Here is a 41,876-nt window from a genome sequence, read left to right on the forward strand (position 1 = left end):
TTGGGCGGCGGGGCCGCCCCAATTACCCCGCCCCCTTGGGCGGCGGGGCCGCCCCCCGGGGGCGGGACGGGCGGGCAAGGGGGCGGCCCCCGGCGGAGCCGCACCCCTGGGCCCGGCCCCGCCCAGCCAAAGCCCCGCCCCACCCCGGCCCGGCCCGCCCGGACCGGCCCGGCCCGGCCCCGCCCGGGGGCAGCCGACCCAGCCCGACACCGGCCCCGGCCCCCGCCGGCCCCGGCTCGGCCCAACCCCCTACACCCCACCCCCCTCATCCATCCCCGCCAACACCAACCCCAGCCGCGAAACCCCCGCCCCCGTCACCCTCACCGGCACCCCCCAATCCTGCTGATGCACATGGCACGCCGGATACTCGTTCGCCGGATCGTCGTCGCACGAAGCCGCCATCGCCGACACGTGCAGCACCCCCTCCGTGACCCCCTCACCCAGCACCAGATCGCGTCCGAGCTCGGTCCCCGTCCCCTCGCCCCCGGCCAGCAGCTCCGGCGGCGTCGCCGAGACCAGCAGCCGCGTCGAGGGCCCGTACCGCGTGTCCAGCTTCTGGCCGGCCGGCGCCTGGAAGACCACGTCCAGCCGCAGCTCGCCCGGCGCGACCTCGGTGGCCGCCCGTTGCGTACGGTGCGCGACGGCCTCCACCCGTACCGCCTCCTCGGGCAGCCGCAGCCGGGTCAGCCGGTGCCGGGCGGACTCGACGACGACGACGTCCTCCCCCACCAGCACGGCGCCGCTCGGCTCGCGCAAGTCCGTTGCCAGGGTGGTGACCTGACCGGTCGCCGGCTCGTACCTGCGCAGCGCGTGGTTGTAGGTGTCACTGATCGCGACCGAGCCGTCCGGCAGCGCGGTGACCCCCAGCGGATGCTGGAGCAGGGCCTGACCGGCGTCGCCGTCCCGGTGGCCGAAGTCGAAGAGGCCGGTGCCGACGGCGGTGTGCACCACGTCGTCGGTGTCCACCCAGCGCACGGCGGACGATTCCGAGTCGGCCACCCACAGCCGGTCCCCGGCTGCCGCGAGCCCGGACGGCTGGGCAAACCAGGCCTGATCTGCGGGGCCGTCCACCAGGCCCTCGTTGGTGGTGCCCGCGGCGACCCGGACGGTGCCGGCCTCCGGGTCGTACGCCCACAGCTGGTGCACCCCGGCCATCGCGATCCACACCTCGCCGCGCCACCACGCCACGTCCCACGGCGAGGAGAGCGACACCTCCAGGGCCGGTCCCGAGGTGGGTTCGCCCTGCCACCACTGCCTGCCCGTACCGGCCAGGACGGCGACCTCGCCGGTGGCCGGGTCGTACGACTTGAGCTGGTGGTTGACGGTGTCGGCGACGACGACCCGGCCGTCGGGGAGGAGGACGAGGCCCTGGGGCTCGTTGAAGGAGCCTTCGACGCGGCGCAGCACCGTCTCGCCGTCGGCGGCGAGTTCCACGAGCTGGTCACGGGTGGTGTCGGAGACCAGGAGGCTGCCGGGGCCGCCGTCCTCGCCGGGCAGGACGATCGCCTTGCCCGGGAAGCGGAGGTCGGTGGCGACCGGCTCGGGCTCGACGTACGGGCCTTCGCCGCGGTGCAGCGTCCCCTTGGCCTCGTGCTCGGCCTCCAGCTCGGTCACCAGCCGCTCGATGGCATGGGCGTGCCCCTCACCGGCGTGCTGGGCGACGACGTACCCCTCGGGGTCGATGACGACCAGCGTCGGCCAGGCACGCACCGCGTACTGCTTCCAGGTGGCCAGCTCCGGGTCGTCGAGCACCGGGTGGTGCACCTGGTAGCGCTCGACGGCGTCGACGACGGCCTGGTGCTCGGCCTCGTGCACGAACTTCGGCGAGTGCACGCCGACGATCACCGTGGTGTCACTGTGCCGCTGCTCCAGCTCCCGCAGCTCGTCGAGGACGTGCAGGCAGTTGATGCAGCAGAAGGTCCAGAAATCCAGGATCAGGATGCGGCCCCGGAAGTCGGCGAGGGTCAGCTCCTTGCCACCGGTGTTCAGCCAGCCGCCCTTGCCGACCAGCTCGGGCGCGCGCACCCGGGCTCGGCGGGGTGCGGACGTCGGCGCGGGAGCGGGGTCGGAAGCGGGGGCCGGATCGGGGTTCGCGGCATCAGCGGCAGTCATGGCACCAAGGGTGCCACCGCTTTCGGGGCATTGCGTCACCAGCTCATGAAACCTGGCGCCAGGGGAAAAACCGCAGGCCAGAGGCGTTTGGGCGAGACCAGGGAAGCACCCTGGCGCCACGTGACACCACATTGAGCCACCCATCCGCTTGTCATGGCACCACAGTGATGCCATGATGGCGTCATGGACCTCACGCCGTACGTTGACACTCTCCGCCGCGAACTGGCGGTGGCCGCCGAAGCAGGCGGGGACGAAGCCCGGGCGCTGGCCGAGCGGCTCACCGCTCCGCTGGAGTCGGCGACCCGCCTCACCCTGCTGAACGCACTCTCCGCCGCCATGGACGAGATCACCAGGGAGCTGGCTCCTGGCTCCGTGGACGTACGGCTGCGGGGGCTCGACCCGGACTTCGTGGTGACGCTGCCCTCCGGTCACGGCACTTTCGACCAGCCGGGCGCGGGCGCCGCTCCGGCGGCAGCCGCCCCGGCCGCTGCCGCCGCGGCACCCGTCGACGAGGGGGACGGCGGCGCCACCGCACGCATCAATCTGCGCCTGCCCGCCCATCTCAAGGCACGGGCCGAGGAAGCGGCGGGGCACGAGGGCCTGTCGGTCAACACCTGGCTCGTACGCGCCGTGACGGCGGCCGTCGACGCGGGAGCGGGCGCACCCGCCCGGGTCGGCGAACGCGCCATGACCAGCGGCCAGAGCTTCACCGGCTGGGCGCGCTGAGGGCCTGACCTGCCGGCGCCTTCGGGCGCACGGCCGGCCCACCACGGCGCGTACGCACCACACGCCACACGCCACGCGCCGCGTACGCACCACACGTCACACGCCACACGCCACGCGCCGCGTACGCACCACACGTCAGACACCACGTACGCACCACACGCCACGCACCACACAACGGGGAGACACCCCGACGACCCAAGAGGACGGGACAGCCATGCCTTCTTTCGACACTCCCGAACCGATCTCGGCCACCTTCCGCGTCGAGGCCGGGTCCATCAGGCTCATCGCGGCGGGCCGCACCGACACGGTCGTCGAGGTGACTCCCCGCAACGCGAAGAAGGACGCCGACGTACGGGCCGCCGAGCAGACCCGGGTCACGTACTCGGGCGGCACCCTCACCGTCACGTCCCCCAAGTCGAACCTCCTGGGGCTCGGGCGCACCGGAATCGTCGACGTCGTCGTCGAGCTTCCCGCGGGTTCACGGGCCGAGATGAACGGGGCCTGGACCGAGGTGCGCGGCGAAGGCCGGCTCGGCGAGGTGCGGGTGAAGACCTCGTCGGGCGATGTGCACCTGGACGTGACGGGGCCGCTGCACCTGACCGCCTCCCACGGCAACGTCACCGTGGACCACGTCCAGGGCGCCGCCACGGTCACCACCAGCTCGGGCAGCCTGCGCGTCGGATCCGTCGACGGGACCGCGGTGCTGAAGAACTCGCACGGTTCCACGACGGTCGGCACCGTCACCGGGGAACTGCGGGTGAACGGCGCGAACGGCGACATCCTCGTGGAGCGCGCCGAGGGTTCCGTCACCGCCGCGACCGCGCACGGGACGCTGCGGGTCGTCGAGGTGGCCCGCGGCAAGGTCCAGCTGGAGACGTCGTACGGCGGGATCGAGGTCGGTGTCCGCGCGGGGACCGCCGCGTGGCTGGACGTCAGCTCCGAACGGGGGCTGGTGCACAACGCGATGACCGCGTCGGAGGGGCCGGAGCCGGAGTCGGCCGGCGACACGGTCGAGGTCCGGGCACGTACGCGCTGGGGAAACATCGAAGTCCGCCGCACCCGCTCGTAGGCCCCCTGCCCCTCACGATCCCTGGGGAGGGGCCCCCTCCCCAGGGATGTCATGACCATGACTATTTCACGCCCGCCCCTGCCGCTCCACGGGCACGGCGGCATCCCCTCCGTACCCCTCAAGTCCTCCTGTCCCTCGGCAACTCCGTACCGGAAAGGTCACCCTCGTGAGTACCTCGACCCCCACGCACACCCCCCTGGCCATCAGCGCCACCGCGCTCCGGAAGTCGTACGGCGACAAGGTCGTGCTCGACGGCGTGGACCTCCGCATCCCCGGGGGCACGATCTTCGCCCTGCTCGGCCCGAACGGCGCCGGCAAGACCACCACCGTCCAGATCCTCTCCACCCTGATCGCCGCGGGCGCCGGCTCCGGCGAGACCCGGGTCGCCGGCCACGTCCTCGGCCGTGACGACGAGGCGATCCGCTCCTCGATCGGGGTCACCGGACAGTTCTCCGCCGTCGACAACCTCCTCACCGGTGAGGAGAACCTCCTCATGATGGCGAAGCTGCACCACCTCAGCCGGCGCGAGGGCAGGCGCCGCACCGCCGACCTCCTGGCGAAGTTCGACCTGGTGGAGGCCTCGCGGAAGAGCGCCGCCACCTACTCCGGCGGCATGCGGCGACGGCTCGACCTGGCGATGACCCTGGTCGGCGACCCGCGCGTGATCTTCCTCGACGAGCCCACCACCGGCCTCGACCCGCGCAGCCGCCGCACCGTCTGGGAGCTCATACGGGAACTGGTCGCCGACGGCATCACGATCTTCCTCACCACCCAGTACCTGGAGGAGGCGGACCAGCTCGCCGACCGCATCGCCGTCCTCGACGGCGGCCGGATCGTCGCCGAGGGCACCGCCGAGGAACTCAAGCGGCAGATCCCCGGCGGGCACATCCGCCTCCGCTTCCACGAGGCACACCAACTCGCCTTCGCGGCACAGCAGCTGAGCCCGGCCACCACCGACACCGAGGCACTCACGCTCGACATCCCGAGCGACGGCAGCATCCCCGCCCTGCGCATGGTCCTGGACCGGCTCGACGGCGCCGCGATCGAAGCGGCGGCCCTCACCGTCCACACCCCCGACCTCGACGACGTCTTCCTCACCCTGACCGGCAACGGAAACGGCGCCGCCACCGCCACCGCTGGCACAGGCACCGGCACAGGCACCGACGCCGCCACCACGAGCAGTAGCAACAACAGCCGCACCCACACCCCCGCCCCCGCCTCCGCCCCCCGTAAGGAGACCGTGCGATGAGCGCCGCCCTCACCACCGCCCCCGCCACGTCCACCAAGTCGTACGCCCTGCGCGACTCGCTCACGATGCTGGGCCGCAACCTCAAACGCGCCAAGCGCTACCCCTCGATGACCGTCACGGTCGTGGCGATGCCGATCCTGATGCTGCTGCTCTTCGTGTTCGTCTTCGGCGGCGCGCTGGGCACCGGTATCGGCGGCGGCGAGTACATCGACTACGTCGCCCCCGGCATCCTGCTGATGGCCATCGCCTCCGGCTCGCTCTCCACGGCCATCTCCGTGTCGATGGACATGACCGAGGGCATCATCAACCGCTTCCGCACGATGGCGATCTCGCGGGCCTCCGTCCTCACGGGCCATGTCGTCGGCGGTGTCATCCAGACGATGGCGAGCCTGGTCCTGGTACTCGGAGTGGCCCTGCTGTGCGGCTTCCGGCCGAACGCCAACGTCCTGGAATGGGCCGCCGCCCTCGGCATCCTCGCGCTGCTCGCCTTCGCCCTCACCTGGATCGCGGCGGCCATGGGACTGTCCAGCAAGAGCGTGGAGACCGCCAGCAACGCGCCGATGCCGATCACCTTCCTGCCCTTCCTCGGCAGTGCGATCGTCACCACGGACTCGATGCCGGCCGGCGTGCGCTGGTTCGCCGAGTACCAGCCCTTCACCCCGCTGACGGAGACCCTGCGCGGCCTCCTGATGGGTACCCTCATCGGCAACAACGGCTGGATCGCGCTCGCCTGGGGCGTCGGCCTCTCGCTGGTCGGCTACCTGTGGGCCCGCGCCGTCTTCAACCGCCCCGTGAAGTAACCCCGTCGAGCGGCAACCGGCCGGCCCCCGCCCTTGGCGCGGGAGCCGGCCCGCTGCTGTTCGTACGGAGGTCGGCCCGTAGCCGTTGGTACGGGAGCCGACCTGCGGCTGTTCATACGGGGCCGGCCCGTAGCCGTCAGTGCGGGCCGACCGGTCGCCGTCCTCACGCCGGCCCCGTTAATTCCCTTGTCGCCGCACGCCCGCTCTGCAAGGGTTCCGCTCGGCCCCGCCGCGCCGTCAGGCGTAGGCGCACCGGCCGCCCCGCCCCCTCCACCAGGAGTTCTACGTGCCCGAAGCCCCCCAGGACCTGACCACGGACCGCCTCCTGCTGCACACCTGGACACCCGCCGAGATCGAGGCGGTACGGGAGGGCCGGCGGCTCGCGCACTGGGCTGAGGACTTCCCCGGCGAGGGCGACAAGGTACTGGCCGGACTCTTCGCCGCGAACCCCGACTGGTTCGGCCCGTACGGCCACCGGCAGATGATCGAGCGCGAGAGCGGCGAAGTGGTCGGTGCCATCGGACTGTTCTGGCCGCCCCAGGAGGGTGCCGTCGAGTTCGGGTACGGAGTCGCCCCGTCGCGCTGGAAGCGCGGGTACGCCACGGAGGCCGCGCGGGCCCTGGTCGCCCACGCGCTGGCCGCACCCGGTGTGCACACCGTCTGCGCCAAGGCCTCGCTCGACAACCCCGCGTCCATCCGCGTGCTGGAGAAGACCGGACTCGTGCCCTGGCCCGGCGAGGACCTCGACCCCGGCCTGACCCGTTTCCGCACCCCGACCGACTGACCCGCCAGCCGTGCCGGAACCGCAGCCACCGCGCGCCGAGCCCGAGGTCACCCCACCGCGCGCCGGACCGGAGCTCCAGCCGCCGCACGCCGAGCCCGCACTCCAGCCGCTGCGCGCCGGTCACGCGCCCGCCCTCCTCGCCTTCGAGCGGGAGAACCGGGCCTACTTCGCCGCTTCCGTACCCGACCGGGGCGACGCGTACTTCGCTGAGTTCGGCGACCGGCACGCCGCGCTGCTCGCGGAGCAGGCGGCCGGTGCGATCGCCTTCCACGTCCTGGTCGCCGAGGACGGTGAGGTGCTGGGCCGGTTCAACCTCGTCGACCTCGCCGACGGGGCCGCCGAGCTCGGCTACCGGCTCGCCGAGAAGGCCACCGGGCGCGGCCTCGCCACCCGCACCGTGCGAGAACTGACCGCACTGGCCGCCGAGCGCTACGGCATCCGCACCCTCCGCGCCGCCACCACCCTCGACAACGCCGCCTCCCGGGCGGTGCTCGCCCGCACCGGCTTCGTACCGACCGGCACGGCGGACTTCGACGGGCGGCCGGGGCTCACCTACGTACGCCACGCCCCCGAAGAGGGTGCACGCCCGCATTGCCACGACAGCCAGGACGGGCCCGGAGCGTGACATCGCGGCGCGTACGGGTATCCGTCATGGCATGAAATTTCTCGTACGCGACAAGCTGTTCGCGATCGGCGACGACTACTGGATCGAGGACGAGCAGGGGCGGCACGCCTTCCTCGTCGACGGCAAGGCGCTGCGGCTGCGGGACACCCTGGAGATCAAGGACCCCGGCGGGCGGGTGCTGATCACGCTCAAGGAGAAGATGCTCAGCCTGCGCGACTCCATGACCATCGAGCGCGACGGCCAGACCCTCGCGAGCGTGCGCAAGAAGCGGCTGTCGCTGATTCGCAACCACTACCGCGTCACCCTCAACGAGGGCACCGAACTCGACGTCAGCGGCCGGGTGCTGGACCGGGAGTTCGCCGTGGAGTACGACGGCGAACTCCTGGCGCACATCTCGCGCAAGTGGTTCCGGATGAGGGACACGTACGCCGTCGACGTCGTACGCGAGGACACCGACGCGGCCCTGCTCATCGCGGTGGCGGTGTGCGTGATCCGGATGGCGGAGAAGGAGAGGGACGAGGACTGACGGCCGTCGGACGGGCGGCCAGACGGGCTGACGGGCCGTCGGACGAGCGGCCAGACGGGCTGACGGGCGGTCGGACGGATTGGTCTACGGACCACTGACCGACTGCCGGGCCGACGCGCCGCCGGGGCCCCCGCTACGGCCGGTGCGGCTCTGCCAGTCCCAGCAGGCGGTCCTTCAGTACCGGGAACTGCTCCCGGGTGGCCCCGGGCCTCGCCGGATCCAGCTCCACGGTCAGGACCTCCTCGTCCGCACCCGCCTCGCCGAGCACCTCGCCCCACGGGTCGACCACCACGCTGTATCCGGCCTGCTCGACCCCCGCGTGCGTACCCGCCGTGCCGCAGGCCAGCACGTACGCCTGGTTCTCCACCGCCCGCGCACGCGCCAGCAGGGACCAGTGCGCGCGGCGCCGCGCCGGCCAGCCCGCCGGAACCACGAAGGCAGTCGCCCCCGCGTCGAGAAGACCCCGGAACAACTCGGGGAAGCGCAGGTCGTAGCAGGTGGCCAGACCGAGCCGCAGACCGTCGGCGGGCACCGTGACCAGCTCCTGCCCGGCGCCCATCAGCACGGCCTCGCCCTTGTCGAAGCCGAAGCGGTGGATCTTCCGGTACGCGGCGGCCAGTTCGCCGTCCGGCGAGAAGACGAGCGAAGTGTTGAACAGCGGGCCCTCGGGGTCCCGCTCCACGAAGGAACCGGCGTGCAGCCAGACTTCGGCGTCCCGGGCGGCCTTCGACATCACCTCGTACGTCGGGCCCTCCAGCGGTTCCGCCTCGCCGGCGAAGCCGTCGTACCCCCAGGCACCGGTCGGCCAGAGCTCGGGCAGCACCACCAGGTCGCTGTCCCGCTGCGCCCTCACGAGCGACGCCACCCGCTCCCGGCGGGCAGGGGCCGTTTCCGCGTCATTTACATCGATCTGGAGGAGAGAGGCGCGCACACTACCACCGTCCTGGCATTCAAGCCGTCAACACGGGCCTACGATCGTCACACGAAAGCACTGCCGGGGTGCCTTCGAGCAGCGTAACTTAGCGTGCGAGACCGCTACCCGGCATGCACCGCCCGCACACCGCAGACCGCCCGCATCCGCACCGCACCACCGCCCGTACCCGCCGGCCGTACCACCGCACGCACCGCAACTCCCGCGCCGCCGCCACTGAACCGCCCGAGGGGTCCCGTGACCGTCCATCCCGCCCTGCAGACCTACGCCGACGCCTGGACCCACTCGATCGAGGCGATATCCGAGCTGGTGAAGCCGCTCGTCGAAGGCGAGTGGAACCGCCGTACGCCGTGCCCCGGCTGGTCGGTGCGCGACCTCGTCTCCCATGTCATAGGCATGGAGTGCGAGATGCTGGGCGACCCCCGCCCGATCCACACGCTGCCGAGCGACCTCTTCCACATCAGGTCCGACCTGGCCCGTTACATAGAGGTCCAGGTCGACGTAAGGCGTCACCACACGGCACCGGAGATGACCTCGGAGCTGGAGTACACGGTCATCCGCCGCTCCCGGCAGCTGCGGAACGAGAACCGCTCCCCCGACGCCCTGATCCGCTCCCCCCTCGGCGGGCAGCAGCAGACCCTCGAACTCGCCATGCGGCTCCGGGCCTTCGACGTCTGGGTGCACGAGCAGGACCTGCGCAACACCTTCCACCAGCCGGGCAACCTGGACTCCCCGGGCGCCTACGTCGCACGCGACCTGCTGCTGAGCTCCCTGCCCAAGGTCGTCGCCAGGGAAGCGGGCGCGCCCCCGAACTCCGCGGTCGTCTTCGACGTGCACGGCCCCGTGGAGTTCCTGCGCACCGTCCGCGTCGACGAGCAGGGCCGGGGCAGCATCGACGGCACTCCCTCGCTCGGCCCGCTCGTCACCATCGCGCTCGACTGGGAGACCTTCTACCGGCTGGCCTGCGGCCGGGTCCGGCACGGTGCGGTCGCCGACCGGATCAAGGTCGAGGGCGACCAGGAGCTGGCCGAGGCGATCCTGCGGAACTTCGCGGTGACGCCGTAGCCCGGGGGGAGTTCCCACAGGAGCGCCGACCTGTTCCGGCTCCGTAGCCCGAGGGGCTCGCGGGCCCGCTCAGGCCCGTCGGTCCGAGAGGCCTGCAGGGCTCGTTCCCACCCGGGCCGCCCGTCCCTGCCCGGGTCGTCCGTACCTGCCTAGACCGGTACGTGCACGGCCTCCACGCGGCTTGCCACCAGGTGCTCCCGCTCCCTGCGTGCCGTCCGCGTCCGCAGCCGCAGGATCTGGGCCAGACCCACCGCCTCCAGCACGAACACCGAGGCGAACGCGATCCGGTAGTTGTCGCCGGTGGCGTCCAGCAGCACGCCCACCGCGAGCAGGGTGGTCATGGAGGCGACGAAGCCGCCCATGTTCACGATCCCGGACGCCGTGCCCTGCCGCTCCGGCGGATTGGCCGGCCTGGCGAAGTCGAAGCCGATCATCGACGCGGGCCCGCACGCCCCGAGCACCACGCACAGCGTGACCAGCAGCCACCCGGGCACCTGCGCCCCCGGATAGCCGATCACCGCCCCCCACAGCACCGCGGTCGCCGCGACCGTGCCCAGCGCCAGGGGCACCCGTGCCTCGTGGTGCCGCGCGATGACCTGCCCGTACACCAGCCCGATGACCATGTTGGACAGCACGACCAGAGTCAGCAGCTCACCGGCCGCCGCCCGCGACATCCCCTGTGCCTCGACGAGGAACGGCATGCCCCACAGCAGCAGGAACACCATCGCCGGGAACTGCGTCGTGAAGTGCACCCACATCCCCAGCCGGGTCCCCGGTTCCCGCCAGGCCGCCGCGATCTGCTTCCGCACGAAGGCGGGCCCCGCACGCGGCGCGGGCGGCGGTTCGTGCCCCTCGGGGTGGTCCTTCAACAGCACCAGCGTCAGTACGAGGACCAGCACGCCGGCCGCCGCACTGCCCAGGAACGTGGCCGTCCATCCCACCCCGTGCAGCGCCCGCGCGATCACCAGGGTCGAGACGAGGTTGCCGGCCATCCCGAACAGGGCCGCGACCTGCGCGATCATCGGCCCCCGCCGGGCCGGGAACCACCGGGTGCCCAGCCGCAGCACGCTGATGAACGTCATCGCGTCGCCGCAGCCGAGCAGGGCCCGCGAGACCAGCGCCGTTTCGTAACTCGGCGACAGCGCGAAGCCCACCTGGCCCAGCGTGAACAGCACCGCGCCCATGGCCAGCACCTTCTTGGTGCCCAGCCGGTCCACCAGCAGGCCGACGGGTATCTGCATGCCCGCGTACACCAGCAGCTGGAGGATGGAGAAGGCCGAAAGGGCGGACGCGTTGACCTGGAAACGGTCGGCGGCGTCCAGTCCCGCGACCCCCAGGCTCGTGCGGAAGGTGACGGCGACGAAGTAGACGGCGACGCCGACGCCCCACACGGCCATGGCCCGCCGCCCGCCGATGGGGTCTCCCCCCGCTCCTTCAGAGCTGGGGGAAGGATCCCCGTGCAGCCGCCTTCCGGACGGCCCGCTCACCGGTCGTCACCCCGGACCAGCACCTTGACCCGGCTGACGTGGCGCCGTACACAGGCGGCCGCCGCGTCGGCGTCCCCGGCCCTGAGGGCGTCCAGCATCTCGGCGTGCTCGGTGATGTTGAGCGCGATGCGGTCCGGGTGCGCCTCCATCACGGCGACGCCCATCCGCAGCTGCCGGTCGCGCATCTGGTCGTAGAGCCGGGAGAGGATCTGGTTTCCGGCGTTGCGCACGATCTCGGCGTGGAAGCAGCGGTCGGTGACGGCGACCTCGGCGAGGTCCCCGGCGAGCGCGAGCCGCTGCTGCTCGGCGAGCAGACCCTCCAGCCGGGCAATCAGGTGCGGCGACGCCGGGACGGCCTTGCGCACCGCGAACTCCTCCACGAGGAGCCGGGTCTCCACCACGTCCGCGATCTCCTGCGCGGAGACCGCCAGCACCAGGGCGCCCTTCTTCGGGTAGAGCTTGATCAGCCCTTCGACCTCCAGACGCAGCAGGGCTTCGCGGACCGGGGTGCGCGACACCCCCACGGCCTCGGCGAGATGGCCCTCGGTGAGCAGCGTCCCGCCCTCGTAACTGCGGTCGAGGACGCCCCTCTTGATGTGGTCGTAGACACGTTCGGCGGCTGGCGGTGCGGCAGGCATGCGCACAGCTTAGATACAACAGAGGTGCAAGTTAAAGACACGTCCGCATGCCGGAACGGGGGGACGAGGCCCCGTCCGCATGCCGGACCGGGAACGGAGCAGGGCCTCGCGGCTGGCGCTTGCCGGACCGGGAACGGAGCAGGGCCCCGCGGCCGGCGCTCTCGGTGAGCGCCGGCCACGGGGCCCTCGGTGTGCGGCTGCCGCTATGCCCAGGTGATCAGGCGCTTGGGGTGCTCCAGGATCGCGGCCGTGTCGGCCAGCACCTTGGAGCCGAGCTCGCCGTCGACCAGGCGGTGGTCGAAGGAGAGCGCCAGCGTGGTGACCTGGCGGGCCTTGACCTTGCCCTTGTGCACCCAGGGCTGGAGCTTGATCGCCCCGACCGCGAGGATCGCGGCCTCGCCCGGGTTGAGGATCGGCGTACCGGTGTCGACGCCGAAGACGCCGACGTTGGTGATGGTCACCGTGCCGTTCTGCATGGCGGCCGGGGACGTCTTGCCCTCACGGGCGGTGGTCACCAGCTCGCCGAGCGCGGCCGCCAGTTCGGGCAGGGTCTTGGCGTGCGCGTCCTTGATGTTCGGGACGAGCAGGCCGCGCGGGGTGGCGGCGGCAATGCCCAGGTTCACGTACTCCTTCTGCACGATCTCCTGGTTCGCCTCGTCCCAGGCCGCGTTGACGGCCGGGTTGCGCTTGATGGCGACGAGGAGTGCCTTGGCGATGAGCAGGAGCGGGTTGACCCGCAGCCCCGCCATCTCCTTGTCGTTCTTGAGCTCCGCGACCAGCTTCATGGTGCGGGTGACGTCGATCGTGATGAACTCGGTCACGTGCGGGGCAGTGAACGCGCTGTGCACCATCGCCGCCGCGGTCGCCTTGCGCACGCCCTTGACCGGGATGCGCGTCTCGCGTGCGCCACCGTCCCGGGAGAGGGACCCAGCAGCCGCGGCCGTTTCGCCTGCGGTGCCTTCCCCACGGGCGGCCCCCGGGCTCTCGGCCCCTCCGCCCGTCACCGGCGTCACCGTTTCACGTGAAACATCGGCGGCCGGGGTGGCTGCCGCGTGCACGTCCTCGCGGGTGACGACGCCGCCGGGACCGGTCGGCGTGACCGTCGCCAGGTCGATGCCGAGGTCCTTGGCGAGCTTGCGGACCGGGGGCTTGGCAAGCGGGCGGGTCCGGTCCTCGGTGGCCGGCGGGGCGGCCTGGGCGGGCTGCGGGGCGGCCTGGGCGGCGAGGGAGGTGCCGTTCAGCTCGGCCTGCACGGAGGCGGCGTACGCGGCCTTCTCGGGCGCCCCCTGGTCCGCCTTGCGGGCGCGGCGCTTGGTGGACGCCTCCGAGACGCCGTACCCGACCAGAACCGGCTGGCGGCCCTTGGGTGCGTCGTCCTCCTCCTCCGGCTCCACGGCGGGAGCAGGAGCGGGCACGGCAGCGGGCTCCTGCGGGGCGGCGGTGCCCGGCGCCACGTCGATGGTGATGATCGACGTGCCGACGTCGACCGTGACGCCCTCCTCGAAGCGCAGCTCGTGCACCACGCCGTCGTACGGGATGGGCAGTTCGACGGCCGCCTTGGCGGTCTCGACCTCGCACACGACCTGGCCGTCGGTGACGGTGTCACCGGGCTGGACGTACCACTTGAGGATCTCGGCCTCGGTGAGGCCCTCGCCCACGTCGGGCAGCTTGAACTCGCGGTAGCGAGCAGCGGTGTCAGTAGTAGTCATGTGGTCGGCCCCTTAGTACGCGAGCGAGCGGTCGACGGCGTCGAGTACCCGGTCCAGGCCCGGCAGATACTCCTCTTCCAGGCGCGCCGGCGGGTACGGGGCGTGGTAGCCGCCGACCCTGAGGACCGGGGCCTCCAGGTGGTAGAAGCACCGCTCGGTGATCCGGGCGGCGATCTCCGCGCCTGCTCCGTAGAAGACCGGCGCCTCGTGCACGACGACCAGGCGGCGGGTCTTCTCGACCGAGGTCTGGATGGTGTCGAAGTCGATCGGTGACATCGAGCGCAGGTCCACGACCTCGACCGACTTGCCCTCCTCGGCGGCCGCCGCGGCCGCCTCCACGCACACCTTGACCATCGGGCCGTACGCCACCAGCGTCAGGTCGGTGCCCTCACGGGCCACCTGGGCCCGGTGCAGGGGCGCGGGGATCGCTTCGAAGTCGACCTCGCCCTTGTCCCAGTAGCGCCGCTTCGGCTCGAAGAAGATCACCGGGTCGTCGCCCTGGATGGCCTGCTGCATCATCCAGTACGCGTCGGAGGCGTTGGACGGCGAGACGACCTTGAGGCCGGCCACATGGGCGAAGAGCGCCTCGGGCGACTCGCTGTGGTGCTCGACCGCGCCGATGCCGCCGCCGTACGGAATGCGGATGACGACCGGCAGCTTGATCTTGCCGAGCGAGCGGGCGTGCATCTTCGCGAGCTGCGTGACGATCTGGTCGTACGCCGGGAACACGAAGCCGTCGAACTGGATCTCCACGACCGGCCGGTAGCCGCGCAGGGCCATGCCGATCGCGGTGCCGACGATGCCGGACTCGGCGAGCGGGGTGTCGATGACCCGGCCCTCTCCGAAGTCCTTGAAGAGACCGTCGGTGACCCGGAAGACACCGCCGAGCTTGCCGACGTCCTCGCCCATGATCAGGACCTTGGGGTCGGTCTCCAGGGCCTTGCGCAGGGACTCGTTGATCGCCTTGGCGATCGGGAGCTTCTTGACTGCCATGGCTTACTTGCCCTCCTCGGCGAACGACGCCTGGTAGGCGGCGAACTGGGCACGCTCCTCGTCGACGAGCGCGTGCCCGTCCGCGTAGACGTTCTCGAAGATCGCCATGGTGTCCGGGTCGGGCATCGAGCGCACCGCCTCGCGGACCCGCTTGCCGAGGGTCTCGCTCTCGGCCTCAAGCTCCTCGAAGAAGGCCGCGTCGGCCAGGCCCTGCTTCTCCAGGTAGGTGCGGACGCGCAGGATCGGGTCCTTCGCCTCCCACGCCTCCCGCTCCTCGTCCGCCCGGTACTTGGTCGGGTCGTCGGAAGTGGTGTGCGCGCCCATCCGGTAGGTGAACGCCTCGACCAGGGTGGGTCCCTCACCGCGGCGGGCCCGCTCCAGGGCGGACCTGGTGACGGCGAGGCAGGCCAGCACGTCGTTGCCGTCGACGCGTACGCCCGGGAAGCCGAAGCCCTGGGCGCGCTGGTAGAGCGGCACCCGCATCTGCTTCTCGGTGGGCTCGGAGATCGCCCACTGGTTGTTCTGGCAGAAGAACACCACCGGGGCGTTGTAGACCGCGGAGAAGGTGAACGATTCGGCGACGTCGCCCTGCGAGGAGGCGCCGTCCCCGAAGTACGCGATCACGGCGGAGTCCGCGCCGTCCTTGGCGACGCCCATGGCGTAGCCGGTGGCGTGCAGGGTCTGCGAGCCGATGACGATCGTGTACAGGTGGAAGTTGTTGCTGTTGGGGTCCCAGCCACCGTGGTTGACGCCACGGAACATGCCCAGCAGGTTCGTCGGGTCGACCCCGCGGCACCAGGCCACACCGTGCTCGCGGTACGTCGGGAAGACGTAGTCGTCGTCGCGCAGCGCACGGCCGGAGCCGATCTGCGCGGCCTCCTGGCCGAGCAGCGAGGCCCACAGGCCCAGTTCGCCCTGACGCTGGAGCGAGGTCGCCTCGGCGTCGAAGCGGCGGGTGAGGACCATGTCCCGGTACAGCCCGCGCAGCTCGTCGGCGGACAGGTCGATCTCGTAGTCCGGGTGCGTCACCCGCTCGCCCTCGGGCGTCAGCAGCTGAACCAGCTGCGGCTCGTCGGGCTTCTGCGGCGAGGCCTTCTTGGTGCCGGCGCGCTTGGCGGCCGCTCCAGATGCTCCGCTGCTGCGTCGCGGTTTACGCGCGGCAGTGCTCTCCACGGTCACGTGCGTGCTCCTCCGTCGGTCCGGCCCCCGGGGTCTGCCGGGAGACCAGTGCGGCTCGCCCTGTGCCCGTACCCGCGCACGGGGTGGGTGCGGCTCGGCCGGGACAGGGCGTGACAGGTGCCCCGGCGAGCGCCCTGTCAAAAGCACGTTACCCAGTGCTTCGCATAACTGCGAAACCCCATTTGACCTGCGATTTTGCTTGGATTTCCAAGTAAATCGAGGAATGCGGGAACAATCACTGGTCAGAGCCTTGCGGGCCGCCGGGACAGGGGCACGTTATCCCGGCCACCTCGGGCACGGGAAGAGTTCATGTGTGAGGATGGCGCCGTGCGCGAATCAGGCAAAATTACCGTTTTCCTTGTCGATGACCACGAAGTCGTCAGGCGGGGCGTCCATGAATTGCTCTCCGTCGAGGAGGACATCGAGGTCGTCGGAGAAGCGGGCACAGCGGCAGATGCCCTGGTCAGGATCCCTGCGACCCGTCCCGACGTCGCCGTTCTCGACGTCCGGCTGCCCGATGGCAGCGGTGTGGAGGTCTGCCGCGAAGTCCGTTCACAGAACGAGGACATCAAATGCCTGATGCTGACTTCTTTCGCGGACGACGAAGCCCTTTTCGACGCGATCATGGCCGGTGCGTCCGGCTATGTCCTCAAGGCGATCCGCGGCAGTGAGCTGCTGTCGGCGGTACGGGACGTCGCGGCGGGCAAATCCCTCCTGGACCCGGTGGCCACCGCCCGCGTCCTGGAGCGGCTGCGGGCCGGCAACAGCGCCAAGGGCGACCAGCGCCTGGCCAACCTCACCGACCAGGAGCGGAAGATCCTCGACCTGATCGGCGAGGGCCTGACCAACCGGGTGATCGGCGAGAGGCTGCACCTCGCCGAGAAGACGATCAAGAACTACGTCTCCAGCCTGCTCTCCAAGCTGGGCATGGAGCGCCGCTCGCAGGCCGCCGCCTATGTGGCCCGGATGCAGGCCGAGCAGCGCCGCTGAAGCAGTCCCCGGACCCGGCCTCCAGGGGACCGGGACGGGTCTCCAGGGGGCCGGGACGGGTCTCCAGGGGGCCTGGGGGGCCGCGCGCGTGGGCCCCCGGCCGACCGCACGGCGGGCCTGCGGTGGTCACCCGTAGGACCCGGCAGCGGTGGGGCCCGAGTCCGTCCCCCGTGGGCCCCGGGCCCGGCAGCCGGCCCGCCGCGAGCCCCTGATCAGGCAGTTCGCAACGCTTCTCGGGACCTAGGTCTCTTTTGCCGTGGCCGCCCCATGGCGCAGGGTGGACCCATGCCCCACTCCGACAGCGCCCGCGCCATCAAGCTGCTGACCTCCATGCCCTACGGCAGGATCGCCACCAGCATGCGCGCGCTGCCCTTCCTGGCCGTGGCCCGCCACGTCATCGCCGACGACGGCGCGCTCCTGCTCCGGATGCACGCCGGATACGGCTATCACCAGGCCTGCAACGGCAGCGTGGTCGCGTACGAGACCGACAACTTCAACTCCGCGGACGCCGCCCTGTGGTCCGTCCAGGCCACCGGCGAGGCCCGCGTCATCGAGCCGACCGCGGCCGAGTCGGCGCTCTTCGGGCCCGGCCCCGCCGAGGTCGAGGGCGAGCCGTTCGAACCGGTCCACATGCGGATCGACCCGCAGTTCTTCCTGGTCCACACCCTGAGCGGCTCCCGGGAGCGACAGCTCCAGCACACTGTGTAATCCATTGCCGCCCCCGTGATCTAACATCTGCCGGGTGCCGCGCTCATCTGTACTCCCCCCCGCACCGGCCCCCGCGGCCCCGCCGGAGCGGCCCCCCGCGCCGGCCGGACCCGCCCCGGGCGCCGTGTGCGCCCCGCCCGACCCCACTCCCGCCTTACCGCCCCTGGGGCAGCTGCTGCGCCGGTACGCGGACCTGGGCGAGCCGGTGTCCTGCGAGCGGGTCGCCCAGGGACTGTTGAACCACGGCTTCCGGCTGGCCACCACGCGGGGCGACTTCTTCCTCAAGCACCATCTCGACGGCGACCCGGACGCCATCGCCCGCCAGCACCGCGCCACCCAGCGCCTCAAGGACCTGGGCGTGCCCGTCGCCCCGCCGGTCGAGGACGCGGACGGGGACACCGTCGCCGTCATCGGGGGCCGCTGCTACGCCGTGCACCCCTGGGTCGACGGCCGGCACCGGGACGGCGCCCAGCTCACCGGGGCCGAGTCGCTGCGGCTCGGCGCGCTCCTGGGAGTCGTGCACACCCGGCTCGACCAGGTCATGGAGTCCGCCGCCGGACTCGACGGCGGGCACGACAGCGCGGATCCGCACGACAGCTTCGAGACGATCGAGGAACTGCTGCGGCTGGCCCGCCGGCGCCGCCCCCGGGACTCCTTCGACGAACTGGCCGAACACCGCCTGCTGGAGCGCCGCACGCTGCTGGAACGGCACGCGCACCGCAGGCCCGCACCGGGTGCGGAACCGACCGCCGGCTGGGTGCACGGCGACTTCCACCCGCTGAACCTGCTCTACCGGGGGGCCGAGCCCGCCGCCATCGTCGACTGGGACCGCCTCGCCGTGCAGCCCCGCGCCGAGGAGGCGGTACGTGCGGCCGCCATCTTCTTCGTCCGGCCCGACGGCGAACTGGAGCTGGACAAGGCACGCGCGTACGCACGCGCGTACCGGCGCTCCGCCGGGGCGGGAGAGGCCGAGCTGGCCGCGGCGGTGCACCGGGTGTGGTGGGAGCGGCTGAACGACTTCTGGATACTGCGCTGGCGCTACCAGCTGCACGACCGAAGGGCCGACCCGCAGTTTCCTGCGGTGTCGGCCCTGGCGGTCTGGTGGACCAAGGAGTACGAAGCGGTGCTGGACGCCTTCGCGGGGTGAGCGGCGGGCTGCCGGCCTGGTCGCCGCCGCGGCGGCGGTGGGCTGCCGTTACGGCTTGCTCGCCGGGTGAGCGGCGGGCTGCCGCTACGGCTTCGTTCCCTCCGCGTCCCCGCCCGCCAGCGGGTCGTTGGCCCCGCCGTCGCCCGCGCCGCCGTCGTCGGCCGCACCACCCGGGGCAGCACCGCCCGGAGCCGCACCACCCGGGGCAGCGCCACCCGGAGCCGCGCCTCCCGGAGCCGCACCGCCGTTGTCGGCCGCGCCACCCGGAGCCGCACCGCCCGGAGCCGCACCGCCGTTGTCGGCCGCACCACCCGGAGCGGCACCACCGTCCGGCGGGTCGGTCACCGGGGGATCGGTCGGAGTGGTCGGCTTGTTGGTCGGCGCGGTCGTCGCCTTGCCGGTCGGGCGCTTGGTGTACTTGCCGCCGGAGGGCGGGTAGTCACCGGTGCCGCCACCGGTCACGGTGGCCTTGCCGGTGTCGCCGTCGTTGCCGCCGGGCGTCTCGTCGTCCTTGGTGGGAGAGGGCGAGTTCTCGGTTTTGGAGGGGGTGCTGGAGACGCTCGGCTTGTCCTTCTTCGGATCCGGCGTATCGCCCCCCAGCCCCTTCACCGCGAACGCCACACCGCCCGCGATCGCCAGGATCGCCAGGATCGCGAAGATCCACATCTTGCCCCGGCTCGTGCCGCCCCGGTCGTCGTACCCGTCGTCGTAGGAGCCGTCGTTCGGGTTCCTCGGCGGGAGCATGGCGCCGCCCTGCCGGAACTGCGAGGTGTCGCCGTGCTGCGGGTGACCCATCGCGGTCGTCGCCGCGACGCCGTGGGCGGGCGTGTAGCCGCTCTCGTGCATCTCGACGGGGCCGGTGTTCCAGGTGCCGGTGTGGCTGCCCTGCTGCTGGAGCATCTGGAGGCCGTACTGGACGAGCCCGCGCATCTCCTCGGCGCTCTGGAACCGGTCGTCCGGGTCCTTCGCCAGGGCGCGCATCGCCAGCCCGTCGAGCTCCGGAGGCGCCACGTCCGACATCTCGGAGGGCGGCACCGGAATGTCCTGGACGTGCTGGTAGACCACCGACAGCGGCGTCTCGCCCATGAAGGGCGGCCGCAGGGCGAGCAGTTCGTACAGCAGGCAGCCGGTCGCGTACAGGTCGGAGCGGTGGTCGACGGCCTTGCCGAGCGCCTGCTCGGGGGAGAGGTACTGCGGGGTACCCATGACCATGCCGGTCTGCGTCATCGTCGACTGCACACCGTGCAGGGCGCGCGCGATGCCGAAGTCCATCACCTTGACCGCGCCGCCGTGCGTGATGATCACGTTCGCGGGCTTGATGTCACGGTGCACGATGCCGTGCTGGTGGCTGTACGCGAGGGCCTCCAGCACGCCGGAGACGATGATCAGCGCCTGCTCGGGGCCCGGGGCCTCCGCGTTGAGGAGCAGGTCACGGATGGTGTTGCCCTCGACGAGCTCCATCACGATGTACGGGACGAGGTTGCCGCCGATGCGGTCCTCGCCCGAGTCGTACACGGCGACCACGGCATGGTGGTTCAGGCCGGCGACCGACTGTGCCTCGCGGGTGAAGCGGGCCTTGGCGACCGGGTCCTCGGCGAGGTCGGAGCGCAGCAGCTTCACCGCGACCGTACGGCCGAGCCGTACGTCCTCGGCGGCGAAGACCTCGGCCATACCGCCTCGGCCGAGCCGATGCGTCAGCCGATAACGGCCATCGCCGACAAGTCCGCCCATACCGAACGATTCCGGCAGGTCAGACACTCCACCGCCGGTGTCCTCGGGTTCGGGTGCCATCAGTCCTCGCCGTCATCATCTGTCCGCGTCCCCGGGTGACCTTTCGGTCGGGTGCCCGGGTCGCGGTGGTCCATGGTTCTCCGCCACGTCACGCTACAGCCTTGCGCGAGGCGCACCTTCTCCGAGATGGACCTGCCATCAAAACCGTTGCGCCTGTACCCGTGCAAATTGCCCACCCCCCAGCCCGCTCCGCATAACACTTCCGCGACCGTTCCTTGCGCGTACGGTCACGGAACGGGCACCTCGCTTGACGTGTCCGTGCCCTCGGGCAGACTTGGCCGGTAATGAGGGATGATCGCGGATTGTCGCGGCACGCACGACATCGGCACAAGCACCGCACGCGCACGCGTGCGTGCACCGGACGCCCGTGCACGCACCGGAACAACGGCCAGAACAACGGACTGACGCGGAACCACCGCGCCGAGGGGGATGCACAGTCATGAGCCAGGACGGCACGCAGGGCCGGTACGCGGGCGGCTCGGTGGCAGGTGGTCGGTACCAGCTCCGCGACCTGCTCGGCGAGGGCGGAATGGCCTCCGTCTATCTGGCCTACGACTCGGCGCTCGACCGCCTGGTCGCGATCAAGACGTTGCATACGGAACTTGGGCGCGAAGCGGCGTTCCGCGAACGCTTCCGGCGCGAGGCCCAGGCAGTGGCCAAACTCTCGCACACCAACATCGTCTCGGTCTTCGACACCGGCGAGGACGACCTTGGCGGCGCGCAGATGCCGTACATCGTCATGGAGTACGTCGAGGGCAAGCCGCTCGGCTCGGTGCTCCAGGCCGACATCGACAGCTACGGCGCGATGCCCGCCGACAAGGCGCTGAAGATCACCTCGGACGTGCTGGCGGCGCTGGAAACCAGCCACGAGATGGGCCTGGTCCACCGCGACATCAAGCCGGGCAACGTGATGATGACCAAGCGCAACGTGGTCAAGGTCATGGACTTCGGCATCGCCCGTGCGATGCAGTCCGGCGTCACCTCGATGACCCAGACCGGCATGGTCGTCGGCACCCCGCAGTACCTCTCGCCCGAGCAGGCCCTGGGACGCGGCGTGGACGCCCGCTCCGACCTGTACTCGGTCGGCATCATGCTGTTCCAGCTGCTCACCGGGCGGCTGCCGTTCGAGGCCGACTCGCCGCTGGCCATCGCGTACGCCCACGTCCAGGAGGAACCGGTCGCCCCGTCCTCCATCAACCGGACGATTCCGCCGGCCGTCGACGCGCTCGTCGCCCGCGCGCTGAAGAAGAACCCGAACGAGCGCTTCCCCAGCGCCGCCGCGATGGCCGACGAGTGCGCCCGGGTGCTCTCCACGGTGCAGCCGGGCGCCGCCCCGGTGATCGTGCCGGGCAGCGGACCGGCCCAGGGCAGCGGTTCGGGCGTCGGCTCCGCCGTCTTCCCGCCGGTCGACCAGAGCGGCGGTTACCCGCAGGGCAACGTGCAGACGCCGTACCAGCCGCCGACCCCCGGGCCGAGCCCGTACGGCCCCGCGACCCCGGCGCCGATGCCCACCCCCGCGCCCGCGTACGGGTATCCGCACCAGGGCTACGCGGCGCCCACCCCGGCCCCGGCGCCGGCCGCGTACACGGTGCAGCACCCGGCTCCGGCCCCGCCCGCGAAGAAGAACAACCTGCCGATGGTCATCGGCGCGATCGTGGTGGCGCTGCTCGCGATCGGTGGCGTGGTCTACGCCCTGCAGCCGACGGACAAGCCGGAGGACAAGCCGCAGGCGAACGAGTCGGCCGGCCAGGAGGCGGGTTTCAGGGGGCCGGACCGGTCCAAGACCATCAAGAGCACGGAGTGCACCAACCCGGACGAGAACTCGAACGACCCCGCCAAGGTCGACACCCCGGACTTCATCTACAAGAACGTCCGCTCCGTGAAGGAGTGCCTCCAGGCCGCGGGCTGGCGGTTCAAGGAGGTGCCGACGGACGAGAACCAGTGGGGCCAGGAGTCGGTCATCGACCAGTTCCCGCGCGGTGGCTCGCCGATGGACCCGGAGAAGACGACCATCGAGCTGACGGTCTCGACGGGCAACCCCGCCAAGTAACTCCCTCTGCACGGCCCGGCACACTGCGATGCGCGGTGTGCCGGGCCGTTCTGCATACGTCGGTCCGGATGCCCGTTCTGTAGCGGTATGTGACGCTGAGTTCTCGATGGCTCGATAGCTCGATGGCTCGATGGCTCGATGGCTCGATGGCTCGATGGCTTCGGTGATACCGGACGGGAGGCGGTCGCCCGATGATCCCCAGGCTCCGTACGCGGTGCACCGCCCTCCTGGCGGCCGCCCTGCTGTGGTGCGCCCTTCCCGACCGGGCGTACGCGGCGGACCCGGCGACTCCGGCCGCACGGGAGGCCGAACCCGCCGCACGCGGCACGGCGGAGCCCGCGCCCGGACGCCTCGCGGGGCGGCAGGCCGGGGCGGGCCGGATCCGGCCGGGCCGCGCGTGGGAGCCGCACGAGCTGCTCCGTCCGGCCCCGGTGTCCGTACCGCGGACCCTGCCTTCCCCACGGCCCCCCGCCAGCCGTCCCGCCACCCGTCCGCGGGTACGGCAGAGCACGGGTCCCGCGCGGGTGCGGCAGGCCGCCCCGGAACCGTTCTCGCTCGGCTTCAGGCCGCTGCCACTGGGGGCCGGGATCGTTCTGGTGGGGCTGGGGCTGGGGTTCCTGGCGATGCGGCTGCGCCGGCAGTAGGGGCGGCCGGACCTGCACGTGCACCCTGCCCAGGCTTGCCAGCAGAGGCATACTCGGTATACATACTGAGTATGTCGATCCGCCACGGGCTCCTCGCCCTCCTCGAGCAGGGCCCCCGGTACGGCTCCCAGCTGCGTACCGAATTCGAGTCCCGTACCGGCGCCACCTGGCCCCTGAACGTCGGACAGGTCTACACGACGCTCAGCCGCCTGGAGCGCGACGGCATGGTCGTCCCGGACGGCGACGACGACGCGGGACACCCGCTGTACGCGATCACCGACACCGGACGCGAAGAGCTGCATCAGTGGTTCGAGCGGCCCGTCGACCGCACCAGCCCGCCCCGCGACGAACTGGCCATCAAGCTCGCCATGGCCGTCGGCGCACCCGGCGTCGACATCAGGGCGGTCATCCAGGCCCAGCGCCACGCCACCTTGAAGGCCATGCAGGACTACACCCGGCTCAAGGCCCAGGCCCTGGTCGCCGTCGAGTCCAGCAGCGGCCGGGGGAGCGACCGGAGCCGCGACGACGTGGCGTGGCTGCTCGTCCTGGAGCAGCTGATCTTCCAGACCGAGGCCGAGGCGCGCTGGCTCGACCACTGCGAGTCCCGGCTCGTCCGGCTCTCCGCCACGGCCGTGCGGGGAGCCACCGCGCCCCAGGCCGAACCCGGCGCGGCCGCCCCCGCAGGCTCCACCACTCGCGCGCGCACCGGCCGCCGCTGACCCCGGCGGCCGGACGACCCCCGGCCGCCCCGCAGGACCCGACTTCCGTACCACCGCCACGCCACACTCGTGCCGCGCGGCCCTTCCAGGGGGGACCCCACCACCATGCCCGACCAGTCCCATCAGCCCCAGGCGTCACAGCAGCCCGTGCTGCAACTGGAGCAGCTGACCCGCGTGCACGGCAGCGGCGCCACCGAGGTGCACGCCCTGCGCGGCGTGAACCTCTCCGTATACCCCGGCGAGCTCGTCGCCGTCATGGGCCCCTCCGGGTCCGGCAAGTCGACCCTGCTCACCATCGCGGGCGGCCTCGACAGCCCGACCTCGGGCCGTGTCGTGGTCGAAGGCACCGACATCACCCAGGTCAGCCGCAAGGAACTGGCCGCCCTGCGCCGCCGCAGCATCGGTTACGTCTTCCAGGACTACAACCTCATACCGGCGCTGACCGCCGCCGAAAACGTCGCCCTGCCCCGCGAGCTCGACGGCATGTCCGCCCGCAAGGCCCGCGTGTTCGCGCTGGCCGCGCTGGAGGAGATGGACCTCGGCCACCTCGCCGACCGCTTCCCCGACGAGATGTCCGGCGGCCAGCAGCAGCGGGTGGCCATCGCCCGCGCCCTGGTCGGCGACCGCCGGCTGGTCCTCGCCGACGAGCCGACCGGCGCCCTGGACTCCGAGACGGGCGAGTCCGTGCTCGCCCTGCTCCGCTCGCGCTGCGACGCGGGCGCGGCCGGCATCCTGGTCACCCACGAGCCGCGCTTCGCGGCCTGGGCGGACCGGGTGGTCTTCCTGCGCGACGGCTCCGTCGTCGACGAGACCATGCGCAGCGACGCCGAATCCCTGCTCGCGTCGAGCGCCACGGGCACCGGTTTCGGCCCCACCGGTCAGGCGGGCGCCAAGTGACCGGCTGGTACCACTCCTGGCTCGCGGCGATCCGCATCGCCCGCCGTGACGCCTGGCGCTCCAAGGGCCGCAGCATCCTGGTCCTCGCCATGATCGCGGTGCCGATCCTCGGTGTCAGCGCCGTCGACGTGACCCTGCGCAGCGCGGAACTGTCCACCGCACAGAAGCTCGACCGCGAGCTGGGCGCCGCCGACGCCCAGCTGACCGACCCGGGCTACGGCGGACTGCCCGTGATGCAGCCGCCGGACGCACGGCAGCGGGGCGCGGAGCCCGTCGAGGGCTTCGACGCGTACCGCACCAAGCCCTTCCCCGACGGCAAGGCGGACATCACCAAGGCCGTCCCCGCGGGCGCCAAGGTCCTCACCGACACCGCCGCGATGACCCGGCTGCGCACCACACACGGTCTGCTCGACACCGAGGTCCGCGAGGTCAAGGCCGCCGACCCGATGATGACGGGCATCTACGCGCTGACCGACGGCCGCTTCCCCGAGAAGGCAGGCGAGGTCGCCGCGACCGAGCACTTCCTGGAAGCCAGCGGGCTGAAGATCGGCGACACCGTCACCGCCCGCGCCCTCGACACCAAGTACACCCTGGTCGGCGCCTACGAGCTGCCCAGCAGTCTCGCCTCCGACCAGGTCATCGCCCCGCCGGGCACCTTCGTCGCGCCGCTGAACCAGGCACTGAAGAAGTCCGGGCTGCCCGAGGTCGCCGGCGTCAACTCGTACTTCGTCTCCGTCGGCGGCGACGGTTTCACGTGGAACATGGTCAAGGCCGCCAATGCCAAGGGCATCCAGGCCGACTCCCGGTCCGTGATCCTCTCCCCGCCGCCGGACTCCGACGTCCCGTTCTTCAAGAAGAACGGCACCGGGCAGATGGACTACGGCAACCAGACCGAGCAGCTGCTCATGATCGCCGCGACCATCGTCGTCCTGGCCCTGCTGGAGATCTGCCTGCTGGCCGGGCCCGCCTTCGCGGTGGGCGCCCGGCGCTCACGCCGCCAGCTCGGTCTGGTCGGTGCCAACGGCGGCGACCGCCGTCACATCCGGGCCATCGTGCTCTCCGGTGGCCTGGTCATCGGTGTCGCGGCGGCGATCATCGGCACCGCCCTGGGCATCGCCCTGACGCTCGCCCTGCAACCGGTCCTCGAAGGCGTCATGGGACAGCGGTTCGGCACGTTCACGCTGCGCCCGCTGGAGCTGCTCGGCATCGCCCTGGTGGCCGTACTCACCGGTCTGCTGGCCGCGATCGTGCCCGCGGTCACCGCGTCCCGGCAGTCCGTACTGACCTCGCTCACCGGCCGCCGAGGCGTCCGAAGGGCCAACCGGGTACTGCCTGTCATCGGTCTGGCCGCCGTCGCACTCGGCGCCGCGATCGCCCTGTACGGGTCGATGGCCAGCGACAGCTACCTCCTGGTCGCGGGCGGCAGCGCCCTCGCCGAGCTGGGTGTGGTCGCGCTGACCCCGGTGCTGGTCGGCGCGTTCGGGCGGATAGGCGGCTGGCTCCCGCTCTCCCCCCGGCTCGCCCTGCGCGACGCGGTGCGCAACCGGGGACGTACGGCACCCGCCGTCGCCGCGGTGCTGGCCGCCGTCGCCGGAACCGTCGCGGTGGCCACGTACGCCGCCAGCGACGAAGCCAAGGACCGCGCCGACTACATGGCGCAGCTCCCGCACGGCAGCGGTTATGCCACAACCGACGAGGCGGGCGGCCGCGATGTGCCCGCGATCCGCTCGGCCGTGCAGGCGAACACCTCGCTCGACGTACTCGCCGACCTGCGGCGCATCGTCGTCGGCAGCAAGAACTGCACCACCTACAGCGAAGAGAAGGAGTGCGGCCAGTTCCAGATCGTCGTGCCCAAGTCCAACCGGTGCCCGCTGTACGAGGGCCCCAACGGCCCCGAGGCGTTCCCGGTCGCCGAGCGGCGCAAGCTGGCCGCCGACTGGCGCTGCGCCCGCCCCCACGAAGGCGGCACCGCACCCTCCGCGAACGGCGTGACCATCGGTGACGAGAACGCACTCAAGGCACTCGGCATCACCGACCCCGGCGTGACCGCCGCTCTCAAGCAGGGCAAGGCCGTCTCCTTCGACCGGGGCAACGTCGTCAACGGCAAAACCGGCATCCGCCTCATCACCGACCGCAAGAAGGCCGAGGAGGCCTCCGCAGCCAACAAGGACGCCCCGGGCGAGGTACGGGAACTGCCGGTCCACCTGGCGCCGAAGAACGTCAACGCCTACGGCCTCCAGCTGCTGGTGCCGCCGTCGTTGGCCGAGTCCGCCAAGTTCACCACCGTGCCGTTCGGGGTGCTCTTCTCCACCTCCGCGCTGCCCAGCACCGAGCAGACCCAGTCCCTCACCGCGGCCTTCGACAAGGTCGGCCTGCAGGGCGGGATGATGGGCGGCTGGTTCATCGAATCCGGGTACAAGAGCGAGAACAGCATCGTGATGCTGGCTCTCGCCGTGTTCGCCGGACTGGTCACCATCGGTGCGGCCGGTATCGCCACCGGGCTCGCCCAGGCCGACGCCGAACCCGATCTGAAGACCCTCTCCGCGGTCGGCGCACCGCCCCGGGTGCGCCGCACCCTCAGCGGGTTCCAGTGCGGGACGGTCGCCCTGATGGGTGTGGTCCTCGGTTCGGCGGCGGGTGTGCTGCCCGCCGTCGGGCTGATCCTCACCCAACAGCGGGCGAACGAGGCCGGCTACCAGGAGAACCTCGACCAGGGCTGGGCGGGCGCCCCGTCGACGGAGCTTGCCGTCGTCATCCCGTGGGAGACGCTGGCCGGACTGCTGGTCGTCGTGCCGCTCGGCGCGGCGCTCCTGGCGGCGCTGGTCACCCGCTCCCGGGGCGCGCTGGCCCGGCGGGCGGAGGCCTGAGCCCGGCCGCCTGACAGAAGTTGTGCCCCCGTACGAAGGTGGATCACCCTTGTGCGGGGGCACACCCACGTGTGAAGCACGTGTACGAGAGAATGCCGGTATGGAGATGCCGAGGAGTGAACGGTCGCAGGAAAGCCCCCAGGTCCTGGTCGTCGGACAGGATCAGATGGCGATCGGCGGCGGTGACGACGAGTCGCGCGAGGTGCCTGTGACGGACATGGTGGAACAGCCCGCAAAGGTCATGCGGATCGGCAGCATGATCAAGCAGCTCCTGGAGGAAGTCCGTGCGGCTCCCCTGGACGAGGCGAGCCGGGTACGGCTCAAGGACATTCACGCCAGCTCCGTGAAGGAGCTGGAGGACGGGCTCGCCCCCGAGCTCGTCGAGGAACTGGAGCGCCTTTCGCTGCCCTTCACCGAGGAGGCCATCCCCTCCGAGGCGGAACTGCGCATCGCGCAGGCTCAGCTGGTGGGCTGGCTCGAAGGGCTCTTCCACGGCATCCAGACCGCGTTGTTCGCCCAGCAGATGGCCGCCCGCGCCCAGCTGGAGCAGATGCGCCGGGCACTGCCGCCCGGTTCCTCGCACGAGGACGACGAGGGCGACGGCCCCATGGCGGCCCGCACGGGCGGCCCGTACCTGTAGGCCGACACCCCGGGCGCAGCGCCTGCGGCCTGGCTGCCCTGCCACGGCTACGGCCCGGCTTCTTCGCGTACGGAGGTGAAGAAGCCGGGCCGGCCGCTGTCCTGGCCCGCTCAGGGCGTGGTGAGCAGGATCTTGCCGATGTGGCTGCCTTCGTCCAGCGCCCTGTGCCCCTCGGACGCCTGGTCCATCGGGAAGATCCGGTCGACCACCGGACGCACCCGGCCCGCGGCAATCATCGGCCAGACGTGTTCGCGGACGGCCGCCACGATGGCAGCCTTCTCGCCCAGCGGGCGGGCGCGCAGCGAGGTCGCCGTGATCGCGGCGCGCTTGCGCAGCAGGGCGTTGAGGTTGAGCTCGCCCTTCACCCCGCCCTGGAGGCCGATGATGGCGAGCCGGCCGCTGGTGGCGAGCGCCTTCACGTTCTGGTCGAGGTACTTGGCGCCGATGATGTCGAGGATGACGTCCGCGCCCGCCCCGTCGGTGGCCTTGCGCAGCTCCTGCACGAAGTCCTGCTCGCGGTAGTCGATCAGGATGTCCGCGCCCAGCTCCGCGCAGCGCGCCAGCTTCTCGGGCCCGCCGGCCGTGACGGCCACGCGGGCGCCGACGGTCTTGGCGAGCTGGATCGCCATGGTGCCGATGCCGCTGGCACCGCCGTGCACGAGCAACGTCTCGGTGGGCCGCAGATGGGCGATCATGAAGACGTTCGACCAGACGGTGGCGGTGACCTCGGGCAGGGCCGCCGCGGTCACCAGGTCCACTCCTTCGGGCACCGGCAGCAACTGCCCGGCCGGTACGACGACCTTCTGCGCGTATCCGCCGCCCGAGAGCAGCGCGCACACCTCGTCGCCGACCGTCCAGCCGTGCACGCCCGCGCCCAGAGCCGCGATGCGGCCCGAGCACTCCAGGCCTGGATAGCGGGAGGCGCCCGGCGGCGGGTCGTAGAAACCCTGCCGCTGCAGCAGGTCGGCGCGGTTGACGGCGCTCGCGGCGACCTCGACGAGGACCTCTCCCTCGTTCGGGACGGGGTCGGGGACCTCCGCCCAGACGAGTGCCTCGGGGCCACCGGGTTCAGGGATCGTGATCGCATGCATGGCCACGAAACTACCCCCGGTGGCTGTGATCAGTCCGAGGAGCCCCGCCGACAGCCCGGACCGGTGAACCGGTGTCTATTCCGGCGGGCTGAGTCTGACGCTGTCGGTGCGCGCCGACTCGGGGGTCGCGCGGACGATCGAGATCACCCGGTCCGTGCTCTGGAGCGGGCTGGCCTTCGGATCGTCGTAACCGAGCAGCTGATGTCCGCGCAGCACGCTCACCACCAGGTCCTCCGTCTCCCGGACGCTCTTGCCGACCTCGCTCTTTATGACAGGGCGCTCGACCAGGTCGAGACCGCTGCCCTGCTGGATCAGGTCCTCCATCACCGTGCCCGCGCTCGGGCTGAGCACGGAGAGACCGAGCAGCCGGCCCGCCGCACTCGCACTGGTGATGACGGCGTCCGCCCCGGACTGGCGCAGCAGCGGCGCGTTCTCCTCCTCCCGTACCGCGGCGACGATTTTCGCGCCGCGGTTGAGCTGCCGGGCGGTGAGGGTGACGAGGACCGCGGTGTCGTCGCGCTGGGTGGCGATGACGATCTGCCGGGCCCGCTGGAGTTCGGCCCGCAGCAGTACGTCACTGCGGGTCGCGTCGCCCACCACACCGGTCAGGCCCTCGGCGTTGGCCGTCTCGATGACCTTGGCGCTCGGGTCGACGACGACCATCTGCTCCTTCTTCATGCCGGTCGCGAAGAGGGTCTGCATCGCGGACCTGCCCTTCGTACCGAATCCGATGACGACGGTGTGGTCGCGCAACTGGGACCTCCAGCGATTCAGCCGGAACTCTTCGCGGGTCCGCTCGGTGAGGACTTCGAGAGTGGTACCGACGAGGATGATCAGGAACAGCACGCGCAACGGCGTCACGAGCAGCACGTTGCTGAGCCGTGCGCCGTCGCTGTACGGGACGATGTCGCCGTACCCCGTGGTGGAGAGGGTGACGGTCGAGTAGTAGACGGCGTCGAGGAGATCCACGCCGCCGTCGGAGTTGTCGTGGTAGCCGTCGCGGTCGATCCAGACGATCAGCACGGTCACCGCGAGGACCACCATGGCCATCAGCAGGCGCCTGGCGACCTGCCGCAACGGGCGCTCGACCTCCCGCTTGGGAAGCTTCACCGGGGCGGTGTGCAGATGCTCGTCGGCCGCACGGGCCATGGCGTCGTCGCCTGGCAGTTTCACGTGAAACATCCTTCGCTCGGGCCCATGGCCTCTTCGGCGCAGCGTCGTTGGCAGCGTTTCACGTGAAACATCCTTCGGCCCACGGCAGGTCGAGGATCTCCAGTACGTCCCCGGCGCGTGCCCCGCCGGGCGGCACGACGGCCAGCCCGTCGGCCGCCGCGATCCCGCGCAGCATCGCCGGACCGTTGTAGTGCAGCGGTACCGCGTGCTCGGCGCCGGTCCGGTGGTCGGCGCGGTGGGTGACGGGCACGAGCCGGGTGGAGAGGGGGTGGCCGGGGATCCCGTCGCGCACGGACGCCCGGTACGGCTCGGGGGCAGGCCGGTGCGCCAGGGCACGCAGCAGCGGCTCGGCCAGCGTGAGCAGCCCGGACACCGCGGCCAGGGGGTTTCCCGGCAGTCCCACCAGGTGCGTGTCGGGGGCGAGGCGGGCAAGCAGCATGGGGTGGCCGGGGCGCACTGCGACGCCGTCGACGAGGAGTTCGGCGCCGGTCTGGGCGGCCGCGGCGAGGAACGGCCTGACATGGTCGACCGGTCCCGCCGCCGTACCACCGGTGGTGACGATCACATCGGCCTCGGAGCCCAGAATCGCCTTGCGCAGGGCCTGCGGATCGTCGCCCAGACAACGGGTGTCGAGGACTTCGGCGCCCAGCGCACGCAGCCAGGGGGCGAGCAGCGGGCCGAGCGCGTCCCGGACCATGCCGTCGCGCGGCAGCCCCGCGGTCAGCAACTCGTCGCCCAGAACGAGCACTTCCACGGTCGGCCGGGGAACCGTCAGCAGCTCGTCGTATCCGGCGGCGGCCGACAGCCCCAGTACGGCCGGGGTCACCACGGAACCGGCGGAAAGCAGACGGTCGCCGGTGCGGCACTCCTGACCACGGGGGCGGATGTCCTGACCGGGGATCACCTCGTGACGTGCGGAGAGCCGCAGCTTGGCCTCGTCGGCGTGGGCGTGCTCGCTGCGGATCACGGCGGTTGCCTCGGCGGGGATCCGGGCCCCGGTGGCGATACGGACGGCCTCACCGTCGGACAGGGGGACGGCGGTGGCGCGGCCGGCGAGGATGCCGTCGCCCGCCCGGAAGTCCCACGGCCCCGGACCCGCGACGGCCCAGCCGTCCATGGCGGAGGTGTCGAAGGACGGCAGGTCGGTGAGGGCTTCCAGCGGCTCCGCGAGCACCTGGCCGAGTGCTCGGTCCAGGGGTACGCGGCGGGGTCGGGCGGGCGCGCCGCGCCCGGCGCGGGACGCGGTGGCGCGGGCTTCCGCCCAGGGGGTGGCTGCGGGGTGGGCGGGGGCGGCGGGGGGCGCGGAGGCTCCGGTGTGGGCATTTCCGGCACGGGCGGGGCCGTGGGCGGAGTCGGCTGCGGCGGCGGGGGCGGCGGGGGTGTGCGGCGGGTCCGCCGGTGCCGGGCCGGCCCCGGTGCTTGCGCTCGGGCTCGGGACGGCGGGCTGCTCGCGGCTCACCAGGGCGAGGGCCTGCTCGATGCCGTCGATCTCTCCGTGCTCCGGCCCTTTCATGCCTGGTCCGCCCCGGTGGCGCCGGGGGCGCCCCCGGCCCGTGCGTCGGCCGAAGCGCCACCAGAAGAGGTGCCTGGCGGGGCATCGGCGGCACCAGCGGGGGAGGCGCCTGGCGGGGTGCCGGCGGCAGGGCCGGGTGCGCTGCCTGCCGGGGTGGCGGCCTGCTGCGACTCCGCCACCCAGCGGGCGGCCAGGCCTGTGGCCTTGCGGACGGCTTCGGCGACGGCCTCCGGGCCCCCGCCGGCGGCCCGCCCGGCCGCGTATCCGACCAGGAACGTCGTCAGAGGGGCGGCGGGTCGGGCGACGCCGTGCGCGGCGTCGCGCGCGAGGTCGAGGAGGAGGGGGATGTCGACGTCGAGATCGACACCGAGTTCGTCCTTGACTGCGGTGATCCATTCATCCAGCACGTGCCCATGCTCCCTGATCCGGGCGCGGGCCGCCGCGATGTCCTCCCAGGTGTCGCAGTCGAAGGAGGCCGAGGGGGTGGCGGCGGTGACGCGGACGAGGAAGAGTCCGGCGGTGAGCGCGCGGAGCGGGAGCCCCGCCAGGGTGCCGTACTCCGCTGTCAGCACGGCGAGTTCACGGTGCAGTGCTGCCGCCCGGTAAACGGCGACGAGCGGCTGGTCGCGTCCTGTCGCGTCGACGAGCAAGGCGCCTTCCGCCTCGCGCGCGTCCACCGGCTCTTCCAGGGCCCGTACGAGCGCCGCCACCGTCGCACGGTCGACGAAGGGCAGGTCCACGGAGAGCACCAGGATGAGCGGCGCACCGGTTTCCCTCACCCCGGCGCCGAGCGCCGCGAGCGGCCCGCCACCGGGCGGCTCTTCCCGCGCCCACGTCACGGAACGGGACGTGGGCCGGTGCCCGCCGACCACCACCGTCGTACCGGCCGCCCCACAAGCTGTCAGCACCCTGTCGATCAGCGGCCTTCCGCCCACCCGCACCGCAGCCTTGTCCACCCCGCCGAGCCGCCGCCCGGCACCACCCGCCAGAACGACCGCATCGTACGCGACCGCTTCCGGGGCACTCATCGCACTCATGCACCGAAGTATGTACGGCCCGCCGCTCCCTGCGAGCGACGCCCCTGCGGGCCCGACGCGCCGTACGGCGGGCCCGCAGGGGCAAGGAGGTCAGAGCGTGCGCAGCAGCAGCTCCGGGTGTTCCACACAGTCGGCGACGAACCGCAGGAAGCCTCCGGCCGTGCCGCCGTCACAGACCCGGTGGTCGAAGGTGAGGGACAGCTGAACCACCTGCCGGACCGCCAGCTCTCCCTCGTGCACCCACGGCTTGGGCACGATGCGGCCGACACCGAGCATCGCCGCCTCCGGGTGGTTGATGATCGGCGTGGAGCCGTCGACACCGAACACGCCGTAGTTGTTGAGCGTGAAGGTGCCGCCGGTCAGCTGGGCCGGAGTGAGTTTGCCGGCCCGGGCCGACTCGGTGAGCCGTACCAGCTCCTCGCCCAGCGACTCCACGTTGCGGGTGTGGGCGTCGCGCACCACCGGGACGACCAGGCCCCGTTCCGTCTGGGCGGCGAAGCCGAGGTGCACGCCGGGCAGCCGCACCACTTCGCGCGCCTCGGTGTCCACAGTGGAGTTGAGCTCGGGGAACCGGGCGAGGGCCGCCGTGCAGATGCGGGCGAGCAGCGCCAGGACGGAGACCTTCGGGCCACCGCCCACACTGTTCATCGCCGCCCTGGCCGCCATCAGCGCCGTCGCGTCGGCGTCGACCCAGCAGGTGGCGTCCGGTATCTCGCGTCGGCTGCGGGACAGCTTGTCGGCGACCGCACCGCGCACCCCCTTGAGCGGAATGCGCTCACCGGACACGGCGGCCACGGGGCGTGGGGCCGCTGCGGGCGTTGCCGACACCGCGGCGGGCTCCGGCTGCCGTATCGCCCGCTCCACGTCGGTCCGGAGAATGAGCCCCTCCGGCCCCGACCCGTCCAACTGCCGCAGATCCACCCCGTTTTCGCGCGCCAGGCGCCGCACGAGGGGCGAAATCACCGGCACGGGCCCGGCGTATCCCCCGCCCGGCACGGACCCCACGTACGCATCCGGAGCCGGGGAGGCGGTCTCCGTCGGCATCACGGGGGCCGGGGAGACAGGCTCCATCGGCCTCACGGGGGCCGGAGCTGCGAGGGCACCCTCCAGCCGTACCCGGCGGCGGCGCGCCGCCGGTGCCGTGGTGCCGTAACCGACCAGCACATTGCCCGAGCCCGCGTCCGGGGTGGCGCCGGTGCCTAGGGAGGCGCCGGTGCTTGGGGTGGCGCCGGTGGCCGAAGGCGCCCCCGCCCCTGTGTCCCGGCCGCCGCTGCGGCCCCCGGCAACAGGCCCCGCACCGTCCGCCGCCGACGTCGCTGTTGCTCCTGTTGTCACAGTTGCCGCTGTTGCCGCTGTTGCCGCTGTTGCCCTCGCAACTGATGGGGCGTCCGCGCCGACCGCCACCGTCAGCAGCGGTGACCCCACCGGCAGTTCCGTGCCCTCCTCACCGAAGCGGGCGGTGACCACGCCCCCGTACGGGCACGGCACCTCCACCATCGCCTTGGCCGTCTCCACCTCGACCACCGGTTGGTCGACGGCGACGACGTCGCCCACGTCCACCAGCCAGCGCACGATCTCCGCCTCGGTCAGTCCCTCGCCGAGGTCCGGCAGCTTGAATTCCAGTACCTGGGCCATGTCACGCCTCCCACTGGAGCCGCGCGACCGCGTCCAGCACCCGGTCGACACCGGGCAGGTGGTGGCGCTCCAGCATGGGCGGCGGATAGGGGATGTCGAGGCCCGCCACTCGCAGCACGGGAGCCTCCAGATGGTGGAAACAGCGCTCCGTGACGCGGGCGGCGATCTCACCGCCGGGCCCACCGAAACCGGTGGACTCGTGGACGACGACCGCACGGCCGGTGCGCCGTACCGAAGCGGTCACCGTCTCGTCGTCGAACGGGACCAGCGAGCGCAGATCGACGACCTCCAGGTCCCAGCCCTCCGCCGTGGCCGCCTCGGCGGCCTCCAGGCACACCGGAAGTGAGGGCCCGTAGGTGATCAGGGTGGCGCTCCGGCCGGGTCGCCGCACGACCGCCCGGCCTATCGGTGCGACGGCGGCCGGCGCCTGGGGCGACCAGTCGGCCTTGGACCAGTACAGCCGCTTGGGCTCCATGAAGACCACCGGGTCGTCGGAGGCGATGGCCTCGCGCAGCAGCCCGTAGGCGTCCTCGACAGTTGCCGGGGTGACGACGTGCAGGCCAGGGGTGGCCATGTAGTACGCCTCGGAGGAATCGCTGTGGTGCTCGACTCCGCCGATGCCACCGCCGTACGGAATCCGGATGGTCAGCGGCATCGGCAGGGCGCCGCGCGTACGGTTGCGCATCTTGGCGACATGGCTGACGAGCTGCTCGAACGCCGGGTAGGCGAAGGCGTCGAACTGCATCTCGACGACCGGCCGCAGCCCGTACATCGCCATGCCGACGGCCGCGCCGAGGATCCCCGCCTCGGCCAGCGGCGTGTCCGTACACCGGTCCTCGCCGAACTCCTTGGCCAGTCCGTCGGTGATCCGGAAGACTCCGCCGAGCGCGCCGACGTCCTCGCCCATGACGTGCACCGTCGGGTCCTCGGCCATCGCGTCGCGCAGCGCCCGCTGGAGGGCCTGGGCCATGCTCGCGGGTTTCGCCGCCGCCTTCTTCTCGGCCACGGTGGTCATCGCCCCGCACCTTCCGCTTCGTTCTCGGCCTCGGCGTCGAGCTCGGCCCGCAGCCGGGCCTCCTGCTCCCGGAGCGGGCCGGTCCGCTCCGCGTACACATGGGTGAAGAGGTCCATCGGGTCGAGCTCGGCGTCCGCGTTCATCCGGGCCCGCAGGTCGGCGGCCATCGTTTCGGCGGCCTCCTTGGCCTCCTGTATGCCGGTGTCGTCCAGCAGGCCGCGCTCCAGCAGTTCCCGCTCCAGCAGGAGGATCGGGTCGTGGTCGCGCCAGGCTTCCACCTCGGCGTCCCCCCGGTAACGGGTCGCGTCGTCGGCGTTGGTGTGGGCTTCCATGCGGTACGTCACGGCCTCGATCAGCGTGGGGCCGCCGCCACGCCGGGCCCGCTCCACGGCATCGGACAGCACTTCGTGCATCGCCGCCGCGTCGTTCCCGTCGACCAGCCGGCCCGGCATTCCGTATCCGACGGCCTTGTGCGCGAGGGAGGGGGCGGCGGTCTGTTTGGCCAGCGGTACGGAGATCGCGAAGCCGTTGTTCTGCACCAGGAAGACGACCGGGGCCTGCCAGACGGCGGCGAAGTTCAGCGCTTCGTGGAAGTCGCCCTCGCTGGTGCCGCCGTCGCCGACCAGTGCCAGCGCGACGACGTCGTCACCCTTGAGCCGGGCGGCGTGGGCGAGTCCCACCGCGTGCGGCAGCTGGGTCGCCAGCGGGGTGGACAGCGGAGCTATCCGCACCTCGCGCGGGTCGTACCCGGTGTGCCAGTCGCCACGCAGCAGCGTCAGTGCCTGTACGGGGTCCAGGCCGCGCGCCACGGCGGCGAGTGTGTCGCGGTACGAGGGGAAGAGCCAGTCCTGCTCCTTCAGCACCAGCGCCGCAGCCACCTCACAGGCCTCCTGGCCGGTGCTGGAGGGGTAGACGGCGAGCCTGCCCTGCCGGGTGAGGGCGGTGGCCTGCGCGTTGTACCTCCGGCCGCGCACCAGCTCGGCGTACAGCCGGCGCATCAGCGCGGGGTCGAGCCCGTCGGCCGAAGGGGTGCCGAGCACCCGGTACGGCTCGGGGTCGGGGAGCAGCGGGGCGGGGTCGGTCCGGGGCTTCCAGGCCGGGGGCGGGCTGGGCCGGTAGGCCGTGCTGCCCGGCATCTCTTGAATCGTCACGACGAACACCTCCTCTTGGGGGCGGGACACAAGCGGCGCGAAGCGGTCGGAGGGAACGCCGGGTCTCGGATCCCGAGATGTGGCGCGTCTCACCTACCGATTGTTCGGTCGTGGATGCAGTTTGGCTACAGGCGGCGTTGCCCTGTGGACAAACGGTTCTTCTCAGCCTGGGATGGGAACAGGACGTCCATGATGGGGAGGCGGGGACGCATGCCAGCTGAACAAATGGCCGGATCGGGTGACGGTTTTCGCGGGAATCCCGGAGATGTCCACAGGCCGGAGACCCCGGCCAGGCCCCTGGACGCCATCGACCAGGACATCCTGCGCATGCTCAGGACCGACGGCCGGGCCTCGATACGGTCGGTCGCCGAACGGGTCCATGTGTCGCGGGCCAATGCCTATGCGCGGATCAACCGGCTCCTCGACGACGGCGTGATCCGCGGCTTCAGCGCCCGCGTGGACCATGAAAGGGCAGGCCAGGGCGCCTCCGCCTACATCACCCTGAAGATCGTTCAGAATTCCTGGCGGACTGTCCGCGAGGAATTGCAGGCACTGCCGGGGGCCACCCACATCGCGTTGGTCAGCGGCGACTTCGACGTCCTGCTGCTGGTGCACACCCCGGACAACAGAACGCTGCGCGAACTGGTCCTGACGAAGATCCAGGCCATCCCCGAGGTGCTGAGCACCCGCACCCTGCTGGTCTTCGAGGAGACGGACCTGGACCCCCAGGACTGAACCCGCGCGGCCGGGGCCCGTCCGCGGATCAGCCGGTGCGCAGCCCGTCGAAGGCCATCCGCACCAGGGTGTCCACCAGCTGGTCCTGCTCCGCCACCCCTTCGGGGTGCGGCCGGTACCACTCCACCAGTGAGTTGATCATCCCGAAGAGCAGCCGGGTGGCCAGCCGGATGTCCACGTCCGCCCGCAGGTCCCCGTCGGCGGCGGCCGCCTTCAGCAGGTCGGCCACCCGCTGGTCGAACTCACGGCGCCGCTCCAGCGCCCATCGCTCGGTCTGGGTGTTGCCGCGCACCCGCAGCAGGAGGGTGACGTACGGCAGTTCCGTCATCAGCACCTCGACGGTGCGCCGGGTGACGTACTCGACCCGTTCGACGGCCCGCCCGCACTGTGCCCGCGGCTCGTCCAGGATGGCGAACAAGCCGTCCAGCGCCCGGCTGACCGCCCGCCGCAGCAGCTCTTCCTTGCCTGCGACGTGGTGGTAGATCGAGGACTTGGAGATTCCGGCGGCCTTGGACAGATGCTCCATCGACGTGCCGTCGTAGCCGCGCTCGTTGAAGACGCGGACGGCCACGGCGAGCAGCGTCTCGGGGGTGTACGTGTCCCGCTTGCCGACGACGCCGCGGTCCGCGCCGGCGCGCTCCGTGGTGGTCATGCGGACTGCTCCTGCTCTGCGTACCCCTGCCGGTAGTGCGCCAGGGAGGGTGCGTAACGGCCGGTGGGGCAGCGGGCGTGCAGCGCGGTGAGCAGATCGAAGGACCAGTCGCCGGTGAGGTCACGCCCCCATTCCAGCGGTCCGCGCGGATAGCTGACGCCCAGCCGCATCGCGGTGTCGATGTCCTCGGAGGAGGCCACGCCCTTCGCGACGGCGTCCAGCGCCAGGTCGACGAGCATCGCCACGGTTCGCCCGACGATCATGCCGGGCATGTCGCCGATGACGCTGACATCCTTGCCCAGCGCCTGGAAGAGGCCGACGGCCTCCTGAAGGGTCTGCTCGGACACGTCGTTGGAGGCGGACAGGGCGATGCGGGTGGCGGCCCGGTAGTCGAGGGCGAGGTCGAAGTAGACGACGTCGCTGTACTCGACGGAGGTGTTGCCGTCGACGAGGGAGAGCTGTCCGCCGCCCGGCAGCCCGATGTACGCGCCGTCCGCGGACACCTTCGTGACCTCGATGCCGTCCGCCTCCTCCAGCATCGTGATGACTTCGGCGGCCGGCCCGAAGTCCCCGGCGGCGGTGATCCGTGCGGGGGCGGCCTGCGGCGCGGCGGTGTGCGGGGCGGGCCGCTCCTGCCCTTCGCCGTACGGGAACCAGCCGTGCCCGGTCTTCCTGCCGAGCCGCCCCGATTCGACCAGTCGCCGCTGCGGCAGCGAGGGCACGAACTTGGGGCTCTGGTGGAACGCCTCCCAGACGGAACGCGAGACGGCCTCGTTGACGTCCTGCCCGATCAGGTCGGTCAGCTCGAAGGGGCCCATCCGGAAGCCGCCGGACTCGCGCAGTACGGCGTCGATGGTGGCCGGGTCGGCGGCCTGCTCCTCGTACACCGCGAAGGCCTCGGCGTAGAAGGGGCGGGCGATCCGGTTGACCAGGAATCCCGGGGTGTCGGCGCAGCGGACAGGCGTCTTCCCCCAGGCGAGCACCGTGTCGTACGCGCGCGTGGCGGCGTCCTCGTCGGTCGCGAACCCGCTGACGACCTCGACGAGCGGCAGCAGCGGCGCCGGGTTGAAGAAGTGCATGCCGACGAAGCGCCCGGGGTGCTTGAGCCCTCCGGCGATCGCGGTGACGGACAGCGAGGAGGTGTTCGTGGCGAGCAGACAGTCGCCGGCGACCAGCTCCTCGAGGGAGCGGAACAGCTGCTGCTTCACCGGCAGCTGTTCCACGATCGCCTCGACGACGAGCGCGGCCCCGGAAAGGTCCCTCAGGTCGTAGGCGGGGTTCAGCCGCCCCAGCGCTTCCTGTGCCTCGGCCCGGTCGAGGCGCCCCTTCTCCACCAGTCGCTCGACACGCGCACGCAGCGCGGTGTCGGCCGCGGCGGTGCGCTCGGCGTCCACGTCGAAGAGGAACACGGGGTGTCCCGCCATGAGGGCGACCTGGGCGATGCCCTGGCCCATGGTCCCCGTGCCGACGACGGCGACGGTGCGGGCGCGCTCGATTGCTGTCATGCGGCCAATCCTCCCGGACATGCGGTGCAGGGCTTTGCATCGGCCCCCTTGTCCCGACCGATCGTTCGGTTACTCTAACTTCTGTCCGCCTCTTTCCGCCCGCCTCCGCCCGTCGAGGAGTTGGTCCGCCGCCATGCAGTCGTCCCGGAAACTGACAGAGCTGACCGAGGCCCACCGGCCCACACTGGACAAGGCCCTCGACGCGATCCGCACCCGCGAGTACTGGTCGCCACACCCCGAACATCCGAAGGCGTACGGGGAGAGCGCGGCCGCGGACGGCCTCGCCGCGTTCGAGGCGCTGAAGGACAACCGCTTCGACCTGGGCGACCAGCCCGGCACCGACGGCTGGGTGGGCGGCTCCGCCGCCGAGGAGGGCGAGGTCTCGCCCTACGGCCCCGCGCTGGGTGTCTCGTACCCGCACGCCGACATCGACGTGCTGCTGCCCGCGATGCGCGCCGGCATGGGTGCCTGGCGGGACGCCGGCCCGGAGGCCCGAGCCATGGTCTGTCTGGAGATCCTGGCCAGGATCAGCGCCCGTACCCACGAATTCGCGCACGCGGTCATGCACACCAGCGGACAAGCCTTCATGATGGCGCTGCAGGCGGGCGGCCCGCACGCCCAGGACCGCGGGCTGGAAGCGGTGACGTACGCCTACGCGGAGCAGACCCGGGTCCCGGGGTCGGCCGAATGGTCGAAGCCGCAGGGCAAGCGCGACCCGCTCAACCTGTCGAAGTCCTTCACGGCCGTCCCGCGGGGCATCGCCCTGCTGATCGGCTGCAACACCTTCCCCACCTGGAACGGCTACCCGGGCCTCTTCGCCTCGCTGGCCACCGGCAACCCGGTCCTGGTCAAGCCGCACCCGCGCGCCGTCCTACCGCTCGCCATGACGGTCAAGGCGGCCCGCGAGGTGCTCTCGGAGGCGGGCTTCGACCCGAACCTGATCGCACTGGCGGCCGAGCGGCCCGGCGAGGGCATCGCCAAGACGCTCGCCACCCGCCCCGAAATCAAGATCATCGACTACACGGGGTCGACAACCTTCGGTGACTGGCTGGAGGCCAACGCCCGTCAGGCACAGGTCTACACGGAGAAGGCCGGCGTCAACACGGTCCTCCTCGACTCCACCGACGACTACAAGGGCATGCTGTCCAACCTGGCCTTCTCGCTGTCCCTCTACAGCGGCCAGATGTGCACCACGCCGCAGAACCTGCTGATCCCCCGCGACGGCATCGTTACTGACGCGGGCCCGAAGTCGTACCACGACGTCGTGGAGGACCTCGCGAAGACGGTGGGCGGCCTGCTCGGCGACGACGCCCGCGCGAACGCGCTGCTCGGCGCGCTGGTCAACCCGGACGTGAAGGCCCGCCTGGACACCGCGGCCGGGCTCGGCGAGGTCGCCCTGGCCAGCCGGGAGATCAGCAACCCGGACTTCCCCGAGGCGACCGTCCGCACCCCCGTCATGGTGAAGCTGGACGGCGCCAAGCCGGACGCCGAGGCCGCGTACATGTCGGAGTGCTTCGGCCCGGTGTCCTTCGCCGTCGCCGTGGACTCCACGGACGACGCCCTCGCGCTGCTGCGCCGTACCGTCCGCGAGAAGGGGGCGATGACGGTCGGGGCGTACACCACCTCCCCGGACGTGGAGCGGGCCGTCGAGGAGGTCTGCCTGGAGGAGTCCGCGCAGCTCTCCCTCAACCTGACGGGCGGGGTCTACGTGAACCAGACGGCAGCCTTCTCCGACTTCCACGGCTCCGGCGGCAACCCGGCCGCGAACGCCGCGCTGTGCGACGCCGCCTTCGTCGCCAACCGTTTCCGGACGGTGGAGGTACGCCGCCAGGCCTGACCCGCACGTCTCGCACCACGCGCGCGACCCGAGATCGGATGCCGTGCCCCGAGCCCCCCAAGCCGGGTCACGGCATTCCTCGTTTCACGTGAAACACGTCGTTGTCGCAGCGCGGGGGCCCGGTTGACAATTAAAAAAAGCCCCCCCCGCGCGAATAAACCCACCCCCCCCCCCCCCGAAAATAAA

The 41,876-nt window shown here is 71.8% G+C and carries 36 protein-coding genes; 19 read left to right on the forward strand and 17 right to left on the reverse strand.

Going from position 1 to position 41,876, the window contains the following annotated elements; genetic code table 11:
• Nucleotides 1–249 precede the first annotated feature (249 nt).
• On the reverse strand, nucleotides 250–2,112 hold the full coding sequence (locus ACFWVV_RS34260; protein WP_384354918.1) for an NHL domain-containing thioredoxin family protein: 1,863 nt from the start codon (nucleotides 2,110–2,112) through the stop codon (nucleotides 250–252).
• 183 nt (nucleotides 2,113–2,295) lie between these two features.
• On the opposite strand from ACFWVV_RS34260, the gene ACFWVV_RS34265 reads away from it, so the two are divergent.
• The 7 genes from ACFWVV_RS34265 (at nucleotide 2,296) to ACFWVV_RS34295 (ending at nucleotide 7,891) form a co-directional block, all read left to right on the forward strand.
• Complete coding sequence (locus tag ACFWVV_RS34265) at nucleotides 2,296–2,838, forward strand: toxin-antitoxin system HicB family antitoxin (protein WP_384354916.1); 543 nt, start codon at nucleotides 2,296–2,298, stop codon at nucleotides 2,836–2,838.
• Nucleotides 2,839–3,052: 214 nt separating this feature from the next.
• Nucleotides 3,053–3,907: a DUF4097 domain-containing protein gene (locus tag ACFWVV_RS34270; RefSeq protein WP_384354914.1), complete on the forward strand. Its 855-nt coding sequence runs from the start codon at nucleotides 3,053–3,055 to the stop codon at nucleotides 3,905–3,907.
• Between the two features lie 166 nt (nucleotides 3,908–4,073).
• Complete coding sequence (locus ACFWVV_RS34275) at nucleotides 4,074–5,156, forward strand: ATP-binding cassette domain-containing protein (protein ID WP_384354912.1); 1,083 nt, start codon at nucleotides 4,074–4,076, stop codon at nucleotides 5,154–5,156.
• Nucleotides 5,153–5,956: an ABC transporter permease gene (locus tag ACFWVV_RS34280; protein WP_384354910.1), complete on the forward strand. Its 804-nt coding sequence runs from the start codon at nucleotides 5,153–5,155 to the stop codon at nucleotides 5,954–5,956. The genes ACFWVV_RS34275 and ACFWVV_RS34280 overlap by 4 nt, the downstream gene beginning before the upstream one ends.
• 286 nt (nucleotides 5,957–6,242) lie before the next feature.
• Entirely contained in the window at nucleotides 6,243–6,740 is a 498-nt protein-coding gene (locus ACFWVV_RS34285; RefSeq protein ID WP_384354908.1) for a GNAT family N-acetyltransferase, read from the forward strand.
• A 109-nt stretch (nucleotides 6,741–6,849) separates the two neighbouring features.
• Nucleotides 6,850–7,365 (forward strand): GNAT family N-acetyltransferase, encoded by a 516-nt coding sequence (locus tag ACFWVV_RS34290; RefSeq protein WP_384355021.1) that lies wholly within the window; start codon nucleotides 6,850–6,852, stop codon nucleotides 7,363–7,365.
• 31 nt (nucleotides 7,366–7,396) lie between these two features.
• Nucleotides 7,397–7,891, forward strand: coding sequence for an LURP-one-related/scramblase family protein (locus ACFWVV_RS34295; RefSeq protein ID WP_384354906.1), 495 nt, complete (start codon nucleotides 7,397–7,399; stop codon nucleotides 7,889–7,891).
• Nucleotides 7,892–8,024: 133 nt separating this feature from the next.
• Here the strand turns inward: ACFWVV_RS34295 and ACFWVV_RS34300 are convergent, their stop codons facing one another.
• Nucleotides 8,025–8,822 (reverse strand): carbon-nitrogen family hydrolase, encoded by a 798-nt coding sequence (locus ACFWVV_RS34300; RefSeq protein ID WP_384354904.1) that lies wholly within the window; start codon nucleotides 8,820–8,822, stop codon nucleotides 8,025–8,027.
• Between the two features lie 237 nt (nucleotides 8,823–9,059).
• On the opposite strand from ACFWVV_RS34300, the gene ACFWVV_RS34305 reads away from it, so the two are divergent.
• Nucleotides 9,060–9,887: a maleylpyruvate isomerase family mycothiol-dependent enzyme gene (locus ACFWVV_RS34305; RefSeq protein ID WP_384354902.1), complete on the forward strand. Its 828-nt coding sequence runs from the start codon at nucleotides 9,060–9,062 to the stop codon at nucleotides 9,885–9,887.
• A 149-nt stretch (nucleotides 9,888–10,036) separates the two neighbouring features.
• Here the strand turns inward: ACFWVV_RS34305 and ACFWVV_RS34310 are convergent, their stop codons facing one another.
• The 5 genes from ACFWVV_RS34310 to pdhA (ACFWVV_RS34330) form a co-directional block, all read right to left on the reverse strand.
• Complete coding sequence (locus tag ACFWVV_RS34310; protein WP_384354900.1) at nucleotides 10,037–11,284, reverse strand: nitrate/nitrite transporter; 1,248 nt, start codon at nucleotides 11,282–11,284, stop codon at nucleotides 10,037–10,039.
• Between the two features lie 86 nt (nucleotides 11,285–11,370).
• Nucleotides 11,371–12,012, reverse strand: a complete 642-nt coding sequence (locus ACFWVV_RS34315) for a GntR family transcriptional regulator (RefSeq protein ID WP_384354898.1) — start codon at nucleotides 12,010–12,012, stop codon at nucleotides 11,371–11,373.
• A gap of 203 nt (nucleotides 12,013–12,215) precedes the next feature.
• Nucleotides 12,216–13,721 (reverse strand): dihydrolipoamide acetyltransferase family protein, encoded by a 1,506-nt coding sequence (locus ACFWVV_RS34320; protein WP_384354896.1) that lies wholly within the window; start codon nucleotides 13,719–13,721, stop codon nucleotides 12,216–12,218.
• A gap of 12 nt (nucleotides 13,722–13,733) precedes the next feature.
• Complete coding sequence (locus ACFWVV_RS34325; protein ID WP_384354894.1) at nucleotides 13,734–14,714, reverse strand: alpha-ketoacid dehydrogenase subunit beta; 981 nt, start codon at nucleotides 14,712–14,714, stop codon at nucleotides 13,734–13,736.
• Nucleotides 14,715–14,717: 3 nt separating this feature from the next.
• Nucleotides 14,718–15,893 (reverse strand): pyruvate dehydrogenase (acetyl-transferring) E1 component subunit alpha, encoded by a 1,176-nt coding sequence (pdhA, locus tag ACFWVV_RS34330; RefSeq protein ID WP_384354892.1) that lies wholly within the window; start codon nucleotides 15,891–15,893, stop codon nucleotides 14,718–14,720.
• 327 nt (nucleotides 15,894–16,220) lie between these two features.
• On the opposite strand from pdhA (ACFWVV_RS34330), the gene ACFWVV_RS34335 reads away from it, so the two are divergent.
• The 3 genes from ACFWVV_RS34335 (at nucleotide 16,221) to ACFWVV_RS34345 (ending at nucleotide 18,738) form a co-directional block, all read left to right on the forward strand.
• Nucleotides 16,221–16,883: a response regulator gene (locus ACFWVV_RS34335; RefSeq protein ID WP_384354890.1), complete on the forward strand. Its 663-nt coding sequence runs from the start codon at nucleotides 16,221–16,223 to the stop codon at nucleotides 16,881–16,883.
• Nucleotides 16,884–17,168: 285 nt separating this feature from the next.
• Nucleotides 17,169–17,591, forward strand: a complete 423-nt coding sequence (locus tag ACFWVV_RS34340) for a pyridoxamine 5'-phosphate oxidase family protein (protein WP_384354888.1) — start codon at nucleotides 17,169–17,171, stop codon at nucleotides 17,589–17,591.
• A 124-nt stretch (nucleotides 17,592–17,715) separates the two neighbouring features.
• Nucleotides 17,716–18,738 (forward strand): phosphotransferase, encoded by a 1,023-nt coding sequence (locus ACFWVV_RS34345; protein ID WP_384355019.1) that lies wholly within the window; start codon nucleotides 17,716–17,718, stop codon nucleotides 18,736–18,738.
• An 84-nt stretch (nucleotides 18,739–18,822) separates the two neighbouring features.
• On the opposite strand, the gene ACFWVV_RS34350 is transcribed toward ACFWVV_RS34345, so the two are convergent.
• Entirely contained in the window at nucleotides 18,823–20,529 is a 1,707-nt protein-coding gene (locus ACFWVV_RS34350; protein WP_384354886.1) for a protein kinase, read from the reverse strand.
• Between the two features lie 439 nt (nucleotides 20,530–20,968).
• Between ACFWVV_RS34350 and ACFWVV_RS34355 the strand changes: the two genes are divergently transcribed.
• The 6 genes from ACFWVV_RS34355 to ACFWVV_RS34380 all read left to right on the forward strand — a co-directional run bounded on the left by ACFWVV_RS34355 (nucleotide 20,969) and on the right by ACFWVV_RS34380 (nucleotide 28,346).
• Nucleotides 20,969–22,579, forward strand: a complete 1,611-nt coding sequence (locus ACFWVV_RS34355) for a protein kinase (protein WP_384354884.1) — start codon at nucleotides 20,969–20,971, stop codon at nucleotides 22,577–22,579.
• 191 nt (nucleotides 22,580–22,770) lie between these two features.
• Nucleotides 22,771–23,223 carry a hypothetical protein gene (locus ACFWVV_RS34360; RefSeq protein ID WP_384354882.1) on the forward strand — a complete coding sequence of 151 codons (453 nt, stop codon included), beginning with the start codon at nucleotides 22,771–22,773 and terminating at the stop codon, nucleotides 23,221–23,223.
• 71 nt (nucleotides 23,224–23,294) lie between these two features.
• A complete protein-coding gene (locus ACFWVV_RS34365) occupies nucleotides 23,295–23,942 on the forward strand; it encodes a PadR family transcriptional regulator (RefSeq protein WP_384354880.1) in 648 nt (215 codons plus the stop codon).
• 105 nt (nucleotides 23,943–24,047) lie between these two features.
• Nucleotides 24,048–24,839 (forward strand): ABC transporter ATP-binding protein, encoded by a 792-nt coding sequence (locus tag ACFWVV_RS34370; protein ID WP_384422885.1) that lies wholly within the window; start codon nucleotides 24,048–24,050, stop codon nucleotides 24,837–24,839.
• The gene (locus tag ACFWVV_RS34375) at nucleotides 24,836–27,706 is read left to right on the forward strand and encodes an ABC transporter permease (protein ID WP_384347890.1); all 2,871 of its coding nucleotides are present in this window, start codon (nucleotides 24,836–24,838) and stop codon (nucleotides 27,704–27,706) included. The genes ACFWVV_RS34370 and ACFWVV_RS34375 overlap by 4 nt, the downstream gene beginning before the upstream one ends.
• Nucleotides 27,707–27,806: 100 nt before the next feature.
• Nucleotides 27,807–28,346, forward strand: a complete 540-nt coding sequence (locus tag ACFWVV_RS34380; protein ID WP_384347887.1) for a bacterial proteasome activator family protein — start codon at nucleotides 27,807–27,809, stop codon at nucleotides 28,344–28,346.
• A 110-nt stretch (nucleotides 28,347–28,456) separates the two neighbouring features.
• On the opposite strand, the gene ACFWVV_RS34385 is transcribed toward ACFWVV_RS34380, so the two are convergent.
• From ACFWVV_RS34385 to pdhA (ACFWVV_RS34415), 7 genes are all read right to left on the reverse strand, one after another.
• The gene (locus ACFWVV_RS34385) at nucleotides 28,457–29,437 is read right to left on the reverse strand and encodes an NAD(P)H-quinone oxidoreductase (protein ID WP_384347884.1); all 981 of its coding nucleotides are present in this window, start codon (nucleotides 29,435–29,437) and stop codon (nucleotides 28,457–28,459) included.
• 75 nt (nucleotides 29,438–29,512) lie between these two features.
• Nucleotides 29,513–30,619, reverse strand: a complete 1,107-nt coding sequence (locus tag ACFWVV_RS34390; RefSeq protein ID WP_384347881.1) for a potassium channel family protein — start codon at nucleotides 30,617–30,619, stop codon at nucleotides 29,513–29,515.
• Nucleotides 30,620–30,668: 49 nt separating this feature from the next.
• Entirely contained in the window at nucleotides 30,669–32,123 is a 1,455-nt protein-coding gene (locus tag ACFWVV_RS34395; RefSeq protein ID WP_384347878.1) for a molybdopterin molybdotransferase MoeA, read from the reverse strand.
• Nucleotides 32,120–33,160, reverse strand: a complete 1,041-nt coding sequence (locus tag ACFWVV_RS34400; RefSeq protein ID WP_384347876.1) for a DUF6457 domain-containing protein — start codon at nucleotides 33,158–33,160, stop codon at nucleotides 32,120–32,122. The genes ACFWVV_RS34395 and ACFWVV_RS34400 overlap by 4 nt, the downstream gene beginning before the upstream one ends.
• Before the next feature lie 90 nt (nucleotides 33,161–33,250).
• On the reverse strand, nucleotides 33,251–34,795 hold the full coding sequence (locus ACFWVV_RS34405; RefSeq protein WP_384347874.1) for a dihydrolipoamide acetyltransferase family protein: 1,545 nt from the start codon (nucleotides 34,793–34,795) through the stop codon (nucleotides 33,251–33,253).
• A gap of 1 nt (nucleotide 34,796) precedes the next feature.
• A complete protein-coding gene (locus tag ACFWVV_RS34410; protein ID WP_384347871.1) occupies nucleotides 34,797–35,810 on the reverse strand; it encodes an alpha-ketoacid dehydrogenase subunit beta in 1,014 nt (337 codons plus the stop codon).
• Nucleotides 35,807–36,961: a pyruvate dehydrogenase (acetyl-transferring) E1 component subunit alpha gene (gene pdhA, locus ACFWVV_RS34415; protein WP_384347868.1), complete on the reverse strand. Its 1,155-nt coding sequence runs from the start codon at nucleotides 36,959–36,961 to the stop codon at nucleotides 35,807–35,809. Before pdhA (ACFWVV_RS34415) ends, ACFWVV_RS34410 begins: the two co-directional genes overlap by 4 nt.
• A 225-nt stretch (nucleotides 36,962–37,186) precedes the next feature.
• On the opposite strand from pdhA (ACFWVV_RS34415), the gene ACFWVV_RS34420 reads away from it, so the two are divergent.
• Nucleotides 37,187–37,696 (forward strand): Lrp/AsnC family transcriptional regulator, encoded by a 510-nt coding sequence (locus ACFWVV_RS34420; protein WP_384347913.1) that lies wholly within the window; start codon nucleotides 37,187–37,189, stop codon nucleotides 37,694–37,696.
• 28 nt (nucleotides 37,697–37,724) lie between these two features.
• Here the strand turns inward: ACFWVV_RS34420 and ACFWVV_RS34425 are convergent, their stop codons facing one another.
• The gene (locus tag ACFWVV_RS34425; protein WP_384347865.1) at nucleotides 37,725–38,348 is read right to left on the reverse strand and encodes a TetR/AcrR family transcriptional regulator; all 624 of its coding nucleotides are present in this window, start codon (nucleotides 38,346–38,348) and stop codon (nucleotides 37,725–37,727) included.
• Entirely contained in the window at nucleotides 38,345–39,853 is a 1,509-nt protein-coding gene (locus ACFWVV_RS34430; RefSeq protein WP_384347862.1) for a 3-hydroxyacyl-CoA dehydrogenase, read from the reverse strand. The genes ACFWVV_RS34425 and ACFWVV_RS34430 overlap by 4 nt, the downstream gene beginning before the upstream one ends.
• 133 nt (nucleotides 39,854–39,986) lie before the next feature.
• Between ACFWVV_RS34430 and paaN the strand changes: the two genes are divergently transcribed.
• The gene (gene paaN / locus ACFWVV_RS34435; RefSeq protein ID WP_384347860.1) at nucleotides 39,987–41,690 is read left to right on the forward strand and encodes a phenylacetic acid degradation protein PaaN; all 1,704 of its coding nucleotides are present in this window, start codon (nucleotides 39,987–39,989) and stop codon (nucleotides 41,688–41,690) included.
• Nucleotides 41,691–41,876 lie beyond the last annotated feature (186 nt).

The sequence above is a fragment of the Streptomyces sp. NPDC058663 genome (genome assembly GCF_042716745.1).
Taxonomy (GTDB): domain Bacteria; phylum Actinomycetota; class Actinomycetes; order Streptomycetales; family Streptomycetaceae; genus Streptomyces.

Coding starts and splice junctions, on each gene's coding strand:
- ACFWVV_RS34430 (WP_384347862.1), bottom strand. CDS start 39,853: ATGACAGCAATCGAGCGCGCCCGCACCGTCGCCGTCGTCGGCACGGGG.
- ACFWVV_RS34280 (WP_384354910.1), top strand. CDS start 5,153: ATGAGCGCCGCCCTCACCACCGCCCCCGCCACGTCCACCAAGTCGTAC.
- ACFWVV_RS34350 (WP_384354886.1), bottom strand. CDS start 20,529: ATGGCACCCGAACCCGAGGACACCGGCGGTGGAGTGTCTGACCTGCCG.
- ACFWVV_RS34420 (WP_384347913.1), top strand. CDS start 37,187: ATGGCCGGATCGGGTGACGGTTTTCGCGGGAATCCCGGAGATGTCCAC.
- ACFWVV_RS34360 (WP_384354882.1), top strand. CDS start 22,771: ATGATCCCCAGGCTCCGTACGCGGTGCACCGCCCTCCTGGCGGCCGCC.
- ACFWVV_RS34325 (WP_384354894.1), bottom strand. CDS start 14,714: ATGGCAGTCAAGAAGCTCCCGATCGCCAAGGCGATCAACGAGTCCCTG.
- ACFWVV_RS34385 (WP_384347884.1), bottom strand. CDS start 29,437: ATGCATGCGATCACGATCCCTGAACCCGGTGGCCCCGAGGCACTCGTC.
- ACFWVV_RS34355 (WP_384354884.1), top strand. CDS start 20,969: ATGAGCCAGGACGGCACGCAGGGCCGGTACGCGGGCGGCTCGGTGGCA.
- ACFWVV_RS34400 (WP_384347876.1), bottom strand. CDS start 33,160: ATGAGTGCGATGAGTGCCCCGGAAGCGGTCGCGTACGATGCGGTCGTT.
- ACFWVV_RS34405 (WP_384347874.1), bottom strand. CDS start 34,795: ATGGCCCAGGTACTGGAATTCAAGCTGCCGGACCTCGGCGAGGGACTG.
- ACFWVV_RS34370 (WP_384422885.1), top strand. CDS start 24,048: ATGCCCGACCAGTCCCATCAGCCCCAGGCGTCACAGCAGCCCGTGCTG.
- ACFWVV_RS34390 (WP_384347881.1), bottom strand. CDS start 30,619: ATGTTTCACGTGAAACTGCCAGGCGACGACGCCATGGCCCGTGCGGCC.
- ACFWVV_RS34340 (WP_384354888.1), top strand. CDS start 17,169: ATGCCCCACTCCGACAGCGCCCGCGCCATCAAGCTGCTGACCTCCATG.
- ACFWVV_RS34365 (WP_384354880.1), top strand. CDS start 23,295: ATGTCGATCCGCCACGGGCTCCTCGCCCTCCTCGAGCAGGGCCCCCGG.
- ACFWVV_RS34310 (WP_384354900.1), bottom strand. CDS start 11,284: ATGGCCGTGTGGGGCGTCGGCGTCGCCGTCTACTTCGTCGCCGTCACC.
- ACFWVV_RS34395 (WP_384347878.1), bottom strand. CDS start 32,123: ATGAAAGGGCCGGAGCACGGAGAGATCGACGGCATCGAGCAGGCCCTC.
- ACFWVV_RS34295 (WP_384354906.1), top strand. CDS start 7,397: ATGAAATTTCTCGTACGCGACAAGCTGTTCGCGATCGGCGACGACTAC.
- ACFWVV_RS34260 (WP_384354918.1), bottom strand. CDS start 2,112: ATGACTGCCGCTGATGCCGCGAACCCCGATCCGGCCCCCGCTTCCGAC.
- ACFWVV_RS34315 (WP_384354898.1), bottom strand. CDS start 12,012: ATGCCTGCCGCACCGCCAGCCGCCGAACGTGTCTACGACCACATCAAG.
- ACFWVV_RS34270 (WP_384354914.1), top strand. CDS start 3,053: ATGCCTTCTTTCGACACTCCCGAACCGATCTCGGCCACCTTCCGCGTC.
- ACFWVV_RS34320 (WP_384354896.1), bottom strand. CDS start 13,721: ATGACTACTACTGACACCGCTGCTCGCTACCGCGAGTTCAAGCTGCCC.
- ACFWVV_RS34380 (WP_384347887.1), top strand. CDS start 27,807: ATGGAGATGCCGAGGAGTGAACGGTCGCAGGAAAGCCCCCAGGTCCTG.
- paaN (WP_384347860.1), top strand. CDS start 39,987: ATGCAGTCGTCCCGGAAACTGACAGAGCTGACCGAGGCCCACCGGCCC.
- ACFWVV_RS34265 (WP_384354916.1), top strand. CDS start 2,296: ATGGACCTCACGCCGTACGTTGACACTCTCCGCCGCGAACTGGCGGTG.
- ACFWVV_RS34425 (WP_384347865.1), bottom strand. CDS start 38,348: ATGACCACCACGGAGCGCGCCGGCGCGGACCGCGGCGTCGTCGGCAAG.
- ACFWVV_RS34410 (WP_384347871.1), bottom strand. CDS start 35,810: ATGACCACCGTGGCCGAGAAGAAGGCGGCGGCGAAACCCGCGAGCATG.